Origin of the sequence: Burkholderia sp. B21-005 (assembly GCF_020843965.1) — a bacterium.
Lineage (GTDB): Bacteria > Pseudomonadota > Gammaproteobacteria > Burkholderiales > Burkholderiaceae > Burkholderia > Burkholderia ambifaria.
Window position 1 is genome coordinate 687178 of sequence record NZ_CP086303.1, and the last position, 57671, is coordinate 744848.

The 57671-nt window shown below is 67.2% G+C and carries 51 protein-coding genes (2 of these 51 only partly in view); 18 read left to right on the top strand and 33 right to left on the bottom strand.

Going from position 1 to position 57671, the window contains the following annotated elements; translation table 11 throughout:
* The 8 genes from LMA02_RS33610 to LMA02_RS33645 all read right to left on the bottom strand — a co-directional run.
* Positions 1–215, bottom strand: the start of a protein-coding gene (locus LMA02_RS33610; RefSeq protein WP_228910200.1) for a pilus assembly protein TadG-related protein. Its footprint begins 1057 nt before the window's first position; the window shows 215 of its 1272 coding nt (coding positions 1–215); the start codon lies at positions 213–215; the stop codon falls past the left edge of the window.
* Positions 216–240: 25 nt separating this feature from the next.
* Entirely contained in the window at positions 241–537 is a 297-nt protein-coding gene (locus LMA02_RS33615) for a hypothetical protein (protein WP_228910201.1), read from the bottom strand.
* A 20-nt stretch (positions 538–557) separates the two neighbouring features.
* Entirely contained in the window at positions 558–2537 is a 1980-nt protein-coding gene (locus tag LMA02_RS33620) for a type II and III secretion system protein family protein (protein WP_228910202.1), read from the bottom strand.
* 113 nt (positions 2538–2650) lie between these two features.
* Positions 2651–3496, bottom strand: a complete 846-nt coding sequence (cpaB, locus tag LMA02_RS33625) for a Flp pilus assembly protein CpaB (RefSeq protein WP_228910203.1) — start codon at positions 3494–3496, stop codon at positions 2651–2653.
* Positions 3497–3531: 35 nt separating this feature from the next.
* Positions 3532–4932 (bottom strand): ATP-binding protein, encoded by a 1401-nt coding sequence (locus tag LMA02_RS33630; RefSeq protein WP_228910204.1) that lies wholly within the window; start codon positions 4930–4932, stop codon positions 3532–3534.
* Positions 4933–4966: 34 nt separating this feature from the next.
* Entirely contained in the window at positions 4967–5506 is a 540-nt protein-coding gene (locus LMA02_RS33635) for an A24 family peptidase (protein WP_228910925.1), read from the bottom strand.
* 34 nt (positions 5507–5540) lie between these two features.
* Complete coding sequence (locus LMA02_RS33640; RefSeq protein WP_228910205.1) at positions 5541–5747, bottom strand: Flp family type IVb pilin; 207 nt, start codon at positions 5745–5747, stop codon at positions 5541–5543.
* Between the two features lie 167 nt (positions 5748–5914).
* On the bottom strand, positions 5915–6097 hold the full coding sequence (locus LMA02_RS33645) for a Flp family type IVb pilin (RefSeq protein WP_228910206.1): 183 nt from the start codon (positions 6095–6097) through the stop codon (positions 5915–5917).
* A gap of 1037 nt (positions 6098–7134) precedes the next feature.
* On the opposite strand from LMA02_RS33645, the gene LMA02_RS33650 reads away from it, so the two are divergent.
* Genes LMA02_RS33650 through LMA02_RS33665 form a run of 4 tightly spaced genes read left to right on the top strand, consistent with a single transcriptional unit; the run spans position 7135 to position 11216 of the window.
* Positions 7135–8373, top strand: coding sequence for a glycosyltransferase family 87 protein (locus tag LMA02_RS33650; RefSeq protein WP_228910927.1), 1239 nt, complete (start codon positions 7135–7137; stop codon positions 8371–8373).
* Positions 8370–9749: a glycosyltransferase family 87 protein gene (locus tag LMA02_RS33655; RefSeq protein ID WP_228910207.1), complete on the top strand. Its 1380-nt coding sequence runs from the start codon at positions 8370–8372 to the stop codon at positions 9747–9749. Before LMA02_RS33650 ends, LMA02_RS33655 begins: the two co-directional genes overlap by 4 nt.
* A gap of 24 nt (positions 9750–9773) precedes the next feature.
* A complete protein-coding gene (locus LMA02_RS33660; protein WP_228910208.1) occupies positions 9774–10817 on the top strand; it encodes a glycosyltransferase family 2 protein in 1044 nt (347 codons plus the stop codon).
* Positions 10818–10832: 15 nt separating this feature from the next.
* A complete protein-coding gene (locus LMA02_RS33665; protein ID WP_228910209.1) occupies positions 10833–11216 on the top strand; it encodes a GtrA family protein in 384 nt (127 codons plus the stop codon).
* Positions 11217–11388: 172 nt separating this feature from the next.
* Here the strand turns inward: LMA02_RS33665 and LMA02_RS33670 are convergent, their stop codons facing one another.
* From LMA02_RS33670 to LMA02_RS33680, 3 genes are all read right to left on the bottom strand, one after another.
* Positions 11389–12828 (bottom strand): MFS transporter, encoded by a 1440-nt coding sequence (locus tag LMA02_RS33670; protein WP_166724328.1) that lies wholly within the window; start codon positions 12826–12828, stop codon positions 11389–11391.
* A gap of 159 nt (positions 12829–12987) precedes the next feature.
* Positions 12988–14139, bottom strand: a complete 1152-nt coding sequence (locus tag LMA02_RS33675) for a CaiB/BaiF CoA transferase family protein (protein WP_228910210.1) — start codon at positions 14137–14139, stop codon at positions 12988–12990.
* Between the two features lie 7 nt (positions 14140–14146).
* On the bottom strand, positions 14147–15088 hold the full coding sequence (locus LMA02_RS33680; RefSeq protein WP_228910211.1) for a hydroxymethylglutaryl-CoA lyase: 942 nt from the start codon (positions 15086–15088) through the stop codon (positions 14147–14149).
* Between the two features lie 281 nt (positions 15089–15369).
* Between LMA02_RS33680 and LMA02_RS33685 the strand changes: the two genes are divergently transcribed.
* Positions 15370–16278, top strand: coding sequence for a LysR family transcriptional regulator (locus LMA02_RS33685; protein WP_228910212.1), 909 nt, complete (start codon positions 15370–15372; stop codon positions 16276–16278).
* A 343-nt stretch (positions 16279–16621) separates the two neighbouring features.
* Entirely contained in the window at positions 16622–17698 is a 1077-nt protein-coding gene (locus tag LMA02_RS33690) for a PHB depolymerase family esterase (RefSeq protein WP_228910213.1), read from the top strand.
* Between the two features lie 23 nt (positions 17699–17721).
* Here LMA02_RS33690 and LMA02_RS33695 read toward each other — a convergent pair whose 3' ends face one another.
* From LMA02_RS33695 to LMA02_RS35360, 4 genes are all read right to left on the bottom strand, one after another.
* A complete protein-coding gene (locus tag LMA02_RS33695; protein ID WP_228910928.1) occupies positions 17722–19500 on the bottom strand; it encodes a histidine kinase in 1779 nt (592 codons plus the stop codon).
* A 78-nt stretch (positions 19501–19578) separates the two neighbouring features.
* Positions 19579–20988 carry an HD domain-containing phosphohydrolase gene (locus LMA02_RS33700; RefSeq protein ID WP_228910214.1) on the bottom strand — a complete coding sequence of 470 codons (1410 nt, stop codon included), beginning with the start codon at positions 20986–20988 and terminating at the stop codon, positions 19579–19581.
* Between the two features lie 105 nt (positions 20989–21093).
* On the bottom strand, positions 21094–21531 hold the full coding sequence (locus tag LMA02_RS33705; protein ID WP_228910215.1) for a tetratricopeptide repeat protein: 438 nt from the start codon (positions 21529–21531) through the stop codon (positions 21094–21096).
* A 39-nt stretch (positions 21532–21570) separates the two neighbouring features.
* Complete coding sequence (locus tag LMA02_RS35360; RefSeq protein ID WP_267479000.1) at positions 21571–21702, bottom strand: hypothetical protein; 132 nt, start codon at positions 21700–21702, stop codon at positions 21571–21573.
* A gap of 168 nt (positions 21703–21870) precedes the next feature.
* Between LMA02_RS35360 and LMA02_RS33710 the strand changes: the two genes are divergently transcribed.
* The 3 genes from LMA02_RS33710 to LMA02_RS33720 all read left to right on the top strand — a co-directional run bounded on the left by LMA02_RS33710 (position 21871) and on the right by LMA02_RS33720 (position 23639).
* A complete protein-coding gene (locus LMA02_RS33710; RefSeq protein WP_006753336.1) occupies positions 21871–22164 on the top strand; it encodes an antibiotic biosynthesis monooxygenase family protein in 294 nt (97 codons plus the stop codon).
* Between the two features lie 103 nt (positions 22165–22267).
* A complete protein-coding gene (locus LMA02_RS33715; RefSeq protein ID WP_228910216.1) occupies positions 22268–23002 on the top strand; it encodes an ABC transporter substrate-binding protein in 735 nt (244 codons plus the stop codon).
* Positions 22965–23639 (top strand): alpha/beta fold hydrolase, encoded by a 675-nt coding sequence (locus tag LMA02_RS33720; RefSeq protein ID WP_324251323.1) that lies wholly within the window; start codon positions 22965–22967, stop codon positions 23637–23639. The genes LMA02_RS33715 and LMA02_RS33720 overlap by 38 nt, the downstream gene beginning before the upstream one ends.
* A gap of 142 nt (positions 23640–23781) precedes the next feature.
* On the opposite strand, the gene LMA02_RS33725 is transcribed toward LMA02_RS33720, so the two are convergent.
* The 14 genes from LMA02_RS33725 to LMA02_RS33790 form a co-directional block, all read right to left on the bottom strand.
* Positions 23782–25434, bottom strand: a complete 1653-nt coding sequence (locus LMA02_RS33725; RefSeq protein ID WP_228910967.1) for a hypothetical protein — start codon at positions 25432–25434, stop codon at positions 23782–23784.
* Between the two features lie 135 nt (positions 25435–25569).
* Positions 25570–26565, bottom strand: coding sequence for a hypothetical protein (locus tag LMA02_RS33730; RefSeq protein WP_228910218.1), 996 nt, complete (start codon positions 26563–26565; stop codon positions 25570–25572).
* A gap of 3 nt (positions 26566–26568) precedes the next feature.
* Complete coding sequence (locus LMA02_RS33735; RefSeq protein WP_228910219.1) at positions 26569–27870, bottom strand: hypothetical protein; 1302 nt, start codon at positions 27868–27870, stop codon at positions 26569–26571.
* 3 nt (positions 27871–27873) lie between these two features.
* Complete coding sequence (locus tag LMA02_RS33740) at positions 27874–29253, bottom strand: hypothetical protein (RefSeq protein ID WP_228910220.1); 1380 nt, start codon at positions 29251–29253, stop codon at positions 27874–27876.
* Between the two features lie 33 nt (positions 29254–29286).
* Entirely contained in the window at positions 29287–30339 is a 1053-nt protein-coding gene (locus LMA02_RS33745) for a hypothetical protein (RefSeq protein WP_228910221.1), read from the bottom strand.
* 50 nt (positions 30340–30389) lie between these two features.
* Positions 30390–32183 (bottom strand): hypothetical protein, encoded by a 1794-nt coding sequence (locus LMA02_RS33750; protein ID WP_228910222.1) that lies wholly within the window; start codon positions 32181–32183, stop codon positions 30390–30392.
* Between the two features lie 57 nt (positions 32184–32240).
* On the bottom strand, positions 32241–33713 hold the full coding sequence (locus tag LMA02_RS33755) for a S8 family peptidase (RefSeq protein ID WP_228910223.1): 1473 nt from the start codon (positions 33711–33713) through the stop codon (positions 32241–32243).
* Positions 33710–34531, bottom strand: a complete 822-nt coding sequence (locus LMA02_RS33760; protein WP_228910224.1) for a hypothetical protein — start codon at positions 34529–34531, stop codon at positions 33710–33712. Before LMA02_RS33760 ends, LMA02_RS33755 begins: the two co-directional genes overlap by 4 nt.
* Positions 34528–34791 carry a hypothetical protein gene (locus LMA02_RS33765; protein WP_228910225.1) on the bottom strand — a complete coding sequence of 88 codons (264 nt, stop codon included), beginning with the start codon at positions 34789–34791 and terminating at the stop codon, positions 34528–34530. The genes LMA02_RS33760 and LMA02_RS33765 overlap by 4 nt, the downstream gene beginning before the upstream one ends.
* Entirely contained in the window at positions 34788–36020 is a 1233-nt protein-coding gene (locus LMA02_RS33770) for a hypothetical protein (protein ID WP_228910226.1), read from the bottom strand. The genes LMA02_RS33765 and LMA02_RS33770 overlap by 4 nt, the downstream gene beginning before the upstream one ends.
* Positions 35947–39741 carry an N-acetylmuramoyl-L-alanine amidase gene (locus LMA02_RS33775; RefSeq protein ID WP_228910227.1) on the bottom strand — a complete coding sequence of 1265 codons (3795 nt, stop codon included), beginning with the start codon at positions 39739–39741 and terminating at the stop codon, positions 35947–35949. Before LMA02_RS33775 ends, LMA02_RS33770 begins: the two co-directional genes overlap by 74 nt.
* Positions 39742–39750: 9 nt before the next feature.
* The gene (locus LMA02_RS33780; RefSeq protein WP_228910228.1) at positions 39751–40149 is read right to left on the bottom strand and encodes a DUF3467 domain-containing protein; all 399 of its coding nucleotides are present in this window, start codon (positions 40147–40149) and stop codon (positions 39751–39753) included.
* Positions 40150–40310: 161 nt separating this feature from the next.
* Positions 40311–41273: a sigma-54 interaction domain-containing protein gene (locus LMA02_RS33785; RefSeq protein ID WP_228910229.1), complete on the bottom strand. Its 963-nt coding sequence runs from the start codon at positions 41271–41273 to the stop codon at positions 40311–40313.
* A 455-nt stretch (positions 41274–41728) separates the two neighbouring features.
* On the bottom strand, positions 41729–42679 hold the full coding sequence (locus LMA02_RS33790; RefSeq protein WP_228910230.1) for a LysR substrate-binding domain-containing protein: 951 nt from the start codon (positions 42677–42679) through the stop codon (positions 41729–41731).
* 139 nt (positions 42680–42818) lie between these two features.
* On the opposite strand from LMA02_RS33790, the gene LMA02_RS33795 reads away from it, so the two are divergent.
* The 7 genes from LMA02_RS33795 (at position 42819) to LMA02_RS33825 (ending at position 49885) form a co-directional block, all read left to right on the top strand.
* A complete protein-coding gene (locus LMA02_RS33795) occupies positions 42819–43664 on the top strand; it encodes an FAS1-like dehydratase domain-containing protein (RefSeq protein ID WP_228910231.1) in 846 nt (281 codons plus the stop codon).
* A 30-nt stretch (positions 43665–43694) separates the two neighbouring features.
* Positions 43695–44852: an acyl-CoA dehydrogenase family protein gene (locus LMA02_RS33800; protein WP_228910232.1), complete on the top strand. Its 1158-nt coding sequence runs from the start codon at positions 43695–43697 to the stop codon at positions 44850–44852.
* Between the two features lie 14 nt (positions 44853–44866).
* Positions 44867–46045, top strand: a complete 1179-nt coding sequence (locus LMA02_RS33805; RefSeq protein WP_228910233.1) for a CaiB/BaiF CoA transferase family protein — start codon at positions 44867–44869, stop codon at positions 46043–46045.
* A gap of 102 nt (positions 46046–46147) precedes the next feature.
* Complete coding sequence (locus LMA02_RS33810) at positions 46148–47536, top strand: MFS transporter (protein ID WP_228910234.1); 1389 nt, start codon at positions 46148–46150, stop codon at positions 47534–47536.
* A 106-nt stretch (positions 47537–47642) separates the two neighbouring features.
* Positions 47643–48212, top strand: coding sequence for a YdeI/OmpD-associated family protein (locus tag LMA02_RS33815; protein ID WP_228910929.1), 570 nt, complete (start codon positions 47643–47645; stop codon positions 48210–48212).
* Between the two features lie 80 nt (positions 48213–48292).
* Entirely contained in the window at positions 48293–49225 is a 933-nt protein-coding gene (locus LMA02_RS33820) for a hypothetical protein (RefSeq protein WP_228910235.1), read from the top strand.
* 339 nt (positions 49226–49564) lie between these two features.
* Positions 49565–49885: a hypothetical protein gene (locus LMA02_RS33825; RefSeq protein ID WP_228910969.1), complete on the top strand. Its 321-nt coding sequence runs from the start codon at positions 49565–49567 to the stop codon at positions 49883–49885.
* 106 nt (positions 49886–49991) lie between these two features.
* Here LMA02_RS33825 and LMA02_RS33830 read toward each other — a convergent pair whose 3' ends face one another.
* The 4 genes from LMA02_RS33830 to LMA02_RS33845 form a co-directional block, all read right to left on the bottom strand.
* Positions 49992–53804, bottom strand: a complete 3813-nt coding sequence (locus LMA02_RS33830; protein WP_228910236.1) for a CheR family methyltransferase — start codon at positions 53802–53804, stop codon at positions 49992–49994.
* Between the two features lie 138 nt (positions 53805–53942).
* The gene (locus LMA02_RS33835; RefSeq protein WP_228910237.1) at positions 53943–54152 is read right to left on the bottom strand and encodes a ribbon-helix-helix domain-containing protein; all 210 of its coding nucleotides are present in this window, start codon (positions 54150–54152) and stop codon (positions 53943–53945) included.
* A gap of 454 nt (positions 54153–54606) precedes the next feature.
* Positions 54607–56052: a DEAD/DEAH box helicase gene (locus LMA02_RS33840; RefSeq protein WP_228910238.1), complete on the bottom strand. Its 1446-nt coding sequence runs from the start codon at positions 56050–56052 to the stop codon at positions 54607–54609.
* A 78-nt stretch (positions 56053–56130) separates the two neighbouring features.
* The gene (locus LMA02_RS33845; RefSeq protein ID WP_228910930.1) at positions 56131–56277 is read right to left on the bottom strand and encodes an MFS transporter small subunit; all 147 of its coding nucleotides are present in this window, start codon (positions 56275–56277) and stop codon (positions 56131–56133) included.
* Between the two features lie 228 nt (positions 56278–56505).
* On the opposite strand from LMA02_RS33845, the gene dapA reads away from it, so the two are divergent.
* The gene (gene dapA / locus LMA02_RS33850) at positions 56506–57402 is read left to right on the top strand and encodes a 4-hydroxy-tetrahydrodipicolinate synthase (protein ID WP_228910931.1); all 897 of its coding nucleotides are present in this window, start codon (positions 56506–56508) and stop codon (positions 57400–57402) included.
* 14 nt (positions 57403–57416) lie between these two features.
* A protein-coding gene (locus LMA02_RS33855) for an iron-containing alcohol dehydrogenase (RefSeq protein WP_228910239.1) crosses the window boundary here: on the top strand, positions 57417–57671 show its 5' portion. The gene runs 912 nt beyond the window's last position; only the first 255 of its 1167 coding nucleotides appear in the window; its start codon is at positions 57417–57419; its stop codon lies off the right edge, out of view.

Here is a 57671-nt window from a genome sequence, read left to right on the forward strand (position 1 = left end):
ATGGCCGACGTCAGGTCGCGCGCGGCGGACAGCGCGCAGGCATCGGCGCTGTTCTGCAGTTCGCTGCGCGTGACGTACAGCTTGCCGAGGTCCAGCGCGAGACCGACGAACCCGATCATCATCGCCAGTGCGAGACCGACGATGATCGCGACGGCGCCTTGCTGACGATGCAGACCGCGACGCGTGAGCTTCGGATGACGAGCTGCGCTGGACATGGCGTTCTCCCTGAGCGTGCCTGTGTTATTGCGCCGACTTGCCGATGCCGATCACGAATGCATTGGCTTTCGGCTCGGGCTGCTTGAACGACTTGTCGTAGCTGTCGAGCGCGGACGCGGCGGCGCGGCCATCGACCCCCGGGTGCGCTGCCGCGTGTTCCCCGGCATGCGGATCGATGATCTGGGCCTGCGTGACGGCGCGGACCGAGTCGCCGAAGCGGCTGTCCCACACCGGGCTCGACGACATGCAGCCGGCGAGTGCGAACGCGAGCGGGACGGCAAGCGCCGCGCGGCGCACGAATACGAGGTAGGCGGATTTCATGAGCTTCCCCTTGGATAGCTTCAACGATCGGTGGACTGGGGTGCCGCGCTCGCCCGCGCGATCTGCGCATGGGCGGCCGGCACGCTGGGCGTCGGACGCGGTGCAGGTTTCGCCGGCGTGCCGGAGGCGGCCGCCGCGAGGCGCGCCGCTGCGGCTTCGATGCGCGCGATCCGCGCCGCACCGGCCGCATCGGCCTGCGGTTGTGCGGGCGATGGCGGCTGCGGCTGCGCGGCAGGCGTCGGCTCGGCGTTCACCGCCCCCGCTGCCTCGGCCGCTGCAGCCGCAGCTTTCTCCGGCTGGGCCGGCACCGGCGCCGGTGCCTCGGCAGGCTGCGGCGCACGCGGTGCGGGCAGTGCGGCGGCTGGTGCGGCCGGTGCGGCCGGTGCGGCCGATTGCGGCGCGGGAGCCGGTGCCGGCGTCTGCGGTGCATCCGTCGCGTTGTTCGACGGTTGCACGGCCGCCTTGCGGACACCCTTGCGGCCTTCCATGTTGCCGGTCGCGTACACGTCGGCTTCGCTCGGCTTCGAGAAGCTGTCGGTCGGCAACGGCACGTCGGCGGTCTGCAGCGGCCTCACCAGGTGCGGCGTGATCAGGAAGATCAGCTCGGTGCGGTCCTGCTGGAACGACGTGCTGCGGAACAGCGCGCCGAGCACGGGCACCTCGCCGACGCCCGGGATCGCCTTCAGCGCGCCGGTCGCGTTGTCCTTGATCAGCCCGCCGATCGCGAACGATTCGCCGTCGCTCATCTGGACCGTCGTCGACGCACGCCGGGTCGTGATCAGCGGCAGGATCGACGTGCCGCCGATGTTGGTCGCGCTCAGCGTGACGCCCGTCTGCGACAGCTCCGACACTTCCGGCGCCACCTTCAGGCTGATCCGGCCGTTCGCGAGCACCGTCGGCGTGAACTTCAGCGCGACGCCGAACTCCTCTTCCTGCAGCGTGATCGACGACGTGCCGTTGCCGCTGCTCTGCGGTATCGGGATGAAGATCTTGCCGCCGGCAAGGAACGTCGCCTCCTGGCCGCTGATCGTCACGAGGTTGGGCTCCGCGAGGATCTTGACGAGGTTGTCGGTGTTCTGCACGTCGGCCGCGACGCGGAACGGCTTGTTGTTCGCCTTGTTGAAGATCGCGCCGCTTGCAACGCCCGCGAGCAGGTTGCTGACGAGCGCACCGCTCCACGAGCCGAAGCCGCCCTGGATGTTGAATGCGCTGCCCATCTGGTTGATCAGCGTCTTCGACACTTCGGCGACCTTCACCTCGAGCATCACCTGCTGCGGCGACGTGACGGCCAGCATGTTCAGCACGCCGGCGCCCTTGCCGGCCCCGCCGCCGTCACCGGCGCTGTCGCTGTACGCATGGGCGATCTGCACGGCCTGCTGCGCGGCCTGCGAGTTCGACACGTTGCCTGCCAGCACGATCGTGCCGGCGGCGGTCGACACGTGAATGTCGCGCTCGCCCGGCATCAGCTGCTGCAGCGACGCCTGCAGGCCGCCGGCGTCCGCGCCGACCGCCACGTCGATCACGCGGCACGCACCGCTCCTGCCCTGCACGATCATGTTGGTCGTGCCGACCGACAGCCCGAGGATGTACAGCGTCTGCGGCGACACCATCGTCGCCTGCGCGACGGCCGGGTTGCCGATGGTGCGGTTGCGCACCGGCTCCGGCATCGGCACGAGCAGCGACTTGCCGAGCGGCACGCTGACGCTGGTCGCATCACGCACCGCACCCACGCAGTTCGGCCCGCGCATCGGCGCCGCCGACGCGGCGGCCGCGGCGGCCGGTGCCGGCGCCATGCTGATCGTCATCTGCATCGGCCCCTTCGCGACGGCGGCCGGTGCGCTGGCACCGCCCTTCATCAGCGCAGCCGATTCGGCGCCTTCCTGGGCCAGTGCGCTGTACACGGTCAGCGTTCCTGCACAGAGGATCGCGGCCATCATCGCGCCCCGTGCGATGCGCGTGCGCACCGGGCCGGTACCTGAGTATTGCGGATTGATCTTCATTTCGTCTGATCCCCCGAGTGACCGGCGAGACGCCGGCTTTTGCCTTGCAAGGCCGCCGTGCCCTGACGGCGGCCGATCTGGTTAATCTGGTTATCTGGATGTGTTTTGCGTGTTCAGAAACATTCGACGCTGCCGTGCACGCCGGTCAGCACACCGACGCAATCGCGGCGCGCCTCCGGTGCGGCGTGCGACGCGACATGCACGCGCACGGTCCGTACGTGTGCGGGTGCCGGTGCGGGCGTCGCGTCGGGTACCGGGGCCTTGCCGAGCAACGTCAGCTTGGTTGCGCCGTCGGTGGTCAGCGTCTTCTGGTCGACCTGGTTGCGCAGCACGAGCGACAGCGTGCCGACGCTGCGCGCGAGGTCGAGGCGTTCGGCCTGATCGGGCGTGACTTCGAGCGTCACCGCGTTGACGACCTTCGGTGCGGTGTCGTCGCGGCTGACCTGCTGCGCGACGGCGAGCACGAGGATGTGCTCGAGCACGATCTTCGAGATGCTCTGCCCGTCGGTCTTGCCCTGCTGTTCCTGCGTGTTGACGATCACGTCGACGTAGTTGCCCGGCAGCGCGAAGCCCGCGACGCCGACCACGTCGTTCACGCGCACGGTGATCGCGCGGCTGCCGTCGGCAATCACCGCGGACAGCCCGCCCTTCGTGCCGACCGGCGCGAGCTTCGACTCGATCACCGGCTCGCCGCGGGCGAGGCTCGTGCGCACGACGCGCCCTTCGAGTTCCTTCGTGTCGGCGAACGCGCCGGTCGGCACGCTGCCCGACGGCCAGCTCACCATGTGGATCTGGTTCGGCCCGAGCGGCTCGCCCAGGTTCAGGTCGGTGGTCGCCACCGCGACCGACGTGACCGAGCTGCTGGAGGTATTCATCAGCCAGCGGGACGCGAACACGACCGCGGCAAGCCCCGCGACCATCGCGATGATCAGCATCAAGAGCGCTCGACTGTTTTTCATGGCAATGCTCCTCAACGAATCGTGAAAGAAACGGCTCAACCGGTTATGTACGTGCGCCCGCCGTGCTCGACAGGCGGCGGATGCACGCCGTCGCGCTCGGGCGCCGAGCCGAAATAGCTGGCCCATGCGTCGTACAGCGCGTCGTGCGTCACTTCGGGCGGATCGCCGCGATACCGCGCGCCGGCGGCGACGAGGCGCAGCAGATCCATCGGGAAGCATGCGAGATAGGCCTTGCCGCTCGGCAGGTGCAGCCGGTACAGCAGATAGTCGAATGCGTCGTGCGCCGGCACCAGCCCGAGCGACGCGCATGCGGCATCGAACACCGTGCGGTAGTGGTCGATCGACAACGCGCCGACGTGAAGCTTGGAACCGAGCCGGCGCAGGAACGCGTCGTCGGCGAACTGCTCCGGCGCCAGGTTGCTCGAGAACACCGGCCAGACGTCGAACGGCAGCACGAGACGATTGCCGGACTCGAGCGTCAGGAAATCGACGCCGCGGTCGAGCGGGCGCAGCCAGCGGTTGAGCAGGTCGCGCGGCTCGACGCGCTGGCGGCCGAGATCGTCGACGATGTACATGCCCATGTTCGCCTTCATGTGCGGCGGCGCCTGGTAGAAGCCCGCCCCTTCGTCTCGGCGCAGGTCGAGCTCGTCGAGCGTCAGCTCGCCGCCGGACATCACGACCGGCCGCTCGCACAGGCACCAGCGGCGATCGACCGATTGGCCGTCGGCTTGCGACGCCGCGTCGACATGCACGATGGGGTCGTAGATCTGGATCACTTCGCCGGCGGCGTAAATGGCATGCGGCACCGGCACGTGGCCGCCCATCAGCGCGCCGAGCCGCTCCGCGAGGAAGGTCTTGCCGCTGCCGGCGGGGCCGTGGATCAGCAGCGGACGGCCGGCGTTGAGCGCGGCGGCCGCCGAATCGAGGATCGCCGTGTCCATGACGACGCCTTCGAATACGGCCCACACGTCGTTCTGGGCCACGCGCAGCTTGCGCACCGAATGGGTCGACACACAGTCGAGATACGCGTCGAGCGTCACCGGCGCGGGTCCGCTGTAACTGCTGCGCGAACGCTCTTCGAGCGCGAGCACGCGGCCCGCGTCGGTCAGGCGGAACGTCACGTCGAGGTCCGTCTTGCCGCGATGGGTCAGTTCGACCAGATGCTCGCGCACCAGGAACGCGAAGACGTCGTCGAGCACCGCGAGCGGCAGGCAGTGGCGCTCGATCAGGACGCCGTACGACGGGCGACCGAGCACCAGCGTCGACTTCAGCACGAGCCCTGCGACGAACGCCTGGGTCAAGCCGGTTTCCTCGAGCGAGCGCGGCGCCGGCGGCAGCAGCGCGCCCGGTTTCGCATGCACCTCCCGCGACGGCGGCGGATACGGCAGGTGTGCAACCTGCGCGTCGCGTTTCGGTTCGGTGGGGATCGTGTTCATGTGCGTTTCATCCTCGTTGCGGGTTCGTCACGCTCTATACAGACGAAACGAACAGCATGCCCAGCGTGCCGGCGGCAATCGCCACGCCATACGGCAACGCGCCAACCGACGCGACTTCCACGGGGCCGTCGGTTGCCCCTGCATACGCGCCGGTCGCGCGGTGCGCAATCAGTGCCCACACGTTCGCGCACATCTGGCGCATGCGTCCGCGCAGCAGCGCAAAGCCGATCGCGCCGATCCCACCGACCAGAAAGGTGGCCAGCACGATGTAGAACGTCATCTGCGCGCCGACCCATGCGCCGATCGCGAGCATCAGCTTCACGTCGCCTGCAGCCATTCCGCGCAGCAGATAGAACGGCAGCAGCAGGCCGAAGCCGGTCGCCGCGCCCGCCAGCCACGCAAGCGCACCTGCCTGGACGCCGTGCAGCGCGCACTGTGCGATCAGCGCGCCGACCAGACCGAGCGCGACGAGCCGGTTCGGGATGCGTCGGCTCGTGATGTCGGTGCTGGCCGCGACGATCGCGAGCAGCGTCACGCACAACGGAACCGGGTAAGGCAGCGCGGCAGGCAGCAACATGGCGAACCTCGATTGGACGTAATGGTCGGAATCACTGACCCAGTGCGGTATTGACCGCATCGGTCACGACCGACGCGATCATGTTGTACGTGTCGTCAAGCGAGCCTCCCAGCGTCATTACGCTTGCCATGACGACGGTGGCGACCAGCGCCGCGATCAACGCATACTCGATCGACGTCACGCCCTGGTCGTCGCCGATCCATCGCAATACCGATACCGCGCGTTCCCTGGCCCGCATGGCGGCCTCCGATTCGGTCGATCAAGGAGCGGGGGAGGCTCGAGCACTGCACCGGCCGAGCCATCCGCCGTTCGTTCCATCCGACATCTGTTGGGGTTGCGTCCGGCCCTGCACGCGTGACGGGATGGCGACGAACGGGCCGGACCCACCGTTCGTCGCCCCGCCATTCAGATGGCCGCGTTGAGATCGTCTGCAACCGTGTTGAAGACGTCGTTGAGGTCTTTGCCGACCAACGTCAGTGCTGCAACGAGGGTGACGGCGATCAGTGCGGCGATCAGGCCGTATTCGATGGCCGTCACACCTTGTTCGTCTTGGACGAAACCGCGGACCTTCTGGATGAACTTGGACATGGCTCTTCTCCTTTCGCACTACTATGAAAATCCCGTTGTCGGGGATCGACGCGGGGAGCGGGGTACTACCGGCACAACAAAGCGATTCGGATGCTGCGCTCAGCAACAGGCACGGCAGTTGTCGAGACTGTCCGGGCGAGCGTATGTCGGTGAGCTGGAGCGGGCGATGCGCATGCGCGATTCGATCGGCGAGACGCGACGATCGAGCGGAACGGAACGACTGCCGTCCGGCGCATGGATTCGAATTGAACGGGTGACGCAAGCGCGTCGATGCTGCTGCGGGTCTTCTGCGCGGCATGCAAGCCGCGGCGTGCTCTGGTCTTTCATTTTTATTCCCCAATGCTGTCATGTGATTCTTGTAGCGCGGACGATGCCGTCGCCTATTTGCTCGGTCGACGTTTCCGGCGGTTTTCAAGGCCTGGGCGGCGTATTCCCCGACGCGCCCTCGATCCGTTGCTTTCCGCAGGTGATTCAGTCCGGTTGGGTGAGTCCGTTGCTTGAACCGGTCATTCATCACATCGTCGACTGTCGTGCGGACCTTGACGCAAAGAGCAGGCCAGCCGGAAAGAAAGCCAGGCGCAGCAAGGGTTCGGGCCATTCGCCCGCCAGTCGGGCCTCGGCGCCATGCGCGAAATGTTTCAGATTTGATATACGCGTTCCGGTCGCCATGGCGTGCCGGCCCGAGCGCCGCCGTGCTGTGCAAGGCACCAAAAAATTTTCTCGGGATTTTCCCGAATGCGCGAAGCCGCTCCCCGGACGCTGGTTCCGAGACGTGCCGGACCGGCCAAAAACCCGGAATGTTTCAAGCGAGAAACATCATTTGCGCCGGCGCGGTTTTTTCAGACGTAAAAACCCGGTTTTCAGCCCTGTCGCCGCCAAATCGATATTTCACGATTCAGCCCGCGGTTTGCGTCACGCGATTTTTTCTCCAACAATGCATTCACCGGACAGCGCCATTGAATGCGATTCGCTCCGGATACACGACAACACAAAAAGGCTGCGGCACACCATGCGGCCTTCACTGCAAACGGGGCATCATGTACACAGCCAATCGTGGAGTGCGCTATCGCGCCAAACGCTGTGCTCAATGGCTGACAGCGGACCGGATCATTCCGTACAGCTGCATCATGCTGATGCTCTGTGTTGGATTCCTGATCACCTGGGGCGCCGTCACGAATACCTTCACATCGCAGACCACCGCCCGGCCGGGCGTCGACTTCTCCGTCTTCTGGACCGCCTCGCAACTCGTGCTGCAAGGCCATGCCGCAGCGATCTACGATCCGGTCTTCTTCTCCCATGCCGAGGTAGCGCAGTTCGGTGGCTATTTGGGTCGCCAATCGCTGCCTTGGCTCTATCCGCCGACGATGCTGCTGTTCGTCGCGCCGATTGCCCTCGTGCCTTTCCTGCCCGCGTATTTCCTCTTTTTTGCGGGCAGCCTTTTATGCTATGCGTACGCCGTCTTGCGACTGTCGGGCCTGCGTGCGTACCTGCCCGTTCCGCGCGCCGCCGCGCTCGTCGTGCTCGCCTATTCCGGCGTGTTCGCGTCCGTCCTGTACGGGCAGAACAGCATCCTGACCGCCGGTATCGCCGCGCTCGCGCTGCATTTCCTCGGCCGACGCCCGATCGTCGCCGGCGTGCTGATCGGGCTGCTCGCCATCAAGCCTCAGATGGCGATCGTGTTTCCGTTCGTGCTGATCGCGGCGCGTGCATGGCGCACCTTCGCGGCGGCCGCGCTCACGACCACGCTGTTCGTGGTGGCGGGCATAGCGCTGACCGGCACCAGCTCGCTGACCGGCCTGGCCCACGCGATGTCGATCGTGCGCGGCATGCATTTCACCCTGCCTGCCTACTGGTTCGTTTCACCGACGACGTTCGCGGCGCTGCGGCTCGCGGGTGCATCGATCCCGATCGCGCTCGTCGCGCAAGCCGCCGTCGGACTGCTCGCCATCGCAGCCGCCGTCCATGTGTGGCGCCGCACGACCGACATGCGGCTGTGCGGCGCGGCGCTGGCGGTCGCCGCGCTGTTGACGACACCCTATCTGTGGAGTTACGAACTGGCGTGGCTCGGCATCGCGGTCTTCTGCGTGATCGCCCACGGACTGGAAGACGGCTGGCTGCCGGGAGATCAGATCGTGATCGTGCTCGCGTGGCTGCTGCCGATATTCGAGGTGTTCAACCGGATAACGAAGCTGCCGCAGATCGGCCCGATCGTGCTGCTCGCCGTCCTGTTCGTCGTCGTGCGTCGCGCCAACCTTGCACCTCGGAGCGCACCATGAAATCACCGCTCTCCCTCATGCATGCGGATTCAGCAATGGACGCCCATCCGGAGCTGCCGATCGCCGGCCCGCGCCGTTTCCCGCATTGGCTCAATCGCGATCGGGTGCGCCTCTATGCGGCAGCGGTATTGTTTACCGAACTGCTGTTCATGTTCGTGTATCTCGCGCGCGTACATTGGTCGCAAACATCCCTGCCTGAACCCCTGGCACAGGATGTCGCGCCGATCTGGGGCGCCGCGTGGCTCGCCGCGCACGGCCTCGGGATCAACGCGTGGAACCTGCCGTCGCTGTTCGAGGTCGAGAAGGTCGCGCTCCCGCTGATGAACGCCGGGAACGGCTCGCTGCCGTGGCTCTACCCGCCCACGATGCTGATGTTCGTGCTGCCGCTCGGCTGGCTGCCGTACATGTTCGCGGTGGTGCTGTGGCTGGGCGCCACCTACGCGCTGTTCGTGACGACGATCCGCGCAACCGTACAGCGCGAGGGCGCGCTGCTCTGCGCGCTCGCCTTCCCCGGCGCGTTTCTCGCAGTGATCGTCGGGCAGACAAGCCTGCTGACCGCGACGCTCGCAGGCGTCGGGCTGCTGACGCTGAATCGCCGCCCCGTCATCGCCGGCATCTGCTTCGGCTTGCTGACGATGAAGCCGCAGATGGCGGTGCTGTTTCCGCTCGCGCTGCTGTGCGCCGGACAATGGCGTGCGCTGGCCGCATGGGTCGCGACGATCGCCAGCGGCTTCGCGCTGTCGACGCTGATGTTCGGCTTCGACGCCTGGGTCGCATTCGCGCACGGCTTGCACGCCGCATACCAGATCGTCGGGGCCGGCCACGCGCGGCTCGCGCGCATGCCGACCGTGTTCGTGCTTGCCACCGATCTCGGCTGGCCCCATTCCGTCGCGCTCGGCCTGCAGCTGCTGTCGGCCGCGGCCGCCGCGATCGCCGTCGTGTACGCGTGGCGCGGGGCATGTTCGTATGCGCTGCGCGCCGCGACGCTCGCGTGCGCGTCCCTGGTCGTCGGTCCCTATCTGTACGACTACGACCTGACCTGGTACGGGCTCGTGATCGCGTGGTACGCACGCTATGCGTGGACGCACGGCTGGCGGCGCTTCGATCGTGAATGGCTGCTGCTGCTGTGGGTGATGCCGCTCGCCGGCCTGCTGGTCGTGCCGCACCTGTCGTTCCAGTTCATGCCGCTCGTCACGCTCGCATCGCTGGCGCTGCTCGTCGCCCGGATTGCACAAGAAAGACACGACGCGCCGTCGATGCCCGACGCGCGCGACCACTCGACCGAGACCGGCTTCACGCATCCGGTCCGATCGCACCACCGCCCGGCGCACGGACTGCGCCGCATCGGCCGCGCGAGCTTCCGCGCCGATCGCTGACACGTGACTACAGGGGAAACCATCATGCGCGAATCACTCTACACGCCGCTCGTCTCGCTGGTCGTGCCGTTCTACAACGAAGGCGAAGCCGTCGAACGCTTCTTCGACGTCGTGATTCCGTTGATGGCCGGCCTCGACGCGATCCGCTTCGAGATCGTCTGCGTCAACGACGGCAGCCGCGACGACACGCTCGAACGCCTGATCCGGATCAGCATGAGCGACCGCCGCGTGCGCGTCATCGATCTCACGCGCAACTTCGGCAAGGAAGCGGCGCTGACGGCAGGCCTCGACGAAGCCGCCGGCGACGCCGTGATCCCGCTCGACGCCGACCTGCAGGATCCGCCGAGCCTGATTCCGGTGATGCTCGAGCACTGGCGCGACGGGGTGGAAGTCGTCGCCGCGAAGCGCAGCAACCGCGCATGCGATTCATTCGCGAAGCGCACCGCCGCCGCGATCTACTACCGCGTCCACAACCTGCTGTCGGACGTGAAGCTGCCGGAGAACGTCGGCGACTTCCGGCTGATGGATCGCAAGGTCGTGAACGCGCTGCGCAGCCTGCCGGAGCGGCATCGCTTCATGAAGGGGCTGTTCGCGTGGGTCGGCTACCAGACCGTGATCATCGAGTACCAGCGCGAAGCGCGCAGCGCCGGGCACTCGAAGTTCTCCGGATGGAAGCTGTGGAACTTCGCGCTCGAGGGGATCACGAGCTTCAGCACCGTGCCGCTGCGCAGCTGGACCTATATCGGCCTGGGCATCGCCGCGCTCTCCTTCCTGTACGGCGCGTTCATCGTCGGCCGTACGCTGCTGTTCGGCAACCCGGTGCTCGGCTACGCGTCGCTGCTGTCCGTCACGCTGTTCATCGGCGGGATCGAGCTCATCGGCATCGGCGTGGTCGGCGAGTACATCGGGCGCATCTACGACGAGTCGAAGCAACGTCCCGTCTATCTGATTCGCCGCCGCTACGAGGCGCACGCCAAGGTGATCGAGCTGCCGGTCGCGCGCGATACGCGGCGCACGGCCGCACGCCGCCGCGTCCAGCCGGCACGCGTGCGGGTCGGCGCACGCTGACCGGCGGAGATCGCGATGTTCGAACTGCTCTGCGCCGAGCGCGTGCGGCTCGCGCGCTTCGGCCTGTCCGGACTCGGCTCGACCGCGCTGCACGTGCTGGTCGCCTCCGCGATGTATGCGCTGTTCGATGCGACGCAGGTGTTCGCGAACGCCGTCGCGTTCGTGTGCGCGACGGCGTTCTCATATCTCGCGAATACGCTGTGGAGCTTCTCGTCGACGGTGCATTCGCGCAACCTCGTGCGCTATCTGACGGTCGCGCTGGCCGGCTTCGCCGAAACGATGCTGCTCGCGCGCGTTGCCGAACTGCTCGACGTGCCGCGCGGCTGGGCCATCGTCGCGATCGCGCTGCTGATCCCGCCGACGATGTTCGTGATGCATCGGGTGTGGACGTATCGGTAAAGTTTTACGGCGGCAAGCGCGCCGCCGCCCTTCGAGATGCCTTCATGCAGGATCTGCGGCGCCCGCGTGGGCTTGCCGGCCGGGCGCGACGTTCAGCGTATTGAGCGAGACGTTGCTGGCTCGGCGCCAGCGACGAGCACGACCGCACGTCCGCGCCCGCCGCAACGGTCCATCAACGGTTCAGTTCCTCGAGGCGCAGGCCGTTGGTCTTCGGCCCGAAGAACCCGATCGATACCGCGACCGCCAGCATGCACGCCGTGATGCCGGCGAATACCCCGGGCAATCCGAAATCCCGGAGCAGGAACGCGATCGAAAAACCCGACATCATCGCGCCAACCCGGCTGGCCGAGTACACGATCCCGTTGGCCCGGCACCGCACGGCGGTCGGGAACAACTCTGCCTGGTAAGCGTGGTAGCAGACCGAGATGATCTGGCCGGCGAAGCTGATCAACACGCCGAGCAGGATGAGCGGCACCACGGCCCTGACCTGCGCGAACGCCGTCCCGCATACGATCACGACCAGCGCGCCGCCGACGATCAGGTATTTGCGCTGGATCCGGTCGGCGACGGCCATCGCCAGCAGCGGCCCGACCGGCAACGCGAACGCGATGATGAACGAATAGAGCAGGCTTTTCGTGACCGTGATGCCCTGGCTGATCAACAGCGTCGGCACCCAGTTCGCGAAACCGTAATAGCCGATCGCCTGGCAGAAGTTGAAGACGATCAGCATCACGAGACGCGAGCGATACGGCGGCTGCCACAACTCCGCGAGCGATGCGCGTCGATGCCGCGGCTGTTCGACGATCGGCGACGGCGCCGGCAGCGGCCGCCCGGACTGACGTTCGACGATCGCCTCGATGTGCCGCACGATCGCGTCGCTCCTGTCGACCTGTCCGTGCATCGCGAGCCACCGCGGACTCTCCGGCACACCGCGCCGGATGAACCACACCAGCAACGCGCCGAGCGCGCCCGCGAGCACCACGACGCGCCATCCGTCGATGCCGAACACCGTGGTCGGCACCAGCCAGTACGACAGGATCGCGGCGACCGGCGCCGCCGCGAACATCACGCTCTGGTTGAACGCCATCGCGCGGCCGCGCATCTGCTGCGGGACGAGTTCCGTCACGTAGCTGTCGATCGTGATGATCTCGACCCCGACGCCGATCCCGGTGATGAAGCGCCACAGGATCATGCCTTCGGCGGTCGTCTGAAATGCCATGATCACCGAGCCGATCGAATACCAGAGCAGCGACACCGTGAACACCGCGCGCCGGCCGTAGCGATCGGGCATCCAGCCCAGCCCGAACGTGCCGACGAACAGGCCGGCAAACGTCGCGGCGATGAAGCCGGCGATCCCGGTGAAGCCGAAAAATGCGTGCGTGGTGGTTTGCAGCACGCCGCTCTTCGCCATGCCCGGCGCGATATAGCCGGTGAAGATCAAATCGTAGACTTCGAAAAAGCCGCCCAGTGAAATCAGCAGCACCAGCATCCACAAATGGCGGGTGATCGGCAGGCGATCCATGCGCGCGGCGATCGCAGCGCCCGGCATGACGTCGACATCGATGAAGGGCGAATCATGCGGACGCGAATCCGCGGTGACGGTGGGCTGCATGTCTGTCTCCTGATACGGCGAATGTCGACGGCCTTGTTGTTCGATCGTGGTCCGTCTGCCGGTGTTGCGCGCCGCGCACGTCATGCGCGGCGCGTGGTTCTCAACGGTTTTGTGCTGCAACACCTCGACGGATCGGCTCGCTGCCGAGGCGGTAGCGGGTCATGCGGCCGCGCGGCCGGTCAGCCGCGAAAGAATCTCGTGCGTATGTTCGCCGACCCGGGCCAGCGCCTGCCGGACGCCCGGCCGGCGGCCGCCCATCGTCAACGGCAGCAGGACGACGTCGGTCGTCGTGCCGTCGTCGGCCTCCATCGGCACGAGGCCGCCGCTGGCCTTCAAATGCGGATCATCGAGCAATTGCTCCGGTCGCACGATCGGTGCATACGGAATGCCCGCGGCTTCGAGCTTCGGCGTCAGTTCGTCGACCCGGTGGCCCTTCAGGATGTCACCGAGAACGTCGAGCAATGCCGGCCGGACCGCCACCCGCAACGCGTTGCTGGCAAAGCGCGGTTCGGCGGGCAGATCCGGCCGGCCGAGCACGTCGCACAGCGTGACGAACTGCTTGTCGCTGACGGCGCCGATGAACAGCTGCTCGTCGTCGGCAAGCGTGAACACGTCGTACACGCTCCATGCGGACACGCGTGCGGGCATCGGCGGCGGCACTTCATGCGTCATCGCATACTGCTGCATGTGCTGCGCGCAGAGGAACACGCAGTTCTCGAAGAGTGCGCTTTGCACTTCCTGGCCGCGCCCGGTGACTTCCCGTTCGCGCAGCGCGGCGAGCACGCCGATCGCACCGAACATGCCGCCCATGATGTCGTTGACCGACGTTCCCGCGCGCAACGGCCGGCCCACCGGCCCCGTCATGTACGACAGCCCGCCCATCATCTGCACGACTTCGTCGAGCGCGAGCCGCTTCTCATACGGCCCGGGCAGGAAGCCCTTGTGCGACACATAAACAAGCCGCGGGAACGCCTTCGACAGCGTGTCGTAGTCCAGACCCAGTTTCGTCATCAGGCCCGGACGAAAATTCTCGAGCATCACGTCGCAGGTGCCGATCAGTTCGACCGCGGCGTCCTTGCCTTCCGGCGTGTTGATGTCGAGGACGACGCTCTTCTTGTTGCGGTTGAAGGTCCGGAAGAAGCCGATGCCGAGGCCCGGCAGCGTGCGGGTCTTGTCGCCGCCGGGCGGCTCGATCTTGATGACCTCCGCGCCGAGATCCGCGAGGATCATCCCGCACGTCGGCCCCATGACCATGTGCGTGAACTCGATCACGCGCACGCCGTCGAGCGGAAGTCTTGCGTTGGTTTCCATGAGGTCCTCAAGCATTGAGCGCGATCGACGCGCGATGGGTTTTCGGCAGGCCGGCCCGCCACAGCGCACCGTGCAGCGATTCGCCGTCGAGCCAGCGCGCGACCTTGGCGCGCAGCGCCAGCAGCGCCGTCAGGTCGATGCCGGTGTCGATGCCCATGTCGGCGAGCATGAACGCCAGGTCTTCGCTCGACGCATTGCCGCTTGCGCCTGGCGCGTGCGGGCATCCGCCGATGCCGGCGAGCGTCGCGTCGAAACGCGCGACGCCGGTTTCGAGCGCGGCATAGACATTGGCGAGCGCGAGGCCGCGCGTATCGTGAAAGTGACCGCAAAAGAAGCGCTCGCCGGCGACGCGACGCGCCCGCTCGAACAGCGCGCGCACGGCAGCCGGCCCCGCGTAGCCGACCGTATCGGCGAGGCTGACGCGATCCGCGCCCGCATCGAGCAACGCCTGCATGCAGCGCAGGACTTCGTCCGGTTCGACGCGCCCCTGGATCGTGCAGCCGAATGCCGTGCCGATGCCGCCTTCGATCAGCGTCGTCGACCCGGCGGCATCGCGCTCGGCGCGGATGCGCGCGACCTCGGCGACGACTTCATCGGGCGTCTTGCGCAGGTTCGCGAGGCTGTGTTCGCGGCTCGCGGACAACGGCACGAGCAGCAGGTCGGCGCCGGTTTCGAGCGCGCGCTGCGCGCCTTTCAGGTTCGGCACCAGAACCGATACGGCGAGGCCCGGCAGCGTTTTCGCGTACGCGACGAGTTCGGCGGTATCCGCCAGTTGCGGCAGCAGCCGCGCCGGCACGAACGAGCCGACTTCGATCTCGCGCTGGCCGGCCGCGTAGGCGCCGGCGATCCATTCGAGCTTGCGCGCGGTCGGCAGAACGGCCTGGATGCTTTGCAGGCCGTCGCGCAATCCGACCTCGCGAATCACGACGTGGGGGGGAAAAGAAGGCATGGCGTGGCTGTCTCCGCAATCGGTGGCCGGTCGTCACACGCCGGCGATAGCCCCACTTTAGAGATTCCCGAAAAAACGTAAAGCACCGGTTTGGAACCGAAATCGTTCCGAAACGGAATCCCTCCACGCCACGCCTTGAAGGCGTTTCGAAAGCAATGCAAGCGGAGCGACGCGTCGCCGTCGCCGTGGTAATTTCTGGCATTCCCGGAGAAGCCGGAAACCGGCGGAATCGAGTCGAACACTTCCGGCCCGGAACGTTCCGACACGCGGAGACTGCACCGATGCGCGACATCGACCTCAAGACATTGCGGCTGTTCGTGGCGGTATGCGATCACGGCAATATCGCGCGTGCCGCGCAAGAAGCGCACATCGAGCCTTCGGCGATCAGCAAGCGCATTGCGCAGCTCGAAAGCGATCTCGGCGTGCCTGCGCTCACGCGGTCACGACGCGGCGTCGCACCCACGCCGGCCGGCATCGCGCTGCTCGAGCATGCGCGCAGCATGCTGTTCACGATGGAGCGGATCGCAGCCGACGTCACCGCGATCGGCGACGGGCTGCAGGGGCGCGTGAGCATCTGCGCGTCGGCATCGGCGATCGCGGAAGTCCTGCTGGACGACATCGCGTCGTTCATGCGAGACCCCGCCAACCGGAACATCAAGGTCGACGTGGAAGAGCGTCTGTCGCGCGATCTGGTCCGGCAGGTGCGCGAAGGGGCTTCCGCGCTCGGCGTGTGCTGGGACAACGTCGACCTGCAAGGGCTGCAGGCGCGGTCCTATCGCCACGACCAGCTGGCGCTCGCCGTGCATCCCGAGCATCCGCTCGCCGGCCGTCAGTCGATCGGCTTCGACGACACGCTCGAATTCGAGCACGTCGGCTTGCCGCCGGCCACCGCCGTTCATACGATGCTCAAGCGGGCAGCCGCTGACCGCGGCCGGACCGTGTCGTATCGGGTGATCGTGTCGAGTTTCGACGCGGCGTTTCGCGTCGTGGCCGCCGGCCTCGGTATCAGCGTCATTCCCGTCGAAGTCGCGGCGGCTTACCGGCAGTCGCTCGGCGTGCACATGATTCCGCTCACCGACTCATGGGCGAAGCGTCGCTTCATCGTGTGTTTCCAGCGCTTCGATACGCTGCAGCCCGCCGCCCAGCGGATGGTCGACCATCTCGCGAACCGCGCCGTCGACGGCCGGTAATGCAGCGCGCCGCGTCGGCAATCAGCTCGCGCAGCACGGCGGCACCGATGCCCCGCCCCACGACAGGGTCGAAACATTCATCGATCCGTCATGAAACCATCGCACCCGATACGAGCGACGCCTGCTAGCATGCCGCGTGGCCCGTGCGAATCGCGACCCGTCTGTCAAGATGTCGCGTGGCATGGCATTTACTCCGCCGGCCGCCCTCGTGTCAGCCGTGCGAGACCGCTTCGACGCGGACGCTTCCCGCAAGCACGAATCGTGCTCTGCCCGCATTCGACTTCCATCCGACGGCCGGCCGCGCCGCATGCTGTTGCGCGAGCCGCCGGCACGAGATTCGTCCATGCCCAGGAAAAAAACCAGCCTCTGGCTACGGCCTTTCGACCTGTTTTCCGCCGCGACAAGCACGCGACCGAAACGGAAGACAGCCAAACCGGCGGTGTCGGTCAAACGCCCCGCCACCACACGGACCCCGCGTCGCACCCGCGCGCCGGCGCCTGCCGCCCACCCGTCGCCCCGCCACGCACCGGGCACCTGGCTGCGTTCGTTTCATTCCGCGCGCCCTGCCGCCGGCCGCCTCGTCAATCATCTTGCCTACGCGCTGTACCTGCCCGCCGCACCGGCAACGACCGAGGGCATGCCGGTCGTCGTCATGCTGCACGGCTGCAAGCAGACCGCCGAGTCGTTCGCCGCGGGCACGCGCATGTGCCGCGTCGCGGAGCGTGCCGGGTTTGCCGTGCTGTTCCCCGAACAGGCGAAGACCGCGCACGCGCATCGCTGCTGGAACTGGCATGGCGATGCGTCGCAGTCGGAGCTCCCGGCGGTCGTGTCGCTGATCGACGCGATCGTGGGGGAGCGCGGGTTCGACCGCGACCGGATCTATCTGGCCGGCATGTCGGCCGGCGCGGGGCTGGCCGCGCAGCTGGCGCTCGCGTATCCCGATCGGTTCGCGGCCGTCGGCCTGCATTCCGGTCCGGCCATCGCGCCGCCGTTGTCGACAATGGCCGCCATGAGCCTGATGCGCCGCGGCCTGCGCGACGACCCGATACGCGTCGTCGACGCATGCGTCGACGTGCGCGCGTATCCGGGTATGCCCGCGCTCGTCATGCATGGCGGACTCGATACGGTCGTCGCCGAGCAGAACGCGCTGCAGCTCGGCGTCGCGTTCGCGCGGATCAATCGGCTCGTCGACGAACAGGGTGAGCTGCGCGTCGGCGAGCAGCATACCTACACGCATGACGATGCGGATTACACGGACTATCTGCGCGGCGGCCGGGTGATCGTCCGGGTCTGCATCGTGCGCCGCCTGGCGCACGCGTGGAGCGGCGGCGATCCGCGCGAAGCGTTCCACTCCGCGACGGGGCCGGACGCCACCGCGATGTTCTGGAATTTCTTTCGAAGGCGGCGGCGCAAGCGATAGCGGCGACGCTGCCCGCCTCGCGCTCACGCGCGCTGCCCGACTGCCGCCGTCTCGCTCGCGCTCGCATTCGCCTCTGCGCGCCGGATCGGCAGTCGAATGCGGAAGGTGGTGCCGCGCCCCGGCTCGCTCGTCACGTCGATTGCGCCGCGGTGGCGCTCGACGATGCCGTGCGACACCGACAAGCCGAGCCCGGTGCCCTGCCCGACCGGCTTCGTCGTGAAGAACGGATCGAAGATCCGCCGAACGATGTCGGGCGTCATGCCGGCTCCGGTGTCGCTGATCGCGATCGACACCTGTTCGTCGTCGCTCGACGTCCGGATCGTGATCACGCCGCGCTCGGGAATCGCGTGCGCCGCGTTGACGAGCAGGTTCATGAATACCTGGTTCAATTGCGACGGCAGGCATTCGACGTGCGGCACGTCGCCGTACTCGCGCACGATGTCGGCCTTGTACTTGAGTTCGTTGTGGACGACGTTGAGCGTGCTCTCGAGGCCCGCATGGATGTCGGCCACGCACCATTCGCCGCTGCCCGGCCGCGAGAAATCGCGCAGGTCCTGCACGATCCGCCGCACCCGCAGCGCGCCGTCGATCGACTCGTCGATCAGCGTCACGATCTCGTCGCGCACGTAGTCCAGATCGGCGGCGCGCCCCATCGCGGCCAGCGCGTCGCGTTGGGCGGGTTCCAGCTGCGGCAGCGCGGCCTCGTGCGCGGCGATCACGTCGAGCAGGCTGCGCACCCACGTCTTCAGCGTGTTGAGGTTCGCGCTGATGAAGCCGACCGGATTGTTGATCTCGTGCGCGACGCCGGCCGCGAGCTGGCCGATCGATGCGAGTTTTTCCGACTGCAGCAGCTGCACGTGCGTTTCCTCGAGCGCCCGCAGCAGGCGCCGCTGTTCGTCCTTCTCCTGCTCGAGCCGGATCTGCGCCGCCTTGCGCTCGTCGATCTCGGTCGCCATGTTCTCGCGGGTGCGCTGCAGCATCGCCGTCGTCTGCTCGTAGCGTCGCAACGCCGTTTCGAGTTCCGCGGTCCGCAATCGCACCAGCCGCTCGAGCGTATCCGTCATCCCGCGCAGAAACGTTGTACGCGCATCGAAACGGCAGACCAGCAGCGTGACGATCAGCGTCGCCATCGTGAACAGCGCGATCGTCGTCGCAAGCCACGGCCCATCGATCCCGTTCGCCGCGCCGCATCGCGCATCCGGCGCGAAATGCGCGGCCGCCATCGCCGTGTAATGCATGCCCGTGATGGCGATGCCCATGATGAGCGCCGCACCGATGCGCAGCGCGGTCGCATGGCGTGCCTGTTGCACGCGCAGCGCCTGCGCCATCCAGAGCGCGGCAGTCGATGCGATCACCGCGACGCCGATCGACGCCGCGAACAGCACGGGATCGTAGCGAATGCCGGGCGCCATGCGCATCGCGGCCATCCCCGTGTAATGCATCCCGACGATCCCGGCGCCCATCAGCGCGCCGCCCGCGAGCAGGCGCCGGCGGCTCAACCGTGCACGCGTGACGACGTTCAGCGCGAAATACGACACGAGCACCGCGATGGCCAGCGACGCGCCGGTATCCGGCAGCGCATAGCCGAGCGGGATCGGCAGCGACAGCGCCAGCATGCCGACGAAATGCATCGACCAGATGCCGGTGCCCATCGCGGCCGCGCCGCCGCCAAGCCATGCGCGCTTGAGCTTCGGGTTGTCGAGCAGCGAAATGAACGCGGCCAGGTCGAGCGCCGTATAGGAGGCCAGCGTCGCGATGACGAGCGACAGCAGGACAAGCAGCGAATCGTAGGTGCCATGCATGATCGAGCCCTCGGTCGAGATGAACGCGTTGCCGCGGCGCACGGACGATCGCGCGCCGCGGCCGTGCGGTACGCGACGTCAGGCCGGTGACGCGGCGTCGGCCGGCGGCTGCTTCGACGCGGCGGCGCCGGTCAGCACCAGAATGTCGAACGGTGTCCCTTCGCGTGCCTCGAAGCGGCGTACGAGTTCGATCTGATGCGCCGACATCACGCTGCCCTTCGTCATCAGCAGGACGCCGCGATGCGTGCGCAGATCGTCGGCGAGCTGCATCCCTTCGCGCAGCTGCGCGGACGGGACCTCCGCGACGGACGTCGCGATGCCGAGGCTCGCCGGATGCCGCATCAGTTCGATGAAGCGCGCGACGAGCAGCGGGTCGTAACGCACGCCGGCCTGTGAGTGCAGCACGTCGATCGCCTGCTCGACCGAGTGCGGCGCACCGATCTCGCCGTTGCGCAGCCCTTCGAAGTCGCGCGCGATCGCGACGATCCGCGAGCCGAGCGGGATCGCGTCGCCCGTCAGGCCGTCCGGTGTGCCGCGCCCGTTGTATCGCTCGTACTGGTGCAGCACGATCGACGCGACCTTGTGCAATTGCGCGACCGGCGTGAGCACCATCTGCGCGCGCAGCGGATGCTGCTGGAACAGGCTGTGTTCGTCCGTCGTCATCTTCACGAGCGGCTTGTGCAGCAGCTCGTCGGGCAGCGACAGTTTGCCGATGCCGTGCAGCAGCCCCGCGAAATAGACGTCCTGCGCGTGCAGGTTGCTCATCCCGGCCGACAGCGCGAGATGCCGCGCGATCTCGCCGACGCGCATCGCATGGCCGCCGGCGGTCCCGCAGCGCAGTTCGATCATGCTCGCGCACACCTGGACCATCGCGGTGAAACTGCTTTTCAGGTCGGCCTGCGCCGCTTCGAGGAACAGCACGGTTTGCGCGAGCTCCTCGGTGCGCGCGCGCACCTGTGTTTCGAGTTCCGTATTGAAGCGGCGCAGCGTTTCGTTCTGCGCTTCGGTCAATGCGGCGAGCCGCGCGGCTTCGGCGCGCAAGCGCCGCTGCTCGAGCGCCTGCTCGATCGTCATCAGCAGGTCGTGGTCGTCCCACGGCTTGTTCAGGTAGCGGTACACGCCGCCTTCGTTGACGGCCTCCACGATCGACGCGATGTCGGAATAGCCGGTCAGCAGGATGCGCATCGTGTCCGGGTACAGCGAGCGGGCGCGCGACAGAAACGCCGCGCCGCTCATGTTCGGCATGCGCATGTCGGACACGATCAGGTCGACTTCGGTCGACGCCAGGATCTCGAGCGCCGCTTCGCCGCTGTCGGCGGTGAGGACGCCGTAGCGCGCGGGCCGCAACACGCGCTTGAGCGCGGACAGCACGCTCGGCTCATCGTCGACCAGCAGGATCGACGGAGCAGCGGCGGTATCGCCGGATGCGGCTTCGGCGATCGTTTTGGGTAGTGCATCGTTCGCTCCGTTTATCGCGGATGTCGTCATAATTGGCCTCGGATCAATTGTCTTCACTACCTCTGTGACATCGGCCTGTGCGGCCGCTTCCACATCGGGGAAAACGCTGATCCGTGCGCGGAGCGAATGCCAGTGTCAGGGCGCCTTGATCCCTTCCGCCCGCGTTGCCAGGAACCGCAGGTATTGGTCGTCCTCGTCCTCGAACAGCTCCGGGCCGCCACCCATGTAGGCGCGCATCAACTCGTCCGCGGCACGGTCGAGATTGCCGAGCTCGAACTGGCACTGACCGAGCCTCAGGTGCAGAAACGGATTGCCGATCGCGTCGGGGAAATGCATCGCATGGCCGAGATTGTCGCGTCCGGCCTCGTAGTCGCCTTGATGGAAATTCGTGTCGCCGATGGCGGCCATCAACCAGGTGCCAGCCTCCCAGTTGGTCCTGGGTTCGGGAAGCAGGTCGAATGCTTGCCAGTATTTTTCCAGCGCGCCTGCATAGTCCCCGTCTTCGACCAACGCATCGCCCGCCTCGCTCAGCGCGCCGATCCGCTCGTAAAGCACGTCGTCCAGTTCTGCCATGTCGAGCTCCTCTCTCCGGAATTGAATGCAGCGTGGCAATCAGGCGGTCCCGATGCCGGACCGCGCACGTCGATCGCCCGTCTTCTCGCGAATCGCATTGTGCACGTGAAGCTTCATGAAGTCAGCCGCCGCCGCGCGCTGATCGGCAAGCAGCAGATCGAGCAGCGTCACGTGCTCGCGGCACCGGCGTTTTGCCTGGTCGCGCGCGACGGCCTTGCGGTACGCCATCAGGCGGCTCGGCCGAGCGGGATGCCGAATTACGGTATCGTTGCCGGACGCGCCGTGCGCGGCGCGCGTCGCATCCCGATCCATTCGCATCATTCAACCCGTGGAGCATTCATGATTCTGGAAATGGCATCGCTCGAAATCGATCCGTCGCAGGCTGAGCCATTCGAAGCGGCGGTTCGCCAGGCACTCCCGCTGTTCGCGCGTGCGCGCGGCTGCGGCGGCGCCGAGCTGCACCGCGTGATCGAGCGCAGCGGCGGCTACCTGCTCGTCGTCAAGTGGGACACCGTGGACGATCACATGGTGCATTTCCGGCAATCGGACGACTTCCAGGCATGGCGGCAGTTGGCCGGGCCGTTCTTCAAGAGCCCGCCGCAAGTCGTGCATACGGAAGTGGCGGTCAAGTAAGCGCACATCTGCCGCATACGCTCGATGCGCTGTCGCGCATCCGTGCCATTCTCAAACCCCGAGCGCCCGTGCGACCGGCGCACCGATTCCCCGCGAGGTTTTCATGACCATCGACCCTTCCGTCCTCTCCGCGTTCACGCCGACCGGCAAGCTGCGCGCGTCGATCAATCTCGGCAATCCGATCCTCGCGAACCGCGACCCGGCAACCGGCGAACCGTTCGGCGTGTCGATCGACCTCGCGCGCGCGTTCGCCGAGCGGCTGTCGGCCGAGCTCGAACTCGTGGTGTTCGACGCCGCCGGCAAGTCGGTGCAGGCGCTGACCGAAGAACGCGCCGATTTCGGCTTCTTCGCGGTCGATCCGCTGCGCGGCGAAACGGTCGCGTTCACCGTGCCCTACGTGCTGATCGAAGGCTTCTATCTCGTGCGCGACGATTCGCCAATCCGCGGCAATGCGGACGTCGACCAGCCGCACAATCGCGTGGCGGTCGGCAAGGGCAGCGCGTACGACCTGTTCCTCACGCGCGAGCTGAAAGCCGCGCAGATCGTGCGCGCGCCGACGTCGCAGGCCGTCGTGCCGACGTTCGTCGAACAGCAGCTCGAAGTCGCGGCGGGCGTGAAGCAGCAACTCGAAGCCGACGCGGCGAAGACGCCCGGCCTGCGCCTGCTCGACGAGCGCTTCATGGTGATCCGCCAGGCGATGGGGGTACCGAAGAGCCGCGGCGAAGCGGCCGCCGCGTTGCTCGGCGCGTTCGTCGAGGAAATGAAGGCGTCGGGCTTCGTCGCGGATGCATTGAAGCGCCATGGGATCACGGGCGCATCGGTCGCACCCGTGGCGTGATGGACGCAACCACGGCGCCGGTGTCAGCCGGTGTCTCACCGTACATCGGCGCCGGATCATCATGGGGCATTCGTTCGGCGGTGCGTTCGTGCAGCTGCTGCTCGACGCGGGCTTCGGCACGGCCGGCGTCTCCATCGACGGCGCCGCGGTGAAGGGCGTGTGGGCGCTGCCGTTCAGCGAGATCAAGGCGACCTTCCCGGTCCTGCGCAATCCGGCCAACCTGCACCGCGCCGTGCCCATCACCGAGACGGATTTCCACTACGCGTTCACGAACAACCTGAGCCTCGCGGAATCGAAGCCGGTCTATGACCGCTACGCGGTGCCCGTGTCGGGGCGCATCCTGTTTCAGGGCGGATTCGCGAACGTGACACCGAATGCCGCGACGAGCGTCAACTTCGCGAACGACCAGCGCGCGCCGCTGCTGTTCATCGCCGGCGGCAACGATCACATCCTGCCGCCGGCCGTCCAGCGCGAGAACTACGAGAAGAACGCAAGGCGCTCGCGGGCGATTTCGGCATACCGGCTGTTCCCCGGCCGCAGTCACTACACCTGTGGCGAGCAGGGCTGGGAAGCGGTCGCCGACTTCGCGCTCGACTGGGCGCTGGCGCCGGTGGCGGGCGATCTCGGTCACGGTTGACGGGCGCCGGGGCGCTCGTCGCGAAGTCGTGTCGTACAGGCTCTGCGCCGACAGCAGCTCTTGAAGGTGGCGCAATGCCGCCGTGGACCGCGCGGCCGCGACGTCCCGGCCTGCGAAACGGCCCGGCCGACGATAGGCGCGTTCATGACGCTGCGCGGTGTCCCGCTGTCGTTGCGCCCACAGGCGATCGAGGTGCGGCCGTCGCGGGACGCGTGGGCGACGGGGACGCAGCGGCGCTTGGCCCGGAAGTCGGCTGCGGCGCGGGTGCCGCTCCTGCGCCTGCTCCTGCTCCTGCTCCTGCTCCTGCTCCTGCTCCTGCTCCTGCTCCTGCGCCTGCGCCTGCGCCTGCGCCTGCGCCTGCGCCTGCGCCTGCGCCTGCGCCTGCGCCTGCGCCTGCGCCTGCGCCTGCGCCTGCGCCTGCGCCTGCGCCTGCGCCTGCTCCGGATGCTGGTCTGGACGTAGACGCCTGATTCGGCGACACCGCTGCCGGTTGGCTGGCGCTGCCCCCCGCTGCCGAGCCTGACGCCGAGGAACCCGAAGCCGCGGGACCCGACGCCGCGGGACCAGCGACAGGCGGGGCGCGCAGCCCGCCGTCCAGCGAGGTCCGCCGAGCGGCCATGTCGGCCTGTTCGGCGCCGCGCTGCGCGGTGCGATCGGCGGACAGGCGCGCCGCCTCGGCATCCGGATTGATGGTATTGACGCGGATGCGTTCGATGTCGCCCACGCCCGCCAGCCGGTTCAACGGTACGTAGTCCGTACGAAACACCAGCTCCACGCCGCTGCTCAGGTTGACGTCGGCGTGCGAGCTCTCGGTCGTCTGGGTCCGGTCGGTCGACACGTAGCCGATCGTGCTCTGCACATTGGCCTCGGCGCCCCAAGGCCCGAAGCGTGCGCCCCCGCTCACGCCCACCGTGTTGCGCGTGTCGAATTGCGAGCCGCGGTCGTTGGCGGCGGCGCTGCTCGCATCGATATGGAAATTCATCGCGGCGTTGAGCCGCCCGCTCTCGATGACGATGCGCTGCAATCCCATCTGCACCATCGTCGCGAGCAACTGCTGGCGGTTGCGGGCCAGCACCTGTTGCGCCAGCGGCACCAGGCGCTCGGGATCGGATGCCGGCACCCCGTCGCCCGGCCCCAATCCCAGCGCACTGCGCAGCGCCGCTTCGGCCGGCGGCGTCGCGCCCGGGCGCAACACCAGCCGGGTCGCGGCATCGCGCTCTGCCTGCAGTTCCTGCTGGCGCTGGCGGCGCTCGTCCGGCGGCAGGCCCGCGAGTTCGTCGGCGTCGTCCGCGGCCTCGTCGTCGCCGCTGACCTGGTACGCAGTGGGGAAATGCTCGGCCAGCCACTGCCGCGCGCCGGCGATGCCGACATTGCTGTCCGCGAACCCTTCCGTGGTCTGCGCGACATTGCGAATCAGGTCGACGAACGCGGTCAACTGCTGCTGGTTCGAATCGTTCATCGCCTTGAAGACACCCGTGATCAGCTCGGTCACGAAGCGCGGAAACGACACCGCGTCGAGCACCGCCCGGGTGGTGCCGGCCATCCGGTCGATGGCGGTGCCCGAATACTCCGAGCCCGCGTTCTGCGCGACAGCCAGCGGCGTGCGAGGTTGCGCCGCGAGCTCGTCGTGATCGAGCGCGAGCGAGCCGATCCGTACCAGTCCGGACGCGAGATCGCGGCGCGTGGCCGGATCGAGCGCGTCGAAGCCCTGCTGCCCGGACAGCAGTTCGCGGACACGGTGACGAACGTCGGGCCGCGGCACCGGCGAACGCGCAAGGTGCGCGGTAGCCGCCATCTCAGCGACTCCGCCGCGCGGCGCGCGTCCCGCGACGCGTGACGTGCTGCCGGGAGGGCGACGGCGCATGCGCCGCCCCCGCCACCCCGGTTGTGCCGCCCGCATCGCGAGGGCCTGAGCGACGCGGCTTCATTGTCAGCGCCCGAGTGCTGCCCACGCGTTCGCCGGCACGGCCGGACGCGCAGCCGACGGCACGGCGCGGCCGTCGTCCGGTACGGAAGGCGCCTGGCCATCGGGTTTCTCGCCGAGGCTGAGCGTCGCCTCGATCCAGTCGGCGGCGGAGGCGATCACCGGGTTGTCGAGGGCCACCAGCGGCGACGCGCCGCCCAGCGCATCCGCGACATCCGCCAGCCACGCGATCACGGTCATCCCGGCTTTGCCGCGCCGGACATACGCGGCGGGCTGGCGCGCCGGCTGCCGCGAGAGTCTGCCGATGCCGGCGACCACGCCCCAGATGTCGCGCGCGGCGAAGCCTTGACGCAGGTCCGCATGGCCGAGGATCGCGAACGCGTCCCTGAGCATGCCCACGATCTCGCCGGCCATGAACGCGGTCACCCCGGTACAGGCGGCGCCCAGATTCTGCGCGAGCGCGCGCGCGGCGTTGCGCACTCGCGCCTGGTGCGCGAGATCCCCGCTCGAGTCGGCGCCGGGCGTCTCGTCGAGCTTGTAGAGCGCCTCGCACAGCACGAGCATGCATTCCTCGAACGGGGCGTTGCGCTCGGCATCCGCCGCCGCCGGGCCGTACGCGGTGCCGAACAATCGCGAATAGAACGCCGCGCGCTCGCCGGCCGCCAGCTTCTCGGCGCGGTGGCGCCACCAGTTGGCGACCAGCGGCGCCGCGCCGCCGAGATCGACGCCGACGGCGCCGCTCGCGGACAGGCCGGCGAGCGCCTCGACCGCGGGGATCACGCCCGCGGGCTCGAGGTCGGCCGCCAGATAGAGCGACGCGAGCGCCCGCAGCTGCGCCTTGTCGACGCGCGCGGCAACGGGATCGGGGATCGCGATGTCGCCGAGTTCGTCGAGCGCGAACGCCAGGCCGTGCGCGGTTGCGCGCTCGACCAGCCGCTCCCCCGACCGGATGGCGGCCGCGAGCCCGGCATCCGCCGGCGGGGCGATGAGCATGCGCGCCATGATTCAGTGCTGCCCGGCGGGCAAGCCGGCGGCGGGGGCCGGCTTGTTGGGGTTGTACGGCGTCGAGTTGCCCTGGATCACCGACATCATCTCGGGCGTCGCCATCTTGTCGAGCGGCAGGTAGTCGCTCTTGAAGTTGACGCGGACTTCGCCCGACAGCTTCGCTTTCACCTCCGCCTTCGATTCGCTGGTGTCGTCGAGCGCCGAGCCAACGGTGGCCACGTGCTCCTGCTGCCCCTCGAACGCGGCGTCGGCCGAATACGGCGTGTACCAGCTGCCGTAGTGGGCGCTCAGCGATTCCTTGTACTTCTGACTCTCGCGGTCGTGCATCGACGCGGTGTAGGTGCGTTTCGCGGTGTCGCTGGCGCGCATGTCGAACACCACCTTCGCGTTGATCGACCCGTCGGTGACGACGATGCGATTGATGCCGAGCATCACCATCGACGACAGCAGCTGCTGGCGCTGCTTCGCCATCTGCAGGCGCGCCGCGGTGACGAGGCGCAGCTCGGACTTGTCGTCGGACAGGTCGGTCACGGGCGGATCGAGGTTGTAGTTCCGGCTGATCTCGGCAAGCCGCTGCTGCGCGTTGTCGCCCTGCGCCACCAGCCGCGACGGAGCGGCGGCAGCCGCCGCGCCGGCGCTGTCCGCGTCGAACGCGTCGGCGCCGTCCTGCGCCTGCACCGACAGCACGTCCGGGAACGAATCGGCGAGATAGTCGCGGCCGGCCCCCTCGCTGATGTTGTCGCTCATGAACTGGCCGGTGGTCTTGGCGACATTGGCGATCAGCTCGCCATACGCGCGCATCTGCTCGATCGAGCTTTCGACGATCGCCTGGAACACGTTCTTGATGAGGCCGCCGACGAATTTCGGGAAATCGACCTTCTGCACCATCTGGCCGAACTGCTCGACGCCCTGCTTGACCGCGCCTGCCTGGAAGTCCTTGCCGGCGAAGCCGGGATCCTGCGCGAGCTGGCGCTTGGTCGCGGTGACGGGATCGTCGGCCAGCGCCGTCGCGGCCGGCACCGGATGCGGCGACGCGAGCGGGCGCGCGAGGCCCGTGGGCGGCAGTTCGCCGTTCGCCTCGCGCTCGGCGATCTCGGCATGCACGCCGTTGGGATCGGCCAGATAGGCGAGCACCCGCACCGTATCTGCGGCGATGCGGCGGCGCTCGTCGTCGGGCAGGTCGAGGAACGACGGAATCGCGGTCAGCAGGCGGCGCACTTCGGGCCGCGTCGCGTCGAACGCGGCAGCGCTCGTGGGTGGCCGCACCGGGTGAAGCGCGTCGGGGGGAGCGGACAGGCGCATGGCTCAGTTTCCCTTGGCCGGCGCGGCGGCCGGGGCCGAAGCCGAAGCTGAAGCCGGCACTGCGGCGGGTACGGCGGCCGGCGGCGTTTTCGGACTGGGCAGCACGTTGGGATCGGCCGGCGTCGCGTTGCCGGTGATGGTGGCGATCATCTGCGGCGTCGCCATCTTGTCGAGCGGCAGGTAGTCGCTCTTGAAGTTGACGTCGACCGCGCCGGACAGCTGGATCTTGGTCTGCATCGCCGAGTTGCTGGTTTCGGACGCGGCAGTCGACGCGGTGATGATCGGCTTGTTCTCGTACTCGTAGTCGCCCTTCGCGTAGTAGTCGGCGCTGTACTGGCGGCCGTTGTCCTTGTCGTTGCTGGAGTCGTACTTGCCGCCGCGATCGTAGGTGCCCTTGCCGGCGTAGGTCGTCTGCACGTTGCCGTCCTTGTCGCGGGCGAGGTCGACCGCGGTGGCGGTGCGCTGCTTGGAAAGCGTGTCCTGCGCGCGCACGTCGTAGATGATCTTCGCGGAGATCTTGCCGTCGGTGACCACGATGCGGTTGATGCCCATCAGCACGATCGAAGCCAGCATCTGCTGGCGCTGCTTGGCGAGCTGCATCTTGAAGCGGTTGACGACGGCCAGTTCGGACGCCTCGTCCGACAGGTCGAAGGTGTCGCCGTCGCCCATCTGCAAGCGGGCGCGCACGGTCTTCGACGCTTCGTCCGGATCGACCCCGTCGCGCACCTGCACGCGCGGGCTCGGCGTATCGCCGCTGTCGTCCATGCCGATCTCGAACAGGTCGGGAAACTGGCCGACCATATGATCGCGCGCCTGGTTCTCCGTCACGTGTTCGTCGGCGAACTGGCCGAGCGATTTCGCGACCTGCGCGATCATTTCCTGATACGCCTTCATCTGCTCGATCGAGCTGTGCGTGATCGACTGGAACACGCCGCTGATCAGGCTGGCGACAAAGGTCGGAAACTTGACCTGGTTCAGCAATTCGCCCGCGACCGCGGCGCCCTCGTGCGCGGCCGCCGCGTTGAACTTGGACTTGCCGATGCTCTCGACGGCCTGGTTGTGCGTCGAGAAATCCGCCTCGTGCGCGGAATGATCCGTGTTGTCGTCGAGCGCGCGCGCCGGCGCGGTGCCCACCCCGCCCGGAATCTCGTGGCCGGCGAACCCTTCGGGCCGGGCCAGATAGTCAGCGATCAACGCGGTGTTGCGGGCGATGTCGCGGCGATCGGCGTCGGGCATCGCGTTGAACGCCTGCGACCGGGTCAGCATCTGCGCGACGCCGTGGCGCACTGCGTCGGCCGGCACCGGCGGCGTGTGACGCGGGGCGGCCGCGGCGGCGCGCGGCGGCGGCGCGATCGGCGTGTGACGGGCAGCTTGCGGGAACATGGCGACCTCGCGGGAAACGCGTGACGAAACGATTCAGTGGGCCTGGGCAGGCGCGTCCACCGGCAGTTCGAACTCGATGGGGCGCAGGTAAAGACTCACGCGCGCCGGGCTGGCCGCGTCCGTGCGCAGGCTGACGATCGAGAAGCGGCCCGGCCAGTGCGCGTCCTCCGGCGTGAACGCGCCCATCCATCGCTCGAGCGCGTGCAGCCCGCGCGGACGCTCGGCGAGCCCCATCGTCAGCAGGCTGAGGAACGCCGGCGGCACGTCGGGGATCGCCGACAGCAGCACGTAGAGTTCGAGATCCGGCCCGTCCGGTCCGAGCCCGAACGCGAGCAGCGCACCGTGCGGCGGCAGATCGAACCGGCCGCCGAGCACCAGCCCCACGAGCTGCATGATGCCGGGCAGGCGATGGCCGATGCCGAGCGTATCCATGACCGGCTGCAGATCGGCGAGCCGCAGTGCCTGGGTGCACGCGAACGTGAGCCGCTGGCCGCCGAGATCGCGCTGGGCCGCCATCGTGGTGAAGAGCGGCTTGAGCCCGGGCACCATCCGCAGCGCGGCCTGGACGACGCCGGCCAGGTCGCGGGGCAGGTTCTCGATCGTGCCGGCGTCGCCGGGCAGTTCGTAGTACACCTTGGACGCGTAGAGCCCGTCGCGATCGTAGCTGGAGCCGAAGAACGCGCCATAGTCGAGGTTGCCGCCCGGCCGCGCGAAGCCGCGGAACGGCTCGCTCGCCTGGTCGAACCAGTGCAGCGCTTCGCGGCCGATGAAGTCGCGGATGAGCTTGCGCATTTCGCGCGTCGACTCGTCGCGCCGGTCGATCGCGGACGCCTCCGGCGGCAACGGCTCGATCGTGAAGCGCAGCTTGCCCGGCTGGCTTTCCGAGAAGCTGGGTTCGAACGGTACCGCCATCGGCATCAGCGCGTTGTCGCGGAACCGCAGATCGTCGGCGCCGTCGCCGAACGTACGCAGGAACAGGTCGCGCGACGGCGCGAAGGGATCGGCGGTGCCGAGGCTTCGCGCGGCGCTTTTCAGGCGGCGTTCGACCCGGGCGACGACCGGCTCGCGGAAGGAGGTCAGGGGCATGGCTCGGCTCCGGCAGGGTTCGGGAATGGCGCGGTGCACGCAACGCCGGTTCAGTTCGGGCGGTTCGAGTAGTAGCTCGCGCCGTTGTGCGCGCCGACGCCGTAGCCCGCCTTCACCGGCATGCCCGCGCCGAGGCCGATGCCCGCGCCGATATCGCCGACGCCGTCCAGCATCTCGCGCGCCATCGCCGGGATCGGCACCGGCTTCGACGTCATCTGCGGCGCCTCGCGCGGCTGCGAGAACTGCTCGATCTGCGTATCGGTGGTCGCGGTATCGGCCAGCCACAGCTCGCACGCGTTGACCAGGTCGTAGTCGGTGGGGTCGACGGTCGACTTGTGGTTCGACGAGACGTCGGGATTGGCGATCTGGTCGATGCTGAGCAGCGGGCCGGTCGCCTTGTTGACGCGATCGACGTTGTTGGCCAGCCACGCGGTAATGATCGTGCCGCAGGTCGCCAGCGTGCGATAGCGCGAGCTGGTGCGCGCGCCGCCCAGATCGTAGGTCGCGACCTGGTCGATCACCTGCCACATGTCCTTGGCGCCGTAGCAGCCGCGAATCTCCGGATCCTGCAGCAGATCGATCATGAACTTGACCTGCGACTGGATCTCGCGCGCGGCGTAATGCGCCATGCCGTAGCCGTGCAGCGACAGGTTGCCGGCGAGATCCCGGGCGGCCTTGCGCACTTGCTGGTGGTTGATCGGGTTCGGCACGCTCGCGCGCAGCAACGAGTCGACTTCGGTCTGGCGCACGAACGACGAAACCGACGACACGAAGCGGATCCACAGGTCGTTGAACTCGCGGTTGCCCGCGGTGTTCGGGTCGCCGCCCGGCACGCCGAGCGTGATGGCCGCGAAGTTCTTGCGCTCCTGCTCGGAGATGCGGTTCGGCGTTTCGCGCCAGTAGCGATAGAGCAGCTTGCCGGCGTTGCCCGGGCCGATCGGCAGCGTGCCGTGCTGGAACTGCTCGACGATGCGGTCGACGACCTGGAACACCTTGAGCTCGTCGAACATCGCGGCGACGATCATCGGACCCATCACGCGCACGTTGTCGGCGACGATGTTCGCGTCCTCCAGATCCTCGAGGTTCGGCAGGTCGATGCCGAGATCCGCGATCGCGTTCTCGCCGCCGATGTTCTGGACCGTGTTCAGCTCCTCGTTGATGCGGCGACGCAATTGCGGCTCGTCGGCCTGGATCTTGCGGGCCTGCAGGCCGCGCATCACGCGCGCGAATTCGGTGGTGACCACGCCCGGCTTCTCGCCGCCGCGGCCGTCGGGATCGCCCTCGATGCACAGCAGCGCCAGCACCCGCTGCGCGAGCACCCCGTACGAATTGGCTTCGCCCACCGCCGCGAAGAACTGGCGGGTAAACGTGTTCATCAACCCGCTGGCGTCGTCCGGCACGGTCCTGCCGTCCACGACCTTCACGGGAGGCGGCGTGGCCCCGTCCACCGCGAGGATGCCCAGCACCAGCGCGACGAGCGTGATCGACGCGGGCTCGGTGTCCGCGCCGTTCGCGCCATTGGCGCCGCCCGCGTCGCCCGCGCCGAACACCAGTTGGCCGTTCAGCTCGGAGAGCAGCGGCGGGTTGATCAGCGACTTGCGGGCGAGCAGTTCGCGGGTGGCGACGAACAGCGGATCGCATACCTGCGGCACGCCCTCGGACGACTTCGTGTCGTACACGGCCGCGAGGATGGCCTTGCACAGCGCGAGCTGCTCCCGCTCGGCAGCGACCGGTGGCCGCTTGAGCGACTCGAGCCGGTTGACGATATCGACCAGCCCGTCGCGGGCCCGGGTCTCGAGGTCGACGAGGTCGAGGAAGCGGACTTGATGATTGACTTGAAACATTTAACTTCTCCTTGAAATCCGGTCGGTTCGGGGAGTGAACGGGATCCGGCGCGCAAGTCAGCCGTCGTCGGCCGTGCCTTCCTTGCCCATGCAACCGTCGTCGCCCGCCGCTTCGTACGCGTCGATGCGGCCGGACAGCGCCCGCAGCGCGGCCGCCGCGTCGAGAATGCCGGCGCCGCAGCCGTCGGCCGCGCCGGGCGCAAACGCGCGGGCGGTGGCGACGAGCAGATCGCGCACCGTCGCGCCGTCGAGCGGATAGGCGCGGCGCTGCGCGTACGCGACGAGCAGCGCCGCGGCGCCCGCGACGAACGGCGCGGCGAAACTGGTGCCGGTCGCCAGCTGATAGGCCTCGATCGCACTGGTCAGCACCCGCTCGCCCGGTGCGCAAAGCGCGACGTGCGGGCCACGCGTCGAGAACCGGGTCGGCCGCCCGTCGTCGCCCACGGCGCCGACCGCGATCACCTGCGGGTAGGCCGCGGGCCAGTAGCGGGTCACGCTGCCGTTGTTGCCGCTCGCGGCAACGAGGATGCAGCCGCGCGCGGCGGCATACGCGATCGTGTCGGCATGCGGTTTCGGCCGGTTGGCGGCGATCGTCGCGTCGTCGGTGCCGAAGCTCATGTTGATGACCTTGGCGCCGAGGTCGACCGCGAGCTTGAGCGCGCGATCGAGATCGGCGATCGCGCCGAGCCCGACCGCATGCGCGTTGCCCGGCAGACGGGCGGCCGCCAGCGCGCGCATCGGCAGGATGCGGCAGTCGCCGCCGAGCCCGCGCGGCATCGCCACGCCTTCCGCGGCGATGATGCCCGCGCAACCCATGCCGTGACCGACGAAGCGGTCCTCGGGAAAATCGCCGCGATGGCCGTGCCCGCTCAGCAATTGCACGCCGGGCGACAAGTCGCCGGGATCCAGCCGCACCGTGTCGGCGCCCGTGCGGAATGCATGGGCGAATTCGGGATGCCGGCGGGCGACGCCGCTGTCGATGAGACCGACCGTGACGCCGCTGTCGCCCCGCTCGATCGCATGCGCGTCGGCCATGCGCACCAGCGCGCGCGCATCCTGCGCGAACCGCGCGGCCGGCGGCACGGGCGCCAGCCGGCCCGGCGCGTCCATCGGGACCATCGCCACGTAGTTGGGCGTCACGCTTTCCACGGTCGACAGCTGGGCGAGCGCGTCGCACAGCTCGCCGATTGCCGTGCCGGCCGGCACGCGCAGCAGCAGCGTGCGGGCCATGCCCGTCGCTTGCTCGATCGCGTCGTATCCGCAGTGCGCGTGCCCGGGCACCCAGCGCCCGGCCGCCGCGCTGAACGGGCGCACCGCCAGGAAGCGGCCGGCGAACGCAACCACGATACGGTCGACCGGACCGCCGTCGATGCGTTGCGCGGCGGCCAGCGCGCCGCGCGTCACGTCGCGAATCGACGGCACGTCCTCGGGCGCTTCGCCGAGCGCCAGCTTGACGAGCAGGCTGGTCGGCAGGCTGAACTGCCGCTCGCCGGGCGAGGCCCAGGGCGTGCCGAGTGCGCAGATCGTCATGGCCGCGCCTCCTCCTGACCGGGAATCGCGGCCAGGGTCATCGGCCTGGCCGCGGGTGCCGCCGGCGGCGCGAATGCGCTCAGGTCGAACGCCATGGCGGCCGCATGCCGGCTCGTCGGCGACACGGCAAGTTCGCCGGCCCACTGGTCGCGACCGGGCGCGAGCAGCAACTCGTCGTCCGCCGATTGCAACACGGCGACCGGGCGATTGCCGATCCGCACCAGCGGCGCATGCGTGCCGTTGACCAGATTGCGCCCGATCACGCGCAGCAGCGGCGACGCATCGGGCTGCGCATCGGTGGCGGGCGCCACGGGCTCGACCCGCTCGACGCTCGGCGCGGACGCCCGATCGAGCGCCCGGCGCAGCCGGTCCACGGACAGATTGGTGACGCGGCCGATCGCATGCACCATGTCGCGCTGCTCGGCCTGCTGAAATTGCCTGACCGTGCGGACGCCGGCCCATTCCAGCCGCTTGCGGTCCTCGGCCGAGAGTTCGTCGCCCAGCGCGTCGAGCGGCTGGTCCTTGCCGTCCTCGGACAGCGCGATCGCGTTCTCCTCGATCGCCGGTCGCGTGATGGTCGTGAAGACGAGATGGAAGGTGCTGCTGTCGGTGTCGCCCGGGCCGGCCGGGCGAATCCAGACCTCGCTCTCGACGAATTCGACATGGGCGCGCAGATCGAGGTTGACGTCCTTGATCGCGAAGGTCAGCGGCAGGTTGAGGTTGCGCGCCTTGATCGCCATCGCCGCCTGCGCGTTGTCGAGCTGGCTCTGCACGGCCTGGATGAAATCCTCGAGGCGCAGGCTGGCGTTGCTGTTCATTGCCCCGCCCCGTCGATCGGCACGGCTTCGAGGACGATCGCGAGCCGTGCCGGCTCCGGATCGAAGGCCGTGCGTGTCAGGAACTGCGGCAGATCGCCGACCAGTTCGATGCCGTCGGCGCCGCGCGCGATGCGCAGGTCGAGCGGCAGCTCCATGATCACCGAGTGCACCCGCAGCCCCTGCGCCGCACCGTCGGTCAGCTGGTCGGCAATGTCGGCGAACGCGCCCAGCGTCTCGCCCAGCGGCCGCGGCGCAATCATGCCGGTTCTCCCCGGGCGGATGCGGGCGTCGCCGAAGCGGCGGGCGCGGCGGGCGCGGCGGGAGCAGCAGGCGCGGCCGGCGTCGCCGGCACGGCGGCGGGCGCTGGCGTCGCAGCGGGAGCCGGGGCCGCCGGCGCCGCGGGCTGGGCGGCCGCCGCCGGTGGCGCGATCCGCGCCGCCGGCCGGCTGTGCCGCTCCAGCAGATTGCGCGACGCCTCGTCGACGAAACGGTCGAGCGGCAGCGTCTCCGACGCGAAATTGATGCTCACCTTCCCGGTCAGCGTCGCCTTGAGATCGGTGTCGGTTTGCGCATTGACCGCAACGGTGGAGACCGTGGTGACCACGTCGCCCGACGTCCCCCGTCCGCCCCAGGTCGTCTGTCCCGACGACGGGTCGTTCGACGTCGCATACTGCACGGCGGCCCGGTCACGCGCCTTGGCCTGGAAATTGAGGCTGGCGGCGATCGTGCCGTCCTTGACCACGACCCGCTGCATGCCCAGCAGCACCATCGTCGACAGCGTCGACAACCGATGCTGCGCGACGCGCTCGCGGGCGCGGGGCAGCACCACCGATTCGAGCGTCTGGGCGTCGAACGCGGCGTCGGCGGCGCCGAAATCGGCGAGCCACGCGGGCGCGGGCGCCGCGTCGTCGTCGCTTGCCCGGACCGCCGGCGCAAGGCGGTATTCACCGCCGTCCTGCACCAGCGTCACGTCGTGCGGATACTGCTCGACCAGCCACGCACGCGCCTGCCCGTCGGTCACGTTCTCCTGCGTGAACTGGTCCAGCGGCTTGGCCACCGCGCCGACCAGGTCGGCGAAACTCTCCACCTGCTTGATCGAGCTGTCGACGATCGCGTCGTACGTGCCATGCACGAGACTCGCGACGAAGGTCGGAAAGTCGATCGCGTCGGCCAGCGCCGCCGCACGCCGGCCGATGGCGTCCGTCGCCTTCTCCTTGGGGGGCGCCGACGCGCCCGGGCCGCCGGCCGGCGCCGCTTGCGGCAACGCGCCGTCCTGCCTGGCCGGGTCGCCCGACCCGGAGCCGTCGACGATCTCGCGGCCGAACGCGTCGCGAGCCAGTGCCACCGCGGGCGTGATCGCGCCGCGTGGGGGCGGAGGGGGAATGTGGCGAGCCATCGCGCGTGTCCCTCGGCAATCAGGCAGGTTGCGGTTCGCGTGCCGCCGGCTGCGTGCCGCTTGCCGGCAGCGGCGGCGCGCCGTCGGCGCCATGCACGGTCTGGAAGCGACCGTCGCCGTTCAGCGTCACCTCGGTCACGCCGACCTGATCCTCCTCGCCGGCATGCCGGAACGTGGTGGTGATGCGCAGCGTGACGCTCGCCCGTTCGGGCGTGCCGGCACCGCGGCCGATATCCGCGCGGACGAATGCGCTCCAGCCGTCGAGCATCTGTCCGTCGCCCGCGGCGATCGTCACGTCGCCGATCGCACCGCCCTGCCACGCCCAGTCGATCGATACCGGCGCCGACGTGCGTCCGCTCGGCCCGTCGATGTACGGCCAGTCGTCGAGCGTGATGTGCGGACCGGCCATGCGCGGCTGCCCGGCGCCGCCCGCCAGCGCATTGGCGGGCTGGACCAGCCCGGCCAGCTGCGCAAGGTCGTAGCTGCGCCCGTCGCGGCGCTCGGTGCGCCGGGTCAGGCTCACGCCGAAGCCGAATTCGCCGCCCGCGGCCGGCGGCGCGACGCCGAGCGCGTAGCCCGCGCCCGCCGCGCTGCCGCGATTGATCAGGTGACCGAACGTGCCGCCCGAATGCATCAGCTGGATCACGCCGATGCCGGCCGCCGCCTCGTACTCCGACACGAAATCCTCGTAGGTCATGATGTAGCGGCTGCCGGTCGCGTGGGTCGGCGGCAGCGTACGCGCGCCGGGATGGCCGGGCGTGCCGACCACCCGGTCCAGCGGGTCGGTGATCCGCACGAAATACGCGTCGCCGCTGCGATACATGCCCGTCACCACCACCGCATGGAAGAAGTTGACCGGCGCGCGCACGACTTCGGCGACCCAGATCGGGCCGTTCGCTTCCAGCAGCCGCCGAAAGCCTTCGGGCGCGAAGCATGCATTGGGTTCCACCGTGAGGCTCGACGCGGCGGCGAACCCCGCCACCTCGGCCGGCGCCAGGCCGTCCCGCATCTGGCGCTCGAGACTGATGCAGCGCGCGAGCAGCGCCGGATCGACGCTCTGGTTGTCGCGCCAGCCGAGCACCATCGACGCGGCCGTCGCCCAGCAGCCCATGTCCGTGGGCTGCGGGACCATCTGCACCTCGTCCCAGTTCACCGTCCAGTCGTCGGCGCCCAACGCGCGCGCGGCGCCCGGGGCCACCGCCAGCGCCTGGCTCATGCCGAAGAAACCGCGGCTCGGGATCGGCGCCTTCAGATGGCCGACATACGCGAGCGTTCCGGGGGCCATCGTGCCGGTCGACAGGCTGGCGAGATCGCCCGGCGGCACCCAGTGCGGCGGCACGCTGACGATCGGCTTGCCTGCGTCCTGAAACGACTGGGCGACCAGTTGCGAACAGAAGAAGCTGTCGGTGTCGGTGCCGTCGCCAAGCTCGATGCGGCCGACGAAACGGCGACAGCGCTGCGCCGCGTCGCCCGACAGCAGGTCGCACGCGCGGCGATCGATCAGGTAGCCGCCGCAGCGCACCAGCCCGACATAGTTGAAGCCGCGATCGAGGTAGCGCGCGGCGGCATCGGCCACCTGCCGCTGCTGCGTATCGGTCAGGCCCGGCACCCGAAACGCGACCGCGAGGCGCGCGTCGGCCAGCGCATCCCCGAGCGGGCGCAGCTGGACGCCGCCCGGAATCGCCTCGATCACCTGCCCGCCCTGACCGACATAGAGCATCGCGTGGCTGACCTCGGCGCCTGAGCCGGCGCGAATGACGCCAGATCCGGGATTGCCGGTGGTGCTGAGGATGATGTCGCCGATCTCCAGCGCGTCGGTGCCGATCGACAGGCCGCCGACGCCGGGATCGAGCGGAATGTCGTCGCCGAGGCCGCGCGCGGCGAACCCGAGCGCCTGGCCGGCCGCCTGCGGCTGGCAGGTGCGGCTGGTGACGAGCCGCATGTAGTAGTCCCAGTCCCAGTTGCCGTCGGGGCACGCGGTATGGCCGGTCGAGGTATCCGCCTCGCGATGGCCCATGATCGTCGTGCGATTGATCGGCAGCTGATACTTGTCGCACAGCGACGCGACCAGCGCCGCCGAGGTTTCGTACTCGAGCTGGGTCGGCGCCAGCGCGTCGAAATGCTGGACGGTGCCGTTGCGACGCGGGTAATCGGCGCCGCCGCGCTTCACCGCAATGTGTTCGATGCCGATGCTCCGCTGGTTCGAGCCCTTGCAGTGCCACGCCGTGTCGGCCTCCGAGACGAACTGGACGACTTCGCCATCCTGCCCGACCAGGTAATGCGAACTCACCTTGGACGACGCATTGGTGAAGGTATTCACCACCTGCTGGACCGTGGGTACATCGGCGATGTGGATGATGATCCGGTCGATCGTCTTGCTGCCGCGCCCCTCGTCGAAATTCGGGCTGGCCGCGGTGCGCGTGACGAGACTGTTCTCACGCGCGCCCAGCGCCAGCGCGCTGGCCGTCGCGGGCGGCTCGGCGGCCGCATCGTCGTCGCTGTACGGCGGCGTATCGATGCCGTACGCCTCGGGGTCGTCGCTCAGGCCGCGCGACCATGCGAGCGCCGACGCGGTGGCGATCGTGCCCGACGCGGCGCGCGAGACGCCGACGAAGATGCTCACCGGGCTGCCGACGCTCACGCCGGCCGCCAGCGTGACGCCGACGAATTCGTCGCGGGCGTTGAACAACGCCGAGATGCCGCCGGCCGGGCTTTCGCCGACCATGACGCCCACCGTCGTACCGGTGCCAGAGAAATCGTCGATATGGCCGCGCAGCAAGCTGATCTGGCCCGTGAGGCTCGCCGACACGATGTAGCCGAAGTCGAGCTCGCCCGACACGAACACGCCGATGTCGTCGCCATTGGCGTCGAAGATGAGGCCGACCGCGCCGGCGCCCCCGGTTTCCAGCCCTGCCCCCGCGCCCGCGCCGATCGAGACCGACAGGCCGTTGCGCGTCGCGACCGGCAGCAGCAACAGCAGCGACGCGGTGGCCGGATTCGCGCTCAGCATCGCGCGCAGCGCGGCCCGCTCGACGCTCGACAGCTTCCGTGGTCGCGGCCAGGTAAAGCCGCGGCGCTCGCCGGCAATGCGGAACTCGGCATCGCCGCTCATTCCCTGCGAGACGGGCGCCGGCGCAACGGCGGGCGCCGGTGCGACAGCGGGCGCCGGGCGCGCGGCCGGCGCCGGAGCGACGGGCGTCGCCACGACAGGCGTGGCGGCATTGAGCGGCGGAAGCGGACCGAACCCGTCGTCGTAATGGACGTCGTGGCGCGGCGCGGCGGGCTCGACGGCCGGCTGCGGCGGGACGGACACGGCGCCCGGTACGGCAGGCGCCGGCACGGCGGTAGCGCCCGGCCGGGTGCCGTCGCCCGCCCAGTTCAGCAGCGGACTCCTGACGGCGGCGGGGCCGCGCGTCGGGAACACGCGGACCCTGCGCAATCCCCGATCGCTGAGCCCCGACAGCGACACGTAGGGACTGTCGGCATTCGGCAGCACGTCGACCGTCCATGCATCGGCATCGGGCGACGCCGCGGTGGCGAGACCGAACCAGAGGCGGCTCGCGCCCGCGAAGCGCGCCAGCACCGCCGGCGGCACCATGAACACCGCTTCGCCGCGCGGAATCGCCAGCAGACCGTCCTCGCGACTGGTATAGAACGTCGACGACGTGCGCCCTTCCTTGCGCATGAACAGCGCGGGATCGGTGGCGATCACCAGTTCCGCGACGCACGGCGCGTGGCCGACGCGAATCGTGAAGCCCAGCATCGGGAAACGGTCGGTCAGGACCATGCGGTTGGGATGGAGTTGCGCTGCCATGTCGTGTCCTCAGCTCTGGTTTTGATCGGGCTCGTCGCGACGGCCGCCGAGCATCGGCTTGCTGCGCGCATCGATCGCGCGCCGTTCGAATTCCTGCGGGGGAAGAATCGCGAGATCCGGTTCCGGGTCGCCGATGTCGGGGATTTCGTGGTGCGTCGCCTCGAACTGGGCGATCGCGCGCGCCAGCAACTGCGCGAGCAGCTTGGCGTGAACCGGGCTAAGCGCGACGCGGCTCATCAACTGGACGTTGCCGGACTGCGGCTCGACCTGTCCGGCATCGATCAGGAACTCGAACGCGTTATGCCCGACCTCGAAATAGTTCGCATAACTGGCGAGCAGCGGCCGGGCCGGGCCCGCTGGCTGGGCCGGGTCCGGCGGGGCGTCCTGGAGTGGCTCGATGACCTGCACGACGGCCTCCTTGCATGGCGACGGTCGGTCTGTCCGTTCTGCTTCGCAAAGAGCGGGCCAACGCGCGCGCGCCGACGCAAGCGCATGATTAGCCGTGGAATTTTCCGACTGGAGCGGAATTCGCGAACGCTGCCGGGCTGTACCATGTGACAGCCGGGCTGTCACACCGATGCAGTGTTGCCGGCGTCCAGGTTGTACTTGGCCAGCTTGCGGTACAGCGTCATGCGCGACCAGTTCATCTGGCGCGCCGCTTCCATCTTGTTCCAGTTGGTCTGGCGCAGGACCGAGACCAGCCGTTCGCGCTCCTGTTCGCCGGCGGAAAAATCCTGCAGGAACAGGCGGCGAAACGCCGGCGGAAGGTCGCCCAGCCCGAACGGGCGCCCTTCCGGCGCATCGATGAACAACGCCTCGACCAGGTTGCGCAGCTCACGTACGTTGCCGGGCCACGGGTAGTGCCGCATGTACTCGAGCAATGCCGGATCGGGCCGCCCCACCCGCATCGCCCGCCGCTGGTTGTGTTCGGCGACGAAGTGATCGACGATCGACGCGATGTCCTCCGGCCGTTCCCGCAGCGGTGGAATCTCGATGCGCGCGACGTTCAGGCGATAGAACAGGTCGGCGCGGAAACGGCGCGCCGCGACCAGGTCCTCCAGTCTTTCGTTGCTGGCGGCCACGATCCGGACATCGACCGGGCGCCGGCGCAGCGAGCCGACCGGCATCACCGTGCGGTCTTCGAGCAGGCGCAGCAGCTTCGCCTGGACAGCGGGCGGCATCTCGCTGACTTCGTCGAGGAACAGCGTGCCGCCGTCGGCCTCGACGAAGCGGCCGGGAAACGCGTGCTGGGCGCTGGTGAACGCGCCGCGCTCGTGGCCGAACATCTCGGATTCGAACAGGCTGTCGGGCACGGCGGCGCAGTTCACCGCGATGAACGGCTTGTCGGTTCGGGTGCTGAGGTGATGGACGGCGGTCGCGACGCGCTCTTTGCCGGTGCCGGTTTCACCGGTCACGAGCACCGTCGTATCGGTTTGCGCGACCTTCGCCAGATAGCGACGCAGGTCGATCATCGCCATGCTCGAGCCGTGCAGCCCGAGTGACGTCGCGCAAATGCCTCCGGTCGTGCTCATGCGCGCGCCGTCCGGCTAGCAAACCGTTGACGGATGATGCGCAGCCCCGAATTTCATCGCCACTTCCCCCCCGCTGGATGTTGAGGAACAAGGCAACCATCCTCGATGGCGATTGTTGGCACGCGTTTAATTAGTACTGGAATGCGTGTTCAATGGATAGCCGCGTGTCACGACGCCGGCCGATAATCAGTGTAGTGTCAATATCGAGGTTCGTACAACCTTCCACGCGCCGACGCTTGCGCACGACATGCCGGCGCGCCAGTGCGGGTGTGAGCCGATCGACCCGGACACGCGCGGACGCGATCGCGAATGTGTCATGTCACGCGTTTTCACCCATCCGTCCGCAATCGGCACGACGAACGGAACACCGATCGCGGCATCCGGTGAATGCGGGTCCTGGCCGTCCGCGCACTGGCTCGCCGACCAAGCCCACGCATGCCGGCTCATCCCACCCGTCACGACGGCGTGGCATCGCTCTCGCGCAGCGTGATGCCCGTCCATACGCCACTTGCGGCCAGTTCGCCGATCAGCTCGACGATCGTTTGCCGCACGGCGAGCGCGGCGGAATTGACGGGGGACGTGTTCGACCAGCACAGGCTCGCGGGCCGGCGAATCTCCGGCTCGACGATCCGGCGCATCTTCGGCCGGCTGGACGGCTCGCGCGACGCCAGCGCGGACGCGGGCAGGATCGTGCACGCGAGGCCCGCCTGCGCGAGCGATATCATCGTCGGCAGCGAATCGATATCCGCGACGATGTTCAGCGGCACCTCTTCGCGCGCGAACGTGCGCTCGAGCAACAGGCGCAGCCCGTTCTGCACGCCCGGTGCGACGAACGGCACGCCGGCGAGCGACGCGAGGGAACAGGTTCGCGTGCGCGACGGCACCGCGCCGCCCGGTTCGCCGAGCAGATACAGCACCTCGTCGAACAGCGGCATCGCGGTAATGCCGGTGGTGTTCGATTCGCGAAACAGGATCGCGAGGTCGAGCCGCCCGTTCGCCAGCAGCTCGCTGATGAAGCCGCTCATGGTCTCGATGTACTGCAGCCGGATGCCCGGATAACGCGCCCGGATCCGTTCGAACAGCGGCACCGCGAGGATCGACGTCATCGTGGTAGGAAACCCCACCGCGACCGTGCCCGACTCGCTGCCCGCGCCCTCCCGCACTTCCTGGCGCAGTTGCTCCATCTGCCGCAGCACGAGCCGCGCATGGCGGTACAGCGCCTGCCCGGCCGCCGTCGGCTTCACACCCTGCGGGCTGCGCACCAGCAGCGCGACGCCGAGGTCGCCTTCGAGCTTCGCGATCTGCTGGCTCAGCGACGGCTGCGCGACGAAGAGTTTTTCGGCCGCTTTCCCGAGGCTCCCGTATTCCACGATGCTGACGAAGTAGCGGAGCTGACGGATGTCCATGGCGGTTCGATCGACGCGAAAGTCATAGGATACCCCTATGACCGGTACATTCAAACGGTATTTCCGCCGCGCCCGCGCTTCACCTACAGTCACTTCATGCCCAGTCAGAACCGCCGGCCGCCCGGCGATGGAGGTGACAGTGAATGCTCCCCGGTCGAATGCCAGTGACGATGTCCAGCAGGTCGCGACCGACCTGATCAGCGTCGAACGCGCGGTCGCATTCGCGGCCACGCTCGACCACCCGATCGTTCCCGCCGCCGGCGATCCGTTGCCGCCCGCCTGGCACTGGCTGTATTTCTGGTCGATCGCGCCGCAGGCCGAGCTCGACCCCGACGGCCATCCGCGCAAGGGCGGCTTCCTGCCGGACCTCGGGCTGCCGCGCCGCATGTGGGCCGGCGGCCGGCTGACGTTCGAACGCCCGCTGCCGATCGGCGCGATCGCGACGCGCACGTCGCGTGTGCTGTCGATCGAGCGCAAGGAAGGCCGCAGCGGCACGCTCGGCTTCGTCACCGTCGAGCATGTGATCGAAACCGCGGGCGAAGTCGCGATCCGCGAGGAACACGACATCGTCTATCGCGGCGCGGCCGCGCCCGGCGCCGCCACGCCTCCACCGAAGGCCGCGCCTGACCCTGCGCAATGGCGGCGCGACATCACGCCGGACGAAGTGATGCTGTTCCGCTATTCCGCGCTGACCTTCAACGGCCATCGCATTCATTACGACCGCACCTACGTGCGCGACGTCGAAGGCTATCCGGATCTCGTCGTGCACGGGCCGCTGATCTCGACGCTGCTGCTCGACCTCGTCACGCGCTCGCTGCCCGGCGCGACGATCAGCGAATACGCGTATCGCGCGGTGCGGCCGACCTTTCTTGGCCACCCCTTCAGCGTGTGCGGCCGCCTCGCCGACGACGGCAAGACCGTCGAGCTCTGGGCGAGCGACCACGACGGCTGGCTGACCATGTCCGCGAGCGCGACCCTCGCCTGATCCATACCGACGCTTTCCCTGCTACGACCCATGAACCCTACCGACGCGTACCAAGACATTCGCGAAGCCGTTCGCGACCTGTGCGGCGAGTTTCCCGCCGACTATTTCCGCGGGATCGACGAAGCGCGCGGCTATCCCGAAGCGTTCGTCGACGCGCTGACGAAAGCCGGCTGGCTCGCCGCGCTGATTCCGCAGGAATACGGCGGCTCCGGCCTCGGCCTGACCGAGGCGTCGGTGATCATGGAGGAAATCAACCGCGCGGGCGGCAACTCCGGCGCGTGCCACGGCCAGATGTACAACATGGGCACGCTGCTGCGCCACGGTTCGGCCGAGCAGAAGCAGCGCTATCTGCCGAAGATCGCGAGCGGCGAGCTGCGCCTGCAGTCGATGGGCGTGACCGAGCCGACCACCGGCACCGACACGACCAGGATCAAGACGACCGCCGTGCGCAAGGGCGACCGCTACGTGATCAACGGCCAGAAGGTGTGGATCTCGCGCGTGCAGCACTCCGACCTGATGATCCTGCTCGCGCGCACGACGCCGCTGTCCGACGTGCAGAAGAAATCGGAGGGGATGTCGATCTTCATCGTCGATCTGCATCACGCGATCGGCAACGGGATGACCGTGCGGCCGATTCCCAACATGGTCAACCACGAGACGAACGAGCTGTTCTTCGACAACCTCGACATCCCCGCCGAGAACCTGATCGGCGACGAAGGCCAGGGCTTCAGGTACATCCTCGACGGGCTGAACGCCGAGCGCACGCTGATCGCCGCCGAATGCATCGGCGACGGCTACTGGTTCGTCGACAAGGTGTCGCAGTACGTGAAGGATCGCGTCGTGTTCGGTCGCCCGATCGGCCAGAACCAGGGCGTGCAGTTTCCGATCGCCCGCTCGTTCATCAATGTCGAGGCCGCGAGCCTGATGCGCTTCGAGGCCGCGCGCCGGTTCGACGCGCACGAACCATGCGGCGCGCAGGCGAACATGGCGAAGCTGCTCGCGGCCGACGCGTCGTGGGAAGCCGCGAACGCGTGCCTGCAATTCCATGGCGGCTTCGGCTTCGCGTGCGAATACGACGTCGAGCGCAAGTTCCGCGAGACGCGCCTGTACCAGGTCGCGCCGATCTCGACGAACCTGATCCTGTCGTATGTCGCGGAGCACATCCTCGGCCTGCCGCGGTCGTTCTGACGGGAGTGACGAGCATGCGTCCACTGGAAGGCATCAAGGTCGTCACGTTCGAGCATGCGATCGCCGCGCCGTTCTGCACGCGTCAGCTCGCGGATCTCGGCGCGCGCGTGATCAAGATCGAGCGGCCGGGCGTCGGCGATTTCGCGCGGGGCTACGACGAACGCGTGTCGGGACTCGCGTCGCACTTCGTGTGGACCAACCGCTCGAAGGAAAGCATTACCCTCGACGTCAAGCAGCCCGCGGCGCTCGACGTCGTGCACAGGCTGCTCGCGGATGCCGACGTGTTCGTGCAGAACCTCGCACCTGGCGCGACGCAGCGCCTGGGGCTCGACTACGACACGCTGCGCGAGCGCTATCCGCGGCTGATCGTCTGCGACATCTCCGGCTATGGGCTCGACGGGCCGTTTCGCGACAAGAAAGCGTACGACCTGCTGATCCAGAGTGAATCCGGATTCCTGAGCATTACCGGCTCCGACGGCGAGCCGGCCAAGGCCGGGTGCTCGATCGCCGATATCGCGGCGGGCATGTATGCGTATTCGACCATCCTTGCCGCGCTGATCGAGCGCGGCCGCACCGGACGCGGCCGGCACATCGACGTGTCGATGCTCGAAAGCATGGTCGAGTGGATGAGCTATCCGCTCTACTACGCGATCGACGGCCAGTCGCCGCCGCGGCAAGCCGGCGCGTCGCACGCGACGATCTTTCCGTATGGTCCGTTCAAGGCCGGTGACGACCACACCGTGATGCTGGGCCTGCAGAACGAGCGCGAATGGAAAAGCTTCTGCGAGACCGTGCTCCGCATGCCCGAGCTCGCGGCCGACGAGCGCTTCGGGTCGAACAGCCGCCGCGTCGCGAATCGTGACGACCTCGCATCCGTCATCGTCCGCGCGTTCTCGACGCTCACGGCCGCCGACGTGATCGACCGGCTCGAGCAGGCCGGTATCGCGAACGCGCGGATGAACGACATGCATGGCGTGTGGACACATGAACAGCTCGCCGCCCGGCACCGCTGGACGCGGGTCGACACGCCTGCCGGCGAGATCCCCGCGCTGCTGCCGCCCGGCATCGCGCCGAGCGACGAGCCGCGCATGGATCCCGTGCCGGCGCTCGGACAACATACCGACGCCGTGCTGCGCGAGCTCGGCTATGCCGATGAACAGATTCACACGTTGCATGCATCCGGCGCCGTTTGACCGGGCCTTTCCGCGCTGATCGCAGCGCGCCCCTCATCACACTATCGAAGCGTCTCCGCGCCTGGTCAGCAGACGCGAGAGCGCCACACATCCGGAGACATCATGGCGAACACCGTCAATGCCGCCGGCCGGCTCGACCGGCTGCCTGTTTCAAGGTTCCACTGGAAGATACTCGGGCTGATCGCCGGCGGCGCGTTCCTCGACGCGTTCGACATCTATCTCGCCAACGGCTCGGTCGCGTCGATGGTCAAGGACGGGTTCACCGATCTGCGGCACGGCGCGATGTTCGTGTCGTCGACGTTCGTCGGGATGATGATCGGCGCGTTCGTCGCGGGGTATGTCGGTGACCGGCTCGGGCGGCGGTATTCGTATCAGCTCAATCTCGCAGTGTTCGGGCTCGCGTCGATCGCCGCGTGTTTTGCGCCTGACATCGAGTGGTTGATCGTGCTGCGGTTCATCATGGGGATCGGGCTCGGGGCGGAACTGGTCGTCGCGGCCGGGACGCTCGCCGAGTTCGTGCCGCCCGACACGCGCGGGAAGTGGGTGTCGCTGCTGGCGATCATTACCAATAGCGGGCTGTTCGCCGCGCTGGCCGCGGGATACTGGATCATTCCGCATCTCGGCTGGCGCTATATGTTCGCGCTGGCCGGTGTCGGGGCGCTGGTCGTGTGGTTCATGCGCAAGCGGATGCCGGAATCGCCGCGCTGGCTCGAATCCGTCGGGCGGCTCGACGAGGCGGAGGCGACGCTTGCCGCGATCGAGCAGGAGGTGAGCCAGCAGGTCGGCACGCTGCCGCCGGTGCGGCGCACCGTGGATCTGCATGTCGGGAAGGTGCCGCTCGGCGTGCTGTTTTCGAAGGGGATGCGTGGGCGTATGGCGGTCGCCGCGTTGACTGCGATCGGCGTGAACGTCGGGCTCTATGGCTTCATCGCGTGGCTGCCGACGTTTTTCGTCACGCAGGGGTTGTCGGTCGTCAAATCGCTCGGCTTCGTGTTCCTGATGTCGATCGGGTCGCCGGTCGGCGGGTTGATCGGGTATCTGATCGCGGACCGGATCGGCCGTGCGAAGGGGATCGTGATCGCTTCGCTGCTCAGCATCGCGCTCGGCTGGCTGTATGTGTCGCTGCGCGATACCACGGCGATCATTCTGGTCGGGTTCTGTCTCGTCAGTGCGATCTATACGATCACGACGCTTGGGTTGTTTGGGTATATTCCGGAGCTGTTTCCGACCGAGGTGCGGCTGCGTGGCACGGGTGTCGCGGGGATGTGCGGGCGGATGTCGTCGATCGGGACGCCGGCGCTGGCACTCGCGCTTTATCAGGCGTTCGGTGTATCAGGCGTGATCGCGATGGTCAGCGCGACACTCGGCGTGCTGTGTGTCGCGATCGGGTTGCTGCGGGTCGAAACGGGGCGGCAGGCGCTGGAGGAAGTTGCGCCGGGGACGAGCGACGCGGATGGTGCGGCGGTCGCGCCCGGGGCGACGCAAGTTTGATTGTCGATAAAATCGGATATTCCCAAATCCGTGCAAATCGGTAATCTACGAGGGTTCGGTGAACGAAACAGCCTCGCTGCCTGAATGCAACCATTCGGATCGCGCCATGACTGAGCCTCGTCTGACATTCCTTGACCAGAAGGAATGGGAAACCTGGTTGACGCAAAACGGCGGCACCTCGACCGGGATATGGCTGCGCCTCGCCAAAAAGGGCGCCGGCCAGCCGACCGTCACTTACGAACAGGCGCTGGAAAGCGCCCTTTGTCATGGCTGGATCGACGGCAAGAAGCAAACCGAAAGTGAAGCAACCTGGTTGCAACGCTTCACGCCACGCTCCGCAAAAAGTATCTGGTCCAGGCTCAACAAAGAGCGGGCCGAAGCGCTGATCGCCGCAGGCAGAATGCTTCCTGCGGGTATGCGGGAAATCGAGAAAGCCAAACAGGATGGCCGCTGGGAGGCGGCCTATACGTCCGCCAGCAACTCGGTCGTGCCGGACGACCTGCAGGCCGCGCTGGATGCCAATCCCAAGGCCAGCGCGTTCTTTGCGACGCTGAACGGCCGAAACCGCTACGCGATCCTGTTTCGGATACAGAACGCCAAAATGCCCGCAACACGGGTGCGCAAGATCGAGGAGTTCATCGGCATGCTGAATCGCGGCGAAACCATTCATCCGTAGACCGGAAGTTCGACAGTCGAAGAAAGTCGCCAGACGCCATGTGCGCCCCGCCCATTCGAACAATCAGCCGGAGCACGTTGATGAGCAAGCGTGACCGAAACCCAGCCAGCGCGCCGGTACGCAGAAGAGCGTGCACGTTGACCATTCTGGCGGCATGTTGGCTGTCGTGCGTGGGGCTGTCGGCGCGTGCGTCCGACGACACCACCAGCTTGCGCGCGCTATACCAGAATCTGAAACCCCAGCTCGACCACAACGCGTTTCATCGGCGGCTGTATCTGGATTCCCAGGAATCATCCTCCACGGTCACGGGCGAAATCTACGCAGAAGTGGACTACCCATTCGCGACCGTCAGCGACGTCCTTGATTACCGGTCGCAAGGCCTGGCGAACTGGTGCGATCTCCTGATCCTGCATCCGAATATCAAGTACTGCCGCGCCTCTGGCACGAATAGCGACAACATGCTGACCCTGAATCTCAGCAAACGGGAAGCCGCCGCGGAGCTCCAGTCCACTTACCGCCTGTATTTCCGTTACGATGCGGCGGCCAGGGCCCCGGGATACTTCAAGGTCAAACTCCGCGCCGACAGCGGGCCGTTGAACACCCGGGATTACCAGATTGTCCTGGAGGCGGTGCAGCTCGGTAGCGACCACACGTTCCTGCATCTGACCTATGCATTCAGCTATGGCCTGGTCGGGCGCCTTGCGATGAAAAGCTTTCTGGCAACGTTTGACCGCGGCAAGGTCGGCTTCACCAAGGTCGCCAGTCCGGCCGCGGCACAAGGGGAATACGTCGACGGGGTACGAGGCCTCGTGGAGCGCAACACCATGCGCTACTACCTGGCCATCGATGCCTATCTTGCCGCACTATCGAGCCCGCCCGACAAGCAGCTGGAGCAACGCCTGAGCACGTGGTTCAGTTCCAGCGAGCAATATGCGCGGCAGCTGCACGAAATCGACCGGCAGCAGTACATGCGGATGAAACAGGACGAATACCGCCGCCAGCAGACGGAGTAGCAGGCGGCGAATCGCCGGCGGACAAGCAGAACGTTCGCGACGAGCCGTTATGAAAAGCGGACGCATCGCCGTGGCACTCGCGATCCGACGCTCGCGACGCCTGGTTTAAATGTATAAGGCGGGACTGGACCGAACAGACAGCGTCAGTTCGTCTGACTCAGTCCGGCCATGAACAGACGATCAAAAGCGTACGCTGGCTGACCGGGTCCGAACCACGACCGGACAACCAATCGATACATTTTCCAGACGTTAAAGTTGTCGACGCGGTATGGAAAATGCGCACGTAATGGTATCGAGACTGATAAGGCGCCAGGTTCCAAGGCGCCGGAGGCTATCAAAATGGACGTGCTGAGAGTGGCGCAGGAAGCGGGGTTGGCAGTGCTCCTGGAGGCGCGCATCGGCCGGCAGGAGTACAGCAGCGTATCCGGATCAAAGGATGCGTTGCTGCGCTTCGCTGAGGCGATTCGAACGGCGACGGTGCAGGAACTTCGCTTGCGCGCCCGCCTGAAACTTCATTCCCGTCCTTCACAATGTTGGTGGCGTTCAAAGGGCAAACGCGCTGGAACCAGCCCCGCCAGCAAATCTGAAGACCTTTTACGCTGCGGTGCAGAGACAGGGGATCCACTTATCCGTCTGCGCGTGAAAAACATTACACGGTGAACGTTTCTATTTATCGACCGCGCGCGCCTGTGGCATCAGCGCCGCAACAAAAAAGTCCGAATCGTGACGGCACCCCAGCCTGAGGACGGGAGAGCTTGCCCGTCCACTAAGGCGTTTCGTCCCCGTGGGGGCCGTTGCTGTTGAGAGAAGCAATAAGCAGATCATTCAACCGGGCAATATCAGCCGGTTTGACCAGGTGTTGATCGAAACCCGCCTGTTTTGCACGGTGGAAATCTTTCTCCCCTCCGTATCCGCTGAGCGCGACCAGCAAGGTGTCTGCAAAACCGGGCATCACGCGTAGTCGACGGGCGACCTCGTAGCCGTCCATGCCCGGAAGACCGATATCGAGCAGGACAACGTCCGGATGAAAGTCCACCGCGAGCAGCAGCGCGGATGGGCCATCGCGTGCGACCTTCACCTCGTGTCCGTTGAGTTTCAGCAGCATCGCCGTGCTTTCGCCTGCATCGGTGTTGTCATCCACGACAAGAATGCGTCGCGGTGCGGCCGGAAGTGCGAGTTGTCCTTCGTCACCGGCTTTTGATTGCGGCGTTCCAGGTACCGTGCCCGCCAAGACTGGAAGCCGGAAAACAAATGTACTGCCCCGGCCCGGCCCATCGCTCGCGGCGTGGACGGCTCCGTGGTGCAGCTCAGCCAACTGATGTACCAGGGCGAGACCCAGCCCCAGGCCGGCGCCCTTCCGGTCGAGCGAACGCTCCGCCTGTACGAAGATGGTGAAGATGGTTGGCAGGAAGTCCGCCGCCATACCAATGCCGTTGTCGGCGATTGTCAGCACCGCGTCGTCGCCGTCGCGTACCAGCGACACGTCTATGCGCCCCCCGTGCGGCGTATATTTGATAGCGTTGCCCAGCAGATTGGTCGTGATCTGCTCAAGTCGCATCGCATCTCCTTCGACCGCAAGCGGCTGGGCCGGCAATTCAAGCGTCAGCTCGTGCTGATGCGCATCGATCTCCGGGCGCATTGCGGCCACGCCGTGTTGCACAATCTCCCCGAGATCGACCGGCTCGAGATTGAGCTTGATGATGCCACGCGTAATCCGGGACACATCCAGCAAATCGTCAACCAGGTCGATTTCGTGCTTCAGCTGGCGTCTTGCCGCCACGCGCGCGCGCTCTTGTGTCGCCGCGTCGATGTCCGCACACTCCCATACCTCGAGGCCGTTGCTGATCGCGACGAGGGGATTGCGCAGTTCGTGCGCCAGCATCGCGAGAAACTCGTTCTTCTGACGATCGGCTGCTTCCAGTCGTTCCACCGCAAGGTGTTGCTGGGTAATGTCGTTAATGGTCAACAGAATCAGTTCGCGCGCCCGTTCGGCCACACGGGCGGCATTCAATCGCATCGTGCGCGGGCCAATGCCCTCAAAATCATGAGTGATCTCGAAGTCCCGGATCACCGTTCGCTGCGGGAGCAGCGTCTCGAGAAGCTCACGGAGCCTAGGGATATTCCACTGCCGGTTTCCGAGTGAGAAAAGCAGTGCGCCGATCGTATCTTCCGCACTGGTCTGGAAGGTCTGATAGAACGCACGGTTGGCGCGTACCACACGAAGGTCCGCTCCCAGCACGAGCAGCGGCTCGGACATCGTCTCGATGATCGCGTCGGCGTGGTCACGCGCACGGACCACGTCGTCGTGAAGGGACCTGAGTTCGTGATTGCGATAGCGCAACTCGTCATTGGTGGTCGAGAGCTCCTCGTTCAATGACTGAAGCTCTTCCTTGGCCGTCTCAAGTTCTTCATTGGTGCTCTGGAATTCCTCGTTGCTCGAGAGGAGTTCCTCTTCGCTTGACTTGAGCTCCTCACGTGCGCTTTCGTGCTCCTCCAGTATTGTCCTCATCTGCGTACGCATCGCGCCCACTTCGGCGTTCAGTCGCGCGATCTCATCGTCCCTGGGGTCCGTCTCTTCAGCGGCTGCCTTACGGTGCAGACGCTTGCGCAACGCCTGCAACATCAGCGCCTTCAGCGTTTCCTGCCCAGGCCCCGACAGCCCGTCTGCGCGTTGGGGTGCGCTCTCAAAAAAGATCAGGAACCACCGACCCTCCACGTCAGCGATCTGCAGGGGATGGACTTCAAGGCTCGCGGTTCCCGGCCCGCTGGCGTTACCGATCTGCAATCCGGTCTTGCGTACGGCCACGCCTTCTTGTCGAACCTGCCTGATCGCGTCACTGATCGCCAGAAAAACTTCCGGGCGCGCAAGCCGCTGGAGACTGGTGATCGGAGGGCCACTCGGGTTGAACAGATAGGCAGAGGTGTCGCCGCGATACTCGATGACGTTCAGATCCTCGTCACACAGGACAGAGGACGGCGCGTATTTCGCCAGTGTGATGCGATCGACTTCGGCGCGAAGCGACGACGCCTCACCGCGACCGTTTCGGCTGTCAGATACGCTTCGGGAGCTGGCAGCAGACTGCGGGACCGATGGCGACTTCAGGCGAACCTCGGGCAGCGGTCCAAGGCGGGGCTTTTTGCTATATAGTTTGCTGCGCTTGTTTTCGACGACACCGAAGAGCTCTGAGAAGGCGCCCACTGTCTCCGAAGGGCCCAACATCAGCACGCCGTCTGGCTTCAGTGCGTAATGAAAGAGCGGCATCACGCTCTTCTGGGCCGCCGCGCTCAGGTAGATCAGCAGGTTACGACAGCTCACCAGATCCATTCGCGAAAACGGTGGGTCGCTCACGACGTCGTGCCGCGCGAATGTACAAAGGTCCCGCACCGACTTGTCGACACAGTAATACTCGCCGTCGCGCATGAAAAACTGCTCCAGCCGTTCGGGCGACACATTGCGCGCGATGTTCTCGATATACCGACCGGCGCGCGCCGTTTCGAGAGCATCGGCGCTGATGTCGGTCCCGAAGATCTGGATAATCATGTTCGCCGCACGGTCGCCGAGATATTCCATCAGGCATATCGCGATCGAATAGACCTCCTCGCCAGTTGCGCACCCAGGCACCCAGATCCGGAGGGATTCTCCCGCTTCTTTGCCCTCCGCGACACGCGGAAATACAATCTCGGTCAACGCCTCGAATGTCTCCGGATCCCGAAAAAATTCGGTCACGTGGATGAGCAGATCGCGCCCGAGTGTCAGCGTCTCCGCAGGATCGGATTCGAGTACCGCGACGTAGTCTGCAACCGATGTCAGTTGCCGCAATGCCATGCGGCGCGATAGTCTGCGCTGCATCGTGCCATGTTTATAGCGGGTGAAGTCCACGCCGCAGGCCGTGCGAAGCAGGCGGAATACGGCGCGCAGACTCGTGTCCGTGGGCTCGATAAAAGTGCCTTTCGCGGGTACCGGTACTGATCTGAGATGAGGATGTCGCCCGATGCGCATCATCTCCTGTGCGATATCTCGCGGAGAAAGCACTCGATCGACGCAGCCCAGCCCGATCGCCGCATGGGGCATGCTGTTAAAGTGCGCCGACGCATCCTGGGCGAACGTGATGCCGCCTTCGCTCTGGATTGCCTGCAGACCCAGCGCGCCATCCGAACCGCTGCCGGAGAGAATGACGCCTATTGCGTTGGAGCGCTGGTCCCTGGCAAGTGACTCCAGCAGGTCGTCGACAGGCATAGGTGGCCCGGGCCTCCCGTCGCGTGGCCGCAACCTGATACGGCGCTCGACCACCAGCATGCTTGTGTTCGCAGGAATGACGTACAGATGGTCCGCTTCGACGGCCATCCCATCAACGGCTTCCTGAACCGGCATGGACAGGCGTTTGGCGAGGATTTCTGGAACGATGCTGTGCCGGGAAGGATCGAGATGCAGCACGACCAGAAAAGCCATCCCGCTGACAGCCGGTATGTCGGCCATCAATTCGGAAATCGCCTCAAGTCCGCCTGCCGAGGCGCCGATCCCGACCAGGGGAAAGGCCGGTGACAGCGATTCGGGCGCCGTTGTTGCGGGATGGGTCAAGTCGTCTCCAGTGATGCGAACAAGTCGTCTGTGCGGGTCGCACGGCGACGCGGAAGAAACCCACAATCCGTGCGCACTTCACGTGCCATCCCCCGCAATACTCCCGTGGCCCGCCGACACCGGAAGGGGCCGCCAGTTTCAACGGTTCCGGGGACCGGTTATGAGGGGCTCCACGTCATCTGCTGGCGACACCGGGATAGCCCCTTCCTGCTGCTCGATCCAGGCGGCCAGTGCCTGCTTGATGATCCAGCCACGCGAACGGTCGAGACGCGTCGCAAGCTGGTCGACTTTCTCTGCCAGTGGCAAAGGGACGTGTGCGGTAAGCACCCTGGTGGTCCCATTGGTCATGACGGTCTCTTCCTTTGCGTTCGGAGGATCGGTGTGCCGGTCAGCGTCGTCAATTCAGTTCACTGCCGACCTCGCCGCACGACAGTTGCCTGACTTGAATTGTAGTTCTTTAATCAGAATGATTTGGATCGATTATGACGATCGGCTGAAGTCAGTTCGAAAGCGGACGGAGGCGGACGGAGGCGGATCGCGCCTGAATGACTCAGACGGGTCGATCACGGCCCTTGATGAAGTGACGGCCGAGCAATCTCAGACCTGATCTGACGCTGACTGAGTGATCAGGTCTTGACTTGCACAGTTCAAACGTCCGTTCGGCCGCCAAGTTGTAAGCGATCCTGGATTCAGTGCGCCCTTGCCGGCCGACCCGATGTGCGGCAAAGCCGCGCCACCCGCCTGCGGGCCTCCAATCGCCCGTCTTTTCGATGGCTGGCGTCAGCCGCCCAACGGATCAGCGTTAGTGTTTACCGCGACCACCCGCAGGCTTCCCAGCCGGCTTGCGCGCCCCCGCAACCGCCTTGCCCGCGGGTTTGCCTTTACCGCGCGGCTTTTGCACGCTGAACGGGCTACCGTTCAACACGCTCGCGCCCTTGCCCACGGCTCCGGCCCCCTGCCCCACCGCCTTGCGCTTGCCCTCACCGCCTTGCGGCCGCGGCTTTTCCCCGGTCACCGGCATGGCCGCCGCCCCACCTTGCGGCACTTTGGGCTTCTTCGGCTTTTTAGGCTTCTTGATGATCTGCCCGGTCGAGCTGGTTTCCGGCACGCGGTGTTCCGCTTCAAACCCCGGCTCTTCTTCGCGGCGCAGCGTCTGCCCGATCAGCGCCTCGATCGCGGCCAGTTGCGGTGCTTCATCCGCACACACGAGCGACACAGCCACGCCGCTGGCACCCGCGCGCCCGGTACGCCCGATCCGGTGCACGTAATCCTGCGCGACGATCGGCAGATCGACGTTGATCACGAGCGGCAAGTCATCGATATCCAGCCCGCGCGCAGCCACATCGGTGGCGACCAGCATCTGCACTTCGCCCGTCTTGAAGCGCTCGAGCGCACGCAGCCGCGCCGGTTGCGGTTTGTCGCCGTGGATCGTGTCGACCGCATAGCCCGCCTCGTCCAGCATGGCCGCCAGATACTCCACGCCATTGCGGGTCTTGACGAACACCAGCGCGTGGTCCCAGTTGTTCTCGGCCACCAGGTGCATGAAGAGGTCCGGCTTGTTCCGCTTGTCGACCGTCACCACCCACTGCTTGATCTTGCTGGCCGTGACATTGGGCGGGCTGACGCTGATATTGACCGGGCCGCGCAGAATGCTCGCCGCCATCGCGCGGATATCGTCGGTAAACGTCGCGGAGAACAGCAGGGTCTGGCGCTGAACCGGCAGCGCGGCAAAGACGGCATTGAGCTCGCGCGCGAAGCCCAGATCGAGCATGCGGTCGGCCTCATCCAGCACCAGCGTTTCGACTTGATCGAACTGCACGGCATTCTGGCGGTTGAGATCCAGCAGACGGCCCGGCGTGGCAACGAGCACATCGACGCCTTTGCGCAACTTCATCATCTGCGGGTTGATGCTCACGCCGCCGTAGGCGGCCAGAAATCGCAAGTCGAGGCCCTTGCCGTAAGCGACGAAGCTTTGCAGCACCTGCTCGGCCAGTTCACGCGTCGGCACCAGCACCAGAACCCGCGCACGGTTGCTGGACACCGCCGGGCCCTGCTGCACGAGCCGCTGCAACAGCGGCAGCGCGAAACCCGCCGTCTTGCCCGTGCCGGTCTGCGCGCCAGCCATCACGTCCTTGCCGCCGAGCACCGCGGGAATCGCCTTGACCTGCACCGGCGTAGGTGTCTGGTAATTGAGATCCTGCAGATTACGCAGCAAGGGGTCGATCAGGCCGAGCGAGGCAAAAGACATGGACGTGTTCCGGGCTAAAACCGCAATTCTAGCGGTTGCCGCTGATCGCACCGTGCAGATCAGTGCGCCCACGCGCCTTCACCGAAACAGCTTCATCGCCGTCATGAGGGTATTGACGACGCCCCACGCAAGCTGACTCAGCACGTAGCGCCAAAACATGGCGAGCACCGCCTTGTTGGTCGGGTGGGCGGAAGCGACCCGATGACACCGATCAAAATGATCGATTCGGTCATATTAGGGTTTTCATTGACTGATTCAGTCATGAAATCAGCTAGAATGCACACATCGCGCAACTGTTTTGATTGAAACGAGCACACCGTTCCGTCATTCGAGTTGCACTGGCTGACGTGCGTGGCGGCGCCATCGTGCCCGCAAGCGCGCAGTCCTGCCGATGTCTGCCTAACCCATGGAGACGGCGCTTTCGCCCGCCGTCCCTTCCGCGATGGAGCACGCATGTCAATGTCGTTCAAGGGGATCGTTCCCGCGCTCATCACGCCGATGACGGCGGACGAGGACGTCGATGAAGACGGCCTGCGCGCGCTGGTCGAACGGCTCATCGAATCGGGCGTGCACGGGCTCTTCGTGCTCGGCACCAATGGCGAATTCATCGCGCTGAGCGAAGAAGAGAAACTGCGCATCGCGCGCACCGCGGTCAGCCAGGCCCGCTCGCGCGTGCCCGTCATCGCGGGCACCGGCGCTTATGCGACGCGTGACGTGATCGACCTGAACCGGAAGATGACCGAGGTCGGCGTGGATGCCGTTTCGGTGATCACGCCGTATTTCAACGGCGCGACGCAACCGGAGCTCTACGCTCACTACAAGAAGATCGCCGAGGCCACGCCGCTTCCGGTCATGCTCTACACGATCCCCGCGAAAGCGGGCATCACGCTGACGGTCGATACCGTGCGCCGGCTTTCGGAGATTCCGAACATTCGCGGCATCAAGGACAGTGGCGGCGACTTCGATCGCTTGCTGCAACTGATCAACCTGCGCCGCGACGACTTCGCGGTCTTCACCGGCACCGACTCGATGATTCTCTGGACGCTGATCGCCGGCGGCGACGGTGCGGTCGCCGCGACGACCAATGCCGTCCCGCAGGTCGTCATGTCCATCTGGAACAAATTCCAGGCGGGCGATATCGCCGGCGCACGCGTCGCCCAGGAATCGCTGCGTGCGCTGCGCGATGCGTTCGCGCTGGGCACGATGCCCGTCGTGCTGAAAACCGCCGCGCACATGCTCGGGATGCCCGCAGGCCCCGCGCGCTCCCCCGCCCAGCCGCTCGACGCCAGCGCGCGCGAGCGCCTGGCGCAAGCGCTCTCCATCTACCACGACGCCGCGCGCGGCCACTGAAACAGGTCATCAGCATGACTACCTATCACTTCCAGACCGTCAAGCACGTCATCCATGGCGCCGGCAGCCTCGACACGCTTCCCGACAAGCTGTCGCTGCTCGATACGCCGGTCGAGCGCATTGCGCTGATCACGCAACCTGCCATGGAAGAACTGGGCATCGCCGATCGCGTGATCGAATCGCTCAACGCGAAAGACGTCGACGTGCGCATCATTCGCGGCGTCGAGCCGGAGCCGACCATCGGCAACGTCGAGACGGTGTACCAGGAG

Bases quoted from the DNA above. Each gene is read 5' to 3' on its own strand.
- LMA02_RS33615 (WP_228910201.1), bottom strand. From the start codon at position 537: ATGAAATCCGCCTACCTCGTATTCGTGCGCCGCGCGGCGCTTGCCGTC.
- LMA02_RS33620 (WP_228910202.1), bottom strand. From the start codon at position 2,537: ATGAAGATCAATCCGCAATACTCAGGTACCGGCCCGGTGCGCACGCGC.
- cpaB (WP_228910203.1), bottom strand. From the start codon at position 3,496: ATGAAAAACAGTCGAGCGCTCTTGATGCTGATCATCGCGATGGTCGCG.
- LMA02_RS33630 (WP_228910204.1), bottom strand. From the start codon at position 4,932: ATGAACACGATCCCCACCGAACCGAAACGCGACGCGCAGGTTGCACAC.
- LMA02_RS33640 (WP_228910205.1), bottom strand. From the start codon at position 5,747: ATGCGGGCCAGGGAACGCGCGGTATCGGTATTGCGATGGATCGGCGAC.
- LMA02_RS33645 (WP_228910206.1), bottom strand. From the start codon at position 6,097: ATGTCCAAGTTCATCCAGAAGGTCCGCGGTTTCGTCCAAGACGAACAA.
- LMA02_RS33650 (WP_228910927.1), top strand. From the start codon at position 7,135: ATGTACACAGCCAATCGTGGAGTGCGCTATCGCGCCAAACGCTGTGCT.
- LMA02_RS33655 (WP_228910207.1), top strand. From the start codon at position 8,370: ATGAAATCACCGCTCTCCCTCATGCATGCGGATTCAGCAATGGACGCC.
- LMA02_RS33660 (WP_228910208.1), top strand. From the start codon at position 9,774: ATGCGCGAATCACTCTACACGCCGCTCGTCTCGCTGGTCGTGCCGTTC.
- LMA02_RS33665 (WP_228910209.1), top strand. From the start codon at position 10,833: ATGTTCGAACTGCTCTGCGCCGAGCGCGTGCGGCTCGCGCGCTTCGGC.
- LMA02_RS33670 (WP_166724328.1), bottom strand. From the start codon at position 12,828: ATGCAGCCCACCGTCACCGCGGATTCGCGTCCGCATGATTCGCCCTTC.
- LMA02_RS33675 (WP_228910210.1), bottom strand. From the start codon at position 14,139: ATGGAAACCAACGCAAGACTTCCGCTCGACGGCGTGCGCGTGATCGAG.
- LMA02_RS33680 (WP_228910211.1), bottom strand. From the start codon at position 15,088: ATGCCTTCTTTTCCCCCCCACGTCGTGATTCGCGAGGTCGGATTGCGC.
- LMA02_RS33685 (WP_228910212.1), top strand. From the start codon at position 15,370: ATGCGCGACATCGACCTCAAGACATTGCGGCTGTTCGTGGCGGTATGC.
- LMA02_RS33690 (WP_228910213.1), top strand. From the start codon at position 16,622: ATGCCCAGGAAAAAAACCAGCCTCTGGCTACGGCCTTTCGACCTGTTT.
- LMA02_RS33695 (WP_228910928.1), bottom strand. From the start codon at position 19,500: ATGCATGGCACCTACGATTCGCTGCTTGTCCTGCTGTCGCTCGTCATC.
- LMA02_RS33700 (WP_228910214.1), bottom strand. From the start codon at position 20,988: ATGACGACATCCGCGATAAACGGAGCGAACGATGCACTACCCAAAACG.
- LMA02_RS33705 (WP_228910215.1), bottom strand. From the start codon at position 21,531: ATGGCAGAACTGGACGACGTGCTTTACGAGCGGATCGGCGCGCTGAGC.
- LMA02_RS33710 (WP_006753336.1), top strand. From the start codon at position 21,871: ATGATTCTGGAAATGGCATCGCTCGAAATCGATCCGTCGCAGGCTGAG.
- LMA02_RS33715 (WP_228910216.1), top strand. From the start codon at position 22,268: ATGACCATCGACCCTTCCGTCCTCTCCGCGTTCACGCCGACCGGCAAG.
- LMA02_RS33720 (WP_324251323.1), top strand. From the start codon at position 22,965: ATGGGATCACGGGCGCATCGGTCGCACCCGTGGCGTGATGGACGCAAC.
- LMA02_RS33725 (WP_228910967.1), bottom strand. From the start codon at position 25,434: ATGGCGGCTACCGCGCACCTTGCGCGTTCGCCGGTGCCGCGGCCCGAC.
- LMA02_RS33730 (WP_228910218.1), bottom strand. From the start codon at position 26,565: ATGGCGCGCATGCTCATCGCCCCGCCGGCGGATGCCGGGCTCGCGGCC.
- LMA02_RS33735 (WP_228910219.1), bottom strand. From the start codon at position 27,870: ATGCGCCTGTCCGCTCCCCCCGACGCGCTTCACCCGGTGCGGCCACCC.
- LMA02_RS33740 (WP_228910220.1), bottom strand. From the start codon at position 29,253: ATGTTCCCGCAAGCTGCCCGTCACACGCCGATCGCGCCGCCGCCGCGC.
- LMA02_RS33745 (WP_228910221.1), bottom strand. From the start codon at position 30,339: ATGCCCCTGACCTCCTTCCGCGAGCCGGTCGTCGCCCGGGTCGAACGC.
- LMA02_RS33750 (WP_228910222.1), bottom strand. From the start codon at position 32,183: ATGTTTCAAGTCAATCATCAAGTCCGCTTCCTCGACCTCGTCGACCTC.
- LMA02_RS33755 (WP_228910223.1), bottom strand. From the start codon at position 33,713: ATGACGATCTGCGCACTCGGCACGCCCTGGGCCTCGCCCGGCGAGCGG.
- LMA02_RS33760 (WP_228910224.1), bottom strand. From the start codon at position 34,531: ATGAACAGCAACGCCAGCCTGCGCCTCGAGGATTTCATCCAGGCCGTG.
- LMA02_RS33765 (WP_228910225.1), bottom strand. From the start codon at position 34,791: ATGATTGCGCCGCGGCCGCTGGGCGAGACGCTGGGCGCGTTCGCCGAC.
- LMA02_RS33770 (WP_228910226.1), bottom strand. From the start codon at position 36,020: ATGGCGCCGACGGCGCGCCGCCGCTGCCGGCAAGCGGCACGCAGCCGG.
- LMA02_RS33775 (WP_228910227.1), bottom strand. From the start codon at position 39,741: ATGGCAGCGCAACTCCATCCCAACCGCATGGTCCTGACCGACCGTTTC.
- LMA02_RS33785 (WP_228910229.1), bottom strand. From the start codon at position 41,273: ATGAGCACGACCGGAGGCATTTGCGCGACGTCACTCGGGCTGCACGGC.
- LMA02_RS33790 (WP_228910230.1), bottom strand. From the start codon at position 42,679: ATGGACATCCGTCAGCTCCGCTACTTCGTCAGCATCGTGGAATACGGG.
- LMA02_RS33800 (WP_228910232.1), top strand. From the start codon at position 43,695: ATGAACCCTACCGACGCGTACCAAGACATTCGCGAAGCCGTTCGCGAC.
- LMA02_RS33805 (WP_228910233.1), top strand. From the start codon at position 44,867: ATGCGTCCACTGGAAGGCATCAAGGTCGTCACGTTCGAGCATGCGATC.
- LMA02_RS33810 (WP_228910234.1), top strand. From the start codon at position 46,148: ATGGCGAACACCGTCAATGCCGCCGGCCGGCTCGACCGGCTGCCTGTT.
- LMA02_RS33815 (WP_228910929.1), top strand. From the start codon at position 47,643: ATGACTGAGCCTCGTCTGACATTCCTTGACCAGAAGGAATGGGAAACC.
- LMA02_RS33820 (WP_228910235.1), top strand. From the start codon at position 48,293: ATGAGCAAGCGTGACCGAAACCCAGCCAGCGCGCCGGTACGCAGAAGA.
- LMA02_RS33825 (WP_228910969.1), top strand. From the start codon at position 49,565: ATGGACGTGCTGAGAGTGGCGCAGGAAGCGGGGTTGGCAGTGCTCCTG.
- LMA02_RS33835 (WP_228910237.1), bottom strand. From the start codon at position 54,152: ATGACCAATGGGACCACCAGGGTGCTTACCGCACACGTCCCTTTGCCA.
- LMA02_RS33840 (WP_228910238.1), bottom strand. From the start codon at position 56,052: ATGTCTTTTGCCTCGCTCGGCCTGATCGACCCCTTGCTGCGTAATCTG.
- dapA (WP_228910931.1), top strand. From the start codon at position 56,506: ATGTCAATGTCGTTCAAGGGGATCGTTCCCGCGCTCATCACGCCGATG.